Source organism: Rahnella ecdela, assembly GCF_019049625.1.
Taxonomy (GTDB): Bacteria; Pseudomonadota; Gammaproteobacteria; order Enterobacterales; family Enterobacteriaceae; genus Rahnella; species Rahnella ecdela.
The window spans coordinates 1-57671 of record NZ_JAFMOY010000131.1 but is presented as its reverse complement, the minus strand read 5'-3'; the positions used below and the strand labels follow the sequence as shown (position 1 = coordinate 57671).

Below are 57671 nucleotides of genomic sequence, written 5' to 3'. Positions count from 1 at the left end.
TTACCGGATGTACGATTATCTGCTTGATGAACTGCCTGCGCTTATCAGCGGGCATTTTAAAGTCAGCGATCGTCAGTCAGTTTTCGGCCATTCAATGGGCGGTCACGGTGCGCTGATGCTAGCGTTGCGTAATCCTCAGCGTTTCTGTTCAGTGTCCGCGTTTGCACCGATTGTGAATCCGGCACAGGTTCCGTGGGGCCGTAAAGCCTTCAGCGCGTATCTGGGTGAAGACGAAAGTCAGTGGTTGCAATACGACAGTTGTCATCTGCTGAGCGCCTTGCCTGCGGACCAAAAAACGTTCCCGATTTTAGTTGATCAGGGCGATAGTGATCAGTTCCTGGCGGATCAGTTGCAGCCGTCAAAACTGGCAGAAATCGCCCGTCAGCGCGGCTGGCCGTTACAACTGCGCGCTCAGCCGGGGTACGATCACAGCTACTTCACGATTGCATCATTTGTGGAAGATCACCTGAGATTCCATGCGGAGTTTTTGCACTCCCCTGCATGAGTGCGCAAGGCCTTTTGATGCAGACTGAGAAAATGTCGGTTTCTCCATGGCAGTGATCACTTAACGCGCCGTGTCGAAACCGCCCTAAAGGGGAAAGTGCTTTGCCCCTTTTGGGCGGTTTCAAACACCATAGTTTCTGTGCAAGCTGTTAATGAGAAACCGAAATCTTCGAGATTCAGATAACAAGGGGGCTTTGGGGGATCCCCAGAAATCTCAATTCTTCAATTTCGGATCCAGTGCATCCCTTAATCCATCGCCCAGCAAATTAAACGCCAGTACGGTCAGGAATATCGCCAGACTTGGGAAGATTGCCACGTGCGGTGCCATCACCATATCGGCGCGGGCTTCATTAAGCATCGCGCCCCATTCCGGTGTTGGCGGCTGTGCCCCCATACCGAGGAACGACAGGCTGGCCGCGGTAATAATCGATGTGCCGATACGCATGGTGAAATACACCACTATCGATGACAACGTGCCAGGCAGAATGTGGCGGAACAAAATTGTGGCGTCGGATGCCCCGATACTGCGCGCCGATTCAATATAGGTTTGCTGTTTGAGCACCAGCGTATTGCCGCGCACCAGACGCGCAAATGCCGGAATGCTGAAGATAGCGACCGCGATAATCACGTTCGACATCCCATTGCCCATCACCGCAACCACGGCAATCGCCAGCAGGATACCGGGGAAGGCAAACAGCACGTCGCAAACGCGCATGGTGATGCGGTCCCACCAGCCTTCATAATATCCGGCAAGCAGTCCGAACACAGTACCGATCGCCGCGCCGAGCACCACGGAAAGTACACCAGCCGTCAGCGATATCCGCGTGCCCATCAGAATACGGCTGAAAATATCACGCCCCAGCGAATCCACACCGAGCCAGTGAATCAGCGACGGGCCCTCGTTCAGACGGTCATAATCGAAATAGTTTTCCGGATCAAACGGCACCAGCCACGGCGCAAAAATTGCAGCGGCGATCAGCAGCAGGATAAAAACGCCCGCAATCATCGCGATATGCTGCCGGCGGAAACGTCGCCAGAACGCTTTCCACGGTGTCCGAACCGCCTGTGATTGCGCAGTTCCCGGTGTGATTATCGGCAAACTCGCGAGTACGGCATTTCGCCGCCAGTTTTTCATGCGTTGACTCACTTGTATCGGATGGAAGGGTTGATGACGGCGTACAGCATGTCCACCAGCAGATTGATGAGGATGAATTCCAGTGAGAACAGCAGCACTTCTGCCTGTATCACCGGATAATCACGCATCTCAACAGAATCCACCAGCAACCGCCCTAGCCCCGGCCAGTTGAAGACTTTTTCCACGACAATCGAGCCGCCAAGCAGAAATCCAAATTGCAGTCCCATCATGGTGACTACCGGGATCATCGCATTGCGCAGGCCATGTTTGACCACCACCACAGCCTCATGCACGCCTTTAGCGCGCGCGGTGCGCATGTAATCTTCCTGCATCACTTCGACAAATGACGCACGGGTGAAGCGGGCCATGATCGCCGCGACAGCAGCGCCGAGGGTTATAGAAGGCAGAATATAATGCCGCCAGCCGTCAGCGCCGACGGTCGGCAGCCAGCCCAGCTCAACGGAAAATATTTGCATCAGCAACATGCCCAGCGCGAAAGCCGGGAATGAAATGCCGGAGACGGCCAGCGCCATTCCGAGACGATCCGGCCAGCGGTTACGCCACACGGCGGACACCACGCCAATCACCAGCCCGAAAATCACCGACCACAGCATACTGGTCATCGTCAGCCAGAAGGTCGGCATAAAGCGGGAACTGATTTCATCAATGACCGGGCGTTTTGACACCATCGAGTGCCCGAAATCACCGGTCAGCGCATTGCCGAAAAAGGTGAGGAATTGCTGATAAAGCGGCTTATCCAGCCCGAGATCCTGACGCACCAGCGCCACAACGCTGGCGTCAGCGTCCTGTCCAGCCATCAGCCGCGCCGGATCGCCCGGCAAAAGATGCACAAACAAAAAGACCAGCACTGCCACAATCAGCAGTGTCGGGATCAGTCCGAGTAATCGTTTTAAAAAATAATTAAGCATGATTCGCTGTCTGTGATTTCACGGTACGACATCCATGTTCCGGACCCGGAACACACGAGTTCAGGGCGCGCACGCTGTGCGCCACACGCCCTGAAAACTTCACCGCGTATTATTTCACGTCTGCATCATCAAAGCTGAATGCCGTATCCGGCATGACATAGAATCCCGTCAGGCGTTTATTTTTCGCCGACACCAGACGCTCAGTCACCAGGAATGCCCACGGCGCGTCGGTCCAGATTTGTTTCTGGGCATCGGCGTACAGTTTGGCTTTCTCGGCTTTATCGGTCGTTTTCAGCGCGTCGGACAGGTCTTTATCCACCTGGGCATTGCTGTAGAACGCGGTATTAAACTGCTTCGGTGGCGCGGCCTGCGTGGAGAACAGCGGCGAGAGCGCCCAGTCTGCTTCACCGGTAGACGCTGACCAGCCGGTATAGAACATCCGGATACCCGCCTCTTTCTGCCCGACGTTTTCCACCTGCGCGGCACGCTGTGCGGCGTCCATCGCGGTGACGGTCACTTTGATACCCACCTGCGCCAGCTGCTGCTGAGTGAACTGCAATACTTTCTGCGCGGTGCTGTTATTGTGCGAAGACCACAGCGTGGTGGTGAAACCGTCCGGATAACCGGCTTCTTTCAGTAATTCTTTGGCTTTAGCCGGGTCATATGGCCACGGTTTGAATTTCGCAGCGTATTCAATGCCCTGCGGCAACGGCCCTTCAGAAGGCACCGCGTAACCGGCAAACGCGACTTTGATTAGCGCCTGTTTGTTGATGGCATAGTTGATTGCTTCACGTACTTTGACGTTATCGAACGGCTTTTGCGTCACGTTAAAGCTGATGTAACGATGCAGAATCGACGGCGCGGCCACCAGATCCAACTTATCGTTTTTCTCCAGTAACGCGGCCTGCTCGTAAGGCACCGGGAACGCCAGATCCGCTTCACCGGTTTGCAGCATCGCAGCGCGTGTATTGTTATCCACGACGGGACGCCAGGTGATGGTATCGAGTTTTGGCTCGCCTTTTTTCCAGTAACCGTCGAATTTCTTCACTTTCACAAAGTCAGTCTGGTTCCACTGTTCCAGCGTATACGGGCCGGTACCGACCGGATGGAAGCCGATATCTTTACCGTATTTGGTCAGTGCCGCCGGGGAAATAATCACCGCAGACGGGTGCGCCAGAATGTTGATGAACGCTGAGAACGGTTCTTTCAGCGTGATTTTTACCGTGTTCTCATCCACCGCCTCAGTACTGGCGATGTTTTTAAACAGGTTATAGCGTTTGAGGTGGCTGTCCGGATTGCTCGCGCGGTCAAAGTTCACTTTTACCGCCGCCGCATTGAAATCCGTGCCGTCCTGGAATTTGATGCCAGAATGCAGTTTGATGGTGTAAACCAGACCATCTTTGCTGACCGTATAGCTGTCCGCCAGCACGTTTTCCAGCTTCATATCTTTATCAAAGCCAAACAGCCCCTGATAGAAAGATTTGGTTACGGCCTGCGACAGGGTGTCGTTGGCGTCATAGGGGTCAAGCGAGGTGAAGTTAGAACCTACTGCGACCACCACGTCTTTCGCTGCCCAGGCAGACGCCGAAGCCAGCGAACCGAAAACAGCGGCAGCGAGCACGGCCTGACGGACAACGTTCTTACCTTTATGTTTATGCTGATTCATATCAGTTCCTTTCCTGTCTTACCCGTTAAAAAGTGGCTCAAGATGAGCAACCATAAAAATTAGTAAACGCCTGCAATTGCATGCCTGGCAACGAAATGCCCTTCCGCCACCTGAACCAGCGGGGCGACAAACGGATCGTCGTTAAGCGCACGAATCGGGCTCGGGATTTCATCCACCAGCAGCGCCTGATCTTTACGCTTATGCGCCGGATCGGCCACCGGCACCGCCGCCATCAGTTTGCGGGTATACGGATGCTGCGGATTTTCAAACACCGCACGGCGCGAACCGATTTCCACAATCTGGCCGAGATACATCACGGCAACGCGATGGCTGATACGCTCCACCACCGCCATATCATGTGAAATAAACAAAAAGGCCAGTCCGAACTCTTTCTGCAAATCCATCAGCAGATTGACGATTTGCGCGCGGATAGACACATCCAGCGCCGATACCGATTCATCGGCAATCACCACTTTGGGATTGAGCGCCAGTGCGCGCGCGATACAAATTCGCTGCCGCTGACCGCCGGAAAATTCGTGAGGATAACGTTGCGCGTGTTCCGGCAGCAGCCCGACTTTCTCCAGCAACCACGCGACGCGCGCTTCTGCCTCAGCGCCTTTTGCCAGGTTATGCACCAGCAACGGCTCCATAATCGAATACCCGACCGTCAGACGCGGGTCGAGCGACGCATAAGGATCCTGAAAAATAAACTGAATATCGCGGCGCAGGTGTTGCAGCGCGCTACCGCTGATATTCGTCAGCGTCTTGCCGTCAAAGGTGATGGTACCGCCCTGACTTTTCACCAGTTTGAGCAGCGAACGACCCGTGGTGGACTTTCCGCAACCGGATTCGCCCACCAGCGCCAGCGTTTCGCCGGGATGCAAATCAAAACTGACTTTTTCGACCGCATGCACTCGTCGCGTCACACGGTTGAAAATACCGCTGCGCAGGTCAAAACGGGTGACCAGTTCCCGCACCTGCAGTATCGGCGGCACGCCCGGCGTCAGGGTGTTTTGTATCAGCGCCGGATCGCTTTCCTGTTGTTCCGGTGCAGGAAAGCGTGCGGGCAGCGGTTTACCGGCCATCGACCCGAGTTTGGGAACTGCCGCCAGCAAGGTCTGCGTGTAAGGCTGTTGCGGCGTGCGAAATATCGCGCCGACCTCACCGGTTTCCACGCTGTTGCCCTGATGCATAACCAGCACGCGATCGGCGATTTCCGCCACCACACCCATATCGTGCGTGATGAAAATCACGCCCATATGCATCTCTTTTTGAAGCACACGGATCAGCTGTAAAATCTGTGCCTGAATGGTCACATCCAGCGCAGTAGTCGGTTCATCGGCGATCAGTAACGCGGGTTTGCACGACAACGCCATCGCTATCATCACCCGCTGGCGCATACCGCCGGAAAGCTGATGCGGATAGCTGTCGAGAATATTTCGGGCTTCGGGAATACGCACCAGATCCAGCATGCGCAAGGCTTCGGCACGGGCGGCTCGATGGTCTTTATTCTGATGTAGACGGATAGACTCGGCGATTTGCTCGCCAACCGGAAACACCGGATTGAGCGACGTCATCGGCTCCTGAAATATCATCGCCATATCCGCACCGCGCAGGCTGCGCATGGCGGGCTGCGTCGCCGCCATCAGATCAACCACTTCGCCGTTACGACGGCGAAAGTGCATTTCACCCTGTGTTATCTGCCCGCCGCCCTGCTCGACCAGACGCATCAGCGCCAGCGAAGTTACGGATTTTCCAGAGCCGGATTCACCGACGATAGCCAGCGTTTCGCCGCGTTTTACCTGAAAACTGAGCTGATTCACCGCCGGGATGATTTGCCCTTCATGCGCAAACTGCACACTGAGCTGGCTGACCGCCAGAACGTGATCGGAAGGCAGAGTCAGGGAAGTGTTCATGAGCGGTAAATACTGACGACTGGCGCTTCGCCCACCCGGGCAAATCCGCGGTACATACCTTCGCTGTTGAAAGGCAGTTCCACGTTGCCAAATTTATCCACGGCAATCATTCCGCCGCTGCCGCCCAGTGGCAGCAGTTTTTCCTGCACCACTTTGTGCGTGGCCTCCGCCAGCGTTAAACCGGCGTATTCCATCAGCGCTGCGACGTCGTAAGCCGCAACAGTACGCATAAATACTTCGCCGGTGCCGGTGCTGGAAATCGCCACCGTATTGTTACTGGCGTAACAACCGGCGCCAATGATCGGCGAATCGCCGACGCGTCCGGCCTGTTTGTTGGTCATTCCGCCGGTCGATGTCGCCGCCGCCAGATTGCCGGATTCGTCTATTGCCACCGCGCCTACAGTGCCAAATTTACGCTCCGGATCAATCGGGTCACCGGAAGCCTTCAGCGAGGCTCCGTCGTGATCGAGCATCACGCCGGTATCTGCGGCGATGGCGCGCTGCAACTGGTCATAACGTTCCTGAGTAAAGAAATACTCCGGCTCCACCATTTCCTGACCATTCGCTCGGGCAAAATCTTCTGCGCCAGCACCGGTAAACAGAACATGCGGGCTGTTTTCCAGCACCTTACGGGCAGTCAGAATAGGATTGCGGATATGGCTGACGCCGCAGATCGCACCGGCATCCAGCGTGCGACCGTCCATGATGCAGGCGTCTAATTCATGCGTGCCCTGATGGGTGAAAACCGCGCCTTTACCGGCATTAAAGAGCGGGCATTCTTCCAGCAAGCGCACGGCTTCGGTGACAGCGTCGAGCGCGCTGCCGCCCGCGGCCAGAATCGCCTGACCGCTGCTTACAATCCTTTCCAGTTCGGCTAAATAAAGTTGTTCTTTTTCGACGCTCATTGCCGCACGGGTTATTGCCCCGGCACCACCATGAATAGCAATGACCGGACGCTTCTTGTTCGAAACGGAAGCCGCTGAATTATCAGTAGAAGAACTCATTAGCACTGCACCTTTCGATGTTGTATTTATGTATGGAAGATGTTGACCTGTTTTTTGACTATATTTAGCCCGCTACAGTATGTAAAGCAGAAATGCATCGCCACCAAAATGGCGCTAATTGCTTAGATTGTTTAGGAAAAACAAATGCTGCAATTGAATATACATGCGGGACAAATGACCAGAGAACAGCAATAATAAACGTCCTAATCGCGGAAAAAGCACCTCTGGATAAGCTTACTGCGACTTTTTTATTTTCTCTTTTTAGGAAATCAGTTTATGGAAACTGTTTATAACCGCCCGCGTCTTAATGTGATTTCGTGGCTAAGTTACTTTTTTACAGGGGGACTCGTCTCCACTCTGGGTATTGTTATCGGGCCAGTTGCCACAGCGTTTAATAAAGATCCGGCCTTTATTGGCCTCATGTTCTCACTGATGAACATCGGTTTATTCCTGCCGATTATGATCAGTGGCATCCTGATGCGTAAGTTCGATCTGGGTAAGCAGCTGATCACCGGGTCAGTTATCACCATCCTGACCTGTATCGCGCTGTTCGTGATGCCGTCAATCACCCTGTTCGGCGTCGGCGTTTTCCTGATCGGTGCGACCGCGGGTCTGATGATGTCGATTGGCAGCTATCTGGTTGTTCGTATTAACGAAGATCCGAAAAAGCGTTCAGCTAACTTGATCTTTACCGACTTCTTCTTTGCCCTTTCCGGCATGACGCTGTCTCTGGTGCTCGGTTTCCTGTTCAAGCATGGCGCAAGCTGGCTGGCAATGTACGGCATCATGGGTACGTTGAGCGTGCTGATGATCCTGCTGTGTGTAGGTCAGAAATTCCCGACTGTTGCCCAGCCGGAAAAAGTGGCGAAAAGCCAGCAGGAAGCGAAAGAGCCGTGGGGCTTCGCGGCTTACGTGCTGTGCTTTGCCCTGTTTGCCTTCGTCTTCAGCGAACTGGTTTTCACCCTGTGGATGCCGAGCTGGTTGCATGAACATTTCGGTCTGGACACTGACCGCGCAGCGATTTACATCACCACTTACTGGATGGTGAAAGCGATTGGCCTGTTCCTGAACCAGTTCACCGTGCGTTTTGTGAAACTGCGTACGTTCCTGTTTGCTTCAGCCATCATCGGCTTAATCAGCCTGATTGTGGTAACGCACAACGAAAACGCCACGCTGGTGATGATTGCAGTTGGCCTGTTCGGCTTCTGTAACTCCGGTATGTTCTCCGGCCTGATGAGCTACGGCAGCCTGCAGGTGAAAAACTCACCGCCAACGCTGACCTCCGCGCTGCTGACTACCGCTTCCGTCGGAACGCTGATTTTCGCTTCATTCTCGTCATTCATTTACCGCGAATATGGCCTGTTCTGGGCGCTGAATATCGCGACGGTGTCTTACGTTCTGCTGGTGCTGGCGGTGATCATCGCCGGTGTGCGCAGTAAAGCAGAGAAAATTCACCGCGAAATGGCGGCGTAACACCGTTATTCCTTTAACAGCGGGGCTCCGGCCCTGCTGTTTTCACCCTTCTCCTTCCAGTGAATCCAGAAAACGTGCCGCCGCCGGTGTCACCGAATCCGCCTGATAAATCGCATACAAATCTACCGGTAACCGTTCGCTCAGGGCACAGAAGCGCACGCCCGGCCAGTGAATGCGCGCATAACTTTCCGGCAATAACGTAATACCATAACCGTTCGCCACCAGCGCCAGCGCCGTTTGCGGCTCATTTACCTGCTGTACTATTTTTGGCAAAAATCCGTGCTGACGGCACATCGAATACAGATAACTGCCGAGACTCGATGCGTTCATCGGCATCAGAATAAAATCCTCATGCGCCAGTTCGCCGAGCACGACGCTGTTTTTCATTGCCAGCGGATGATGTTCAGAAATCGCCAGCGCCACGTTTTCTCGCCCCATCAGGCGGCTCGACAGCCCGTGCGGCAGCGCCAGTTTTGCCTCACGCCAGATGCCGATATCAATACGCTGCAACTGCAACGCATCAATTTGCTGCACCGGCGTCAGTTCGGTCACTGTCCAGCTGATTTCAGGCGCAATGCGGGCAAAACTGTTCAGCGCAGGCATCAGCGGTCCCCAGGCGGCGGTGCCCACGGTGCCAAACTGAATGTGCCCGACTTCCCCGCGCCCGATTTTGCGCACCTGATGCAGCGAACGGTTAATGCTGTCGAGCATCAGACCGGCTTCGCGCATCAGCGCCGCACCCGCAGGTGTCAGCGATACGGACCGCGTGGTGCGCAGAAACAGCGGCGTGCCGAGCAGATTCTCCAGCTCTTTGATGTGCAGACTGAGCGGCGGCTGCGACATATTCAGGCGCACCGCTGCCTTGCTGAAACTCAACTCTTCCGCCACCACGCGAAAGTAATGCAGCAGCCGCAGATTAATCTGGCCGAGATCGAAAACGGAATCAGTAAATGGCCGCGTCATACGGGTCTCCGTGGCATATTTTATCCTTAAATTTCTGTGCGTTAGATTTATAGGTTTTGACTATAAATCTCTGCGGATATCAGTATTAGACCCCGACAGCCGCCCACACTAGCATTGCCTTCACTCCCACCCTACTGTGAAAAATGAGAGAAGTGATCATGCTCAATAACAATGCTTTTGACTGCGCCGCCCTTATCCGCCAACGCGCGCCCGGTTTTATTCCTAAAGCCGCCCTGATCCTCGGTTCCGGCCTCGGCACGTTGTGCGACGATATCTCTGATGCCGTCACTATTCCTTACAACGAACTGCCGGGATTCCCGCAAAGCAATGTCGTCGGTCATGCCGGTGAACTGGTTCTTGGCACGCTCGAAGGTGTGCCGGTGATGTGTATGAAAGGCCGCGGCCACATGTATGAAGGTCACGGCATGTCGGTAATGACCAGCGCGGTACGCACGTTTAAACTGCTTGGCTGTGAATTTCTGCTGGCCACCAATGCCGCCGGGTCCATGCGCAAGGAAGTCGCACCCGGAAGACTGGTAGCGCTGACCGATCATGTCAGTTTTATGCCGGAATCGCCGCTGGCAGGTCCAAACGATGACCGCTTCGGGCCGCGTTTTTTCAGCCTCGCCAATGCCTATGACAAAGACCTGCGTGCTCAGCTGCACACCGTGGCAGGAAAGCTTGATATCGAGGTCGCAGAAGGCGTATTCGCCGCCTACACCGGCCCGAACTTCGAAACACCGGCTGAAATCCGCATGATGCAAATCTTAGGCTGCGATGTGGTCGGTATGTCGATCGTTCCGGAAGTGATTTCCGCACGCCATTGCGGGCTGAAAGTGCTGGCAGTCTCAGCCATGACTAACTTTGCTGAAGGGCTTTCCGACACCCCGCTGTCCCACGAGCAAACCCTAAGCTGCGCGAAACTCGCCGTCGGCGATTTCACCCGCCTGATCCGCGCCTTCTTCGCCAGCCTGGCTGCGCCAGCAAAATAAGGAACGGCTATGGAACAGACATTCAACCGCCGGCGGATCAATATGATTTCCTGGCTGAGTTATTTCTTCACCGGTGCGCTGGTTTCCACGCTGGGAATTGTTATCGGCCCGGTTTCACAGGCCTTTGGCAAAGACCCCGGTTTTATCGGGCAGATGTTTACGCTGATGAATATCGGTCTGTTCCTGCCGATTATGATAAGCGGCGTGCTGATGCGTAGATTCAATCTGGGCAAACAACTGATCACCGGCTCAGCGGTTTCAGTCCTGACCTGCATCGCACTATTTCTTATGCCAACGATCACCATGTTTGGCATCGGCGTGTTTCTGATTGGCGCTGCATCAGGAATTATGATGTCCATCGGCAGCTATCTGGTGGTGCGTATTAATGAGGATCCGAAAAAGCGTTCGGCGAATCTGATCCTCACCGATTTCTTCTTTGCACTCGCGGGCGTGGTGTTATCCCTGCTGCTGGGCTATCTGTTCCAGCACGGCGCAAGCTGGCTGGCAATGTACGGCGTGATGGCGGTGCTGAGCCTGGCGATGATTGTGTTGTGTGTCGGGCAGAAATTTCCTTCCATTCCGCAGGCAGTGCAGACCACATCCGAAACTGACGCTACGCATCAGCGCTGGGGAATGTCGGTGTGGGTATTATGTTTTGCGCTGTTTGCGTTTCTGCTGGCAGAACCGATTTTCACTATGTGGCTGCCGAGCTGGCTGAAAGAGCATTTTGGTATGGCCGCAGACCGGGCTGCGTTTTACATCACAACGTACTGGACGGTGAAATCCATCGGCCTGTTCGTGAATCAGTTCACGGTACGCTTCGTGAAGCTGCGTACTTATCTGCTACTTTCCACGGTTGTCGGGCTGGTTTGTCTGGCGGTTGCCGCCAACAGTGCGCACCCGACGCTGATCCTGATTTGTGCCGGTCTGTTCGGGTTCTGCAACTCCGGGCTGTTCTCGGGGATCATGAGTTATGGCAGTTTACAGGTCAGAAATTCTCCGCCGACGCTGACCTCCGCCCTGCTGACCATCGGCACAATAGGGACATTGATTTTTTCTACGCTGTCGTCGCTGGTTTACAGTCAGTACGGGCTGTTCTGGGCGCTGAACACCGCCACCATCGCCTACGTTTTCCTGCTGGTGGCTCTAATTTTCGCTTCCGTCAACAGCAAAGCCGAAGCGCTGGAGCAACAACCGGCCCATTGATCACTGAACTTTACGCATAAAAAAGGGAAGACTCTGTGGAGCCTTCCCTTTTCTTATATGACTGCGCCTTTACATCTGCGGGCAGCGCTGCAAACTGTTTAGCCAGGATGTCTCAGGCTGAGCGACCAGACGACGAGCGCGTCCATGACGGCGCAGGATCAAACCTTTGTCCTGCATTTCACTCAGATCACGTCGGATCGTTTCAAGACTCACATCCAGCGATTGTGCCAGTTCGCTAACCTGTAACACTTCATGTTGTTCTACTAACTGAAGGATGGCCTGATGGCGATTTTTTTTAAGCACCGGTTATTCCTGTGTATATGACAGATATGTGACACAAGTCACAAATAACGGCAACTATCATAACCGCGTTACATTCGTATTTTTGGGATCGATCTCAATTTTTCAGAAATCCCCACGAAGTTTTTAGGCCTTCAGCGGTTTTTGGTTCGTCCCGTTTCTCTGTCATACTATAGGCATGCCCCAATTTCCCGTCCGTCTCTGGTAAGTACGCCCGCGCCGACGGGCTGAATCACTAAGGAATTTTGATGGAATTCAACACTGCAGGTTTGATCTCACTTCAGGAAGCGCTGGATAAAATGCGCGCTTACGTTCCGAAAAAAACAGCGCAGGATGCCGAATCTCTGCCGCTGGCGACTGCTGCGGGGCGCATTACTGCCGCACCGGTGCTTTCACCGATTTTTGTTCCGCCTTTTGATAACTCCGCGATGGACGGTTATGCCCTGCGCTGCTCAGATCTGCACGACGGCGCGGTGTTGCCGGTGGCCGGTAAAGCCTTTGCAGGTGCACCTTTCCACGGCGAATGGCCTGCCGGAACCTGTATCCGTATCATGACCGGCGCGCCGGTTCCCGCGGGTGCCGATGCGGTCATCATGCAGGAACAGGCGGAAGTGTCAGAAGCTGGAGTCCGTTTCACAGCGACGGCGGAACAAGGCCAGAACATCCGCCTGACCGGCGACGACATCAAGCAAGGCGACAGCGTGCTGCCTGCGGGTGTGCGACTGGGTGCTGCAGAATTACCGCTGCTGGCGTCACTTGGCGTAACTGAAGTTCAGGTCTGGAAATCGCTGAAAGTCGCCGTATTTTCTACCGGTGATGAGCTGCAGCCTGTCGGCACGCCGCTGCAGGAAGGCCAGATTTATGATACTAACCGTTTTGCAGTGCGTCTGATGCTTGAGCAACTCGGTTGTACTGTGCTGGATTTAGGGATTATCCGCGACGATCCGCAGGCACTGCGTAAAGCGTTTGAAGAAGCCAATGAATTTGCTGATTTGGTGATTTCCAGCGGCGGCGTTTCCGTCGGTGAAGCCGATTACACCAAACAGATGCTGGATGAACTGGGCGAAATTGGTTTCTGGAAACTGGCCATGAAACCGGGCAAACCTTTTGCATTCGGAAAACTCAAAGACAGCTGGTTCTGCGGTCTGCCGGGTAATCCGGTGTCCGCTGCACTGACGTTTTATCAGCTGGTTCAGCCATTCATCGCTCAGCTTTCCGGCCACAGTGCCTGGCAGTTTCCGCCACGCCTGAAGGCGAAAGCCGTGACTCCACTGAAAAAAGCACCCGGCCGCCTCGATTTCCAGCGCGGCATTTTCAGCACAAATACAGAAGGTCAGCTGGAAGTGCGAACGACCGGCCATCAGGGTTCGCACGTGTTCAGCTCATTCAGTCAGGCCAACTGTTTTATTGTGCTTGAGCGTGAACGCGGCAGCATTTCGGCAGGCGACATTGTTGAAGTCGAACCTTTTAACGCCCTGCTGCGGAGCTGAAAATGACCACTCTGCCGGAACTGACAGACGCTGAAACCCTGCGCTATAACCGCCAGATTGTGCTGAAAGGGTTTGATTTTGACGCACAGGAGCAACTGAAAGCCAGCCATGCGCTGATTGTCGGACTGGGGGGTTTAGGCTGTGCCGCCGCGCAATATCTGGCGGCAGCCGGTACGGGCACATTAACGCTGCTGGATTTCGATACGGTTTCGCTTTCTAACCTGCAACGCCAGACACTGCATACTGACGAGCGGATCGGAATGCCGAAAGTCGAATCCGCCGCGATAGCGCTGGCGGCAATCAATCCGCATATCCGCTTACATCAGATTAATGCACAGGCGGATGAAGCTTTGTTACGTGAGTTGATCGCCGCCTGCGACGTGGTGGTTGACTGCACTGACAATGTCACGACGCGTAATCAGCTGAACAGTGAATGTTTCGCGCAGAAAAAACCGCTGGTTTCCGGCGCCGCCATTCGTATGGAAGGCCAGCTCAGCGTGTTTACCTACCAGCCGCAGGAGCCCTGCTACCGCTGTCTGAGCCGGTTGTTTGGCGAAAATGCGCTGACCTGCGTGGAAGCAGGGGTCATGGCCCCTCTGGTCGGCACCATTGGCAGTTTGCAGGCGATGGAAACCATCAAACTGCTGACAAAATTTGGCGAAACTCCGCGCGGAAAACTGCTGATGTTCGACGCCATGACGTTGCAGTTCCGCGAGATGAAACTGATGAAAGACCCGAGCTGTGAAGTGTGTGGGGATTATTGATAGAAAGTCGGGTGCTGTAAACCTCGGATAAAAACGAGCAGTTTGTCTCCGCCCGTTAAACACTGGCGTTACTTATCATCATAAGACTGCCAGTGTTTTGGTGTGATAGTTTTGCAGAGTTGTGGGTCGATAACATAGTAAGCGCTGAGTTTTTCTTCGTGACAGCGTGTATAAGGTGAGGCCATCAGTACAAAGGGGATTATCCACATAGCAATGTAAGAAAAGGCAAAAACAGCTACGCTCAAATACATCCAAACCTTTCCAAGGGCAGTAGGTTTTTTGGGTGCCAGCAGGCCTTTTGAAAACAACGTGCGCGATGAAAAAAATAATATGTAAACCAGAATAGGCATTCCGCCGACTGCTGCAAAGCTGCCGCGGTCAAATATAATAATATCTTTGTGTCTTAACAAGGAAAGCACCTGATAGAGCTCTCCAAAGTTAATGACGAAATATATCAAACCTAAGAAAACACATACCAAAAACACCGTAAGTAATTTATAAAAAAACCATTTTTACCATGTGTATTCTCTCATTTTTTCACCCATTGATCAGGAACAATGGTTTTGCACAGATCCGGGTTAATCACGTAGTAACTGCTGTACTTTCCCATATTGCATGAGGTATAGGGCGACGCCATTAAGATAAAGGGGATGACGAAAGCGGCGATAAAACCTGCAAAAAATGCCACGATACTAACCCCTCCCCAAACGGAACCAATGCGAGTTTTTGTTTTTATTGTTCCGGGGCCTTTTTTAATAAGCATTCTAAAAGCAAAAAAGAACATCCAGATGAACATGGGTATCCCACCCATACAAATTATAACTTTACCGCTGAACTCTATAACATCACCCTGAATAATTAATGATTTCACATTAACCATTTCCATATAAAAACAAATCACATAAATGAAGCCCACCGATATCGCCATTATAAAAATAGCGGCAGCTTTGAAAACCAGCCATTGCTGGATGTCTTTTTTCACTTTAATATCCGTTACCCAATGAATAATTATACAACGGCTTTGAATATCTAACATTCCAATCTGTTATTCTTTGGTATTCTGCCAAAGCATCACGTAGTTTTTGTTTTAGGCTCACTGAAAGCAGGAGGTGATCATCTAATTTGTTTAGACCTATATTTAAAACAATACCTGCTATAATCACAAACCCTACAATGACAACTACCGGTAAACTGCCTAAAGTCAATACTCCTGCAATAAGCCCGATAATCACACTCGCCACCACCGCCTTGGCTGCATCCATCGTAATGTCGCCAAGAAAATCAACAAGGTCATAGTCGGACTTAAAAATCAGTTCAATGGCGCGCCAGGCGAGCGAGGCAAAAATACAAAACCGGGTGCCTTTAATCAGCGCACTTCCCAGCCCGCGGGTCCCGATGCCCATTTCCAGCATCTGCGGATGATCTACCGCATATCGGGTGCCTTCAAGAATCTGCCGCCAGTAATCCGCACCTCTGAGTTCTGTCATTTTTTCACCCATTGGTCAGGAACAATGGTTTTGCACAGATCCGGGTTAATCACGTAGTAACTGCTGTACTTTCCTACATTGCATGAGGTATAGGGCGACGCCATTAAGATAAAGGGGATGACGAAAGCGGCGATAAACCCTAACAAAAAAGACGCTACACTTATAATCATCCATATATAACCGATCGCCGTGTATTTCTTAAAGGGCTGAATGCCTTTCTTAAAGAGCATTTTTAATGAACAAAAAAATGTCCATACAATTGCTGGAATCCCACCCATGCAAATTAAAACTTTACCACTAAATTCTATTACATCCCCATGAATGATTAATGATTTTACATTCACCATTTCCATATAAAAGAAAACCACATAAATGTAACCCAAAGAGAAAGCCATTAATAAAATAACACCACCTTTAAATACAAGCCATTGTCGTATGTATTCTTTATTCATTTAATATCAATTCCCTAAGGTATAATTGAACAGTACGCCTGAGTGCCTAAAGTTCCACTCATATATCTTTTTGTATTCCTTAATTGCGTTTCTAATCTGCTGTTTTAGAGTTACAGAAAGGCCAAAATGATCATCCAACACATTCAGGCTGTAATTCAACCCGATACCTACTGCTATAATTACAATTGTAGTAAGTACGATCGGCGCACTGATTAATGTTAACATCCCCCCGGCAATAACCCCGATAACCACACTCGCCACTACCGCCTTTGCTGCATCCATCGCAATATCGCCAAGGAAATCGACCAGGTCGTAGTCGGACTTAAAAATCAGTTCGATGACTCGCCACGCCAGTGAAGCAAAAATACAAAATCGGGTGCCTTTAATCAGCGCACTTCCCAGCCCGCGGATCCCGATGCCCATTTCCAGCATTTGCGGATGGTCGGCTGCGTAACGCGTGCCAGCCAGAATACGACGCATGCCCGGATAGCCGGTTATTTTAATGTACGTCTTGCCCTTAAAGGTGTATTCAATTGCTCTGATACCCAGCGACTTAAACCGAAATGCGATATCTCCCGCGGAATTCTCGAAAGTCATCATTTTGCCGATACTGCTGGTGCCTTCAAGAATATCTTTGATGTTACCGGGTGCCAGTTTATAGGAAAAAATACCATCTACCTCACCGAGTAATTCGTCGGTGACTTGCTGTGCTTCCTCCAGCGTAAGCAACATGATGTAACGGTTTTCGGTAATGAAGGTGCCATTTGCGAAAGCCATATCCCGTTGCACCGGGTTCATGCTCGGGAAAGAACTGAAAGTATCTTCTCCGCGCAATATGCGTTGGCCTTCATGCATGCGCCGCCAATAATCCGCACCTCTGAGTTCTGTCATTTTTTCATCCATTGGTCAGGAACAATGGTTTTGCACAGATCCGGGTTAATCACGTAGTAACTGCTGTATTTTCCTACATTGCATGAGGTATAGGGCGATACCATTAAGATAAAGGGAATGACGAAAGATGCGATAAAGCCTAAAACAAAAGACACTACACTAATGACCATCCAAATATAGCCAATCGTAGTATATTTCTTAAAAGGTTCGATACCTTTCTTAAACAACATTTTCAATGCAAAGAAGAATACCCAAATGAACATAGGAATTCCACCAATACATATTATGACCTTACCACTATATTCAATGGCATCCCCCAAAACAATTAATGACTTGGTATTAAACGTCTCCACCAAATCATTAACCCCATAAACATAACATAAGGAAACGGCCATTAAAATAATGGATCCACCTTTGAAAATCAGCCATTGTTGAATATATTTTTTGTTCATTTCAATATACCATTCATAATGCATAGTTAAACAGTGGATCTGAGTGTATAAAGTTCCACTCATTGATTTTTTTATACTCAGTTAATGCAAACCTCAGCTTTTCCTTTAAACTTACTGACAGGCCCTGCTTATCATCTAATTTATTTAAATCGATATTTAGGTATACACCTGCGATGATGACAATGCCTGCAATAATAACTATTGGTACGCTGCATAAAGTCAATACTCCAGCAATAACCCCAATAACCACACTCGCCACCACCGCCTTGGCTGCATCCATCGTAATGTCGCCAAGAAAATCGACCAGGTCGTAGTCAGATTTAAAAATCAGTTCTATGACTCGCCAGGCGAGCGAGGCAAAAATACAAAATCGGGTGCCTTTAATCAGCGCACTCCCCAACCCGCGGGTCCCGATGCCCATTTCCAACATTTGCGGATGATCTGCGGCGTAACGCGTGCCCGCCAGAATACGACGCATCCCCGGATAGCCGGTTATTTTAATGTACGTCTTGCCCTTAAAGGTGTATTCAATTGCTCTGATACCCAGCGACTTAAACCGAAATGCGATATCTCCCGCGGAATTCTCGAAAGTCATCATTTTGCCAATACTGCTGGTGCCTTCCAGAATATCTTTAATGTTACCGGGTGCCAGGTTATAGGAAAAAATACCATCCACCTCACCGAGCAATTCATCAGTGACTTGCTGCGCTTCCTCCAGCGTAAGCAACATGATGTAACGATTTTCGGTTATGAAGGTGCCATTCGTGAAAGCCATATCCCTTTGCACCGGGTTCATGCTCGGGAAAGAACTGAATGTATCTTCCCCCCGCAAAATACGCTGGCCTTCATGCATCCGCCGCCAGTAATCCGCACCTCTGAGTTCTGTCATTTTTCATCCCTGATCAATAAACGCGTTCATTCCATAAACTGTAAGCGCTTGTGCCCGCAATACAGTGCTCCCATGTGATCGTTTCATAACTGAAACTCACTCTTTCCTGTGCTTCTGCTCCACTCTCGAGAATGCTGTGCGGCACAATAAAGTCGATATTCGTCACACGGGCACCGGTTAACTTCACCTTGAAATAACACTCGCCCATACCGGTTTTGTTAATACGTTGCAGTTCTAAATCACAGGTCATTATTTCATTATCTGAAATGGCTTTTCCCAACAAGGGCGTGGATTTATCTATCTGCTTGAGGATGGTTACGACGTGATGATTCACGTTCTGTGCGCGGGATAAGGTGTGTTTCATGCTATAGACCATAATCTGGTCGATGTGTCCTATTTGCGCTTTATTACCAATTGAATCCATAGAAGAACATCCGCCAGAGATCAGTCCCTGGGTTTGTCCGTTTAAGGTGAGATAGGTTAAGTTTGCCATATTAGTCCCTTATGAATTACATGAATGGATAATTAAAATTAAGATGTTAATGACATATTTTGAGCATGAGTTTGTTCCTGCTTTTTTTGAAATACAAGCTCTATTGTTTTATTATCGGGATGTGTTATTTAAGCCATTCACATCATCAATATAAAATAGAATATATATGCTAATTTTAAGACTTATTTATGAGGCATAAAAAAAGGCCGCAACGTTAACCGTTGCGGCCTTTTTAGCGGGATCTATAATTAGCTATTGATACCCTGACTACGTAAGTAATCTTCGTAGTTACCCGAGAAGTCGATAACACGGGTCGGGGTCATTTCCAGAATACGGGTTGCCAGAGAGCTGACGAATTCACGGTCGTGGGAAACGAAGATCAGCGTACCTTCGTACATTTCCAGCGCCATGTTCAGCGATTCGATGGATTCCATATCCAGGTGGTTGGTTGGTTCATCCATAATCAGGATGTTTGGACGCTGCATCATCAGTTTCCCGAATAACATACGACCTTTTTCACCACCGGAAAGCACTTTCACTTTCTTCTTAATGTCATCCTGGCCGAACAGCAGACGGCCTAGCACGCCACGCACAGCCTGCTCGTCGTCTTTCTCGGATTTCCACTGGCTCATCCAGTCGAATACGTTCAGGGTATCGTCGAATTCATATTCGTGATCCTGCGCGTAGTAGCCGATTTTGGAGTTTTCGGACCATTTCACTGAACCGCTTTCCGGCTCGTGCTCGCCGACCAGCGTTTTCAACAGAGTCGATTTACCGATACCGTTGGCGCCCAGAATCGCGACTTTCTCGCCCACTTCCAGCATCAGGCCGAGGTTTTTAAACAGCGGACCGTTATCGAAACCTTTGGTGATTTTTTCCACTTCCAGTGCGTTACGGAACAATTTCTTGTCCTGCTCAAAACGCATGTAAGGGTTCTGACGGCTGGATGCTTTGATTTCATCGAGCTGAATTTTGTCAATCTGACGGGCACGGGACGTCGCCTGTTTAGATTTGGAGGCGTTGGCACTGAAGCGGCTGACGAAAGATTGCAGTTCAGCAATCTGCGCTTTCTTCTTGGCGTTGTTGGCGCTGAGAAGTTCACGAGCCTGCGTAGCCGCCGTCATGTATTCATCGTAGTTGCCCGGATATACGCGAAGTTCGCCGTAGTCCAGATCCGCCATGTGCGTACACACCATGTTCAGGAAGTGACGGTCATGCGAGATGATGATCATGGTGCTGTTACGTTCGTTCAGCACTTGCTCCAGCCAGCGAATGGTATCGATGTCCAGGTTGTTCGTCGGTTCGTCGAGCAGCAGGATTTCCGGATCGGAAAACAGCGCCTGCGCCAGAAGCACACGCAGTTTAAAGCCCGGTGCGATTTCACTCATCGGGCCATAATGTTGCTCAACTGGAATACCAACGCCCAGCAGCAGCTCACCGGCACGAGATTCAGCGCTGTAGCCGTCCATTTCACCGTAAGCGACTTCCAGATCAGCCACTTTGTAGCCATCTTCTTCGCTCATTTCCGCCATTGCGTAAATGCGGTCGCGCTCTTCCTTCACTTCCCACAATTCGGTGTGGCCCATGATCACGGTGTCCAGCACGCTGAACTGTTCGAAGGCGAACTGATCCTGGCGTAATTTACCCAGACGTTCGTTCGGATCAAGAACGACGTTACCGCCAGAAGGCACTAAATCGCCACCGAGGATCTTCATGAAAGTGGACTTGCCACAACCGTTCGCGCCAATCAGGCCATAACGATTACCGCCGCCAAATTTCACGTTAATGTTTTCAAATAACGGCTTGCTGCCGAATTGCATGGTGATGTTGTAAGTACTTAGCACAACGCTCGCTCTTAATTGGGAAATGTGATTTGGCGCGCATTATGCCACAACGCCGCGATGGGATCGCCTCCCGTTGTGTACATTTTTCGCGCAATAGATAAAAAAGTCCCTGACAGACTCGATCAACACGGAGAAATAAAAACAAAAAACCCGGCACAGGCCGGGTTTTTGGGACAGCTTCAGATATCAGAAGCTGTAACCGATCACGCCGTAGTAACCCCAGCCGGTGGACTTCACGTCGAAGTTACCGTTGCCAAAGTTCAGCTCAGCGCCATCAGCCCACTGGCCGCCGTTGTGGAAGTAACGCGCCACGAACGAGTAATGCCAGTGCGTATAGTTCAGCGCCAGGATATGGCTGGATGCGATGGAGTTGTTAGAACGCGCTTTGTTGCCGTTCAGGTCACGGAAATCGTCATCACCCAATGAGGAGCCCCAGTCGAAGTTGGTGAAGCCGATGTAGCTCAGGCTGCCGCCCCACAACTGTGTCAGCGGAACAAAGTATTTCACTTTGAAACGGTAACCGTCCCAGCTGTTTTCATTGGCTGCGCTGTAGTTTTCCCATTGGTATTTCGCATACACGTTCATAGACAGGCTCATCGGCAGGCCGGTGTCGATATCGGTGCCCAGACCCATGTACCAGGTGTTCTGACGGTTATCGCTGTCCGGGCCCATATCGTAGATATAGTTGTTAGCGAAATACCATTCTTTGAACGGACCAAAGCTCAGATCAGTGCCGGTCAGCTTATCGATAGAGAAACGCGGTTCGATTTCCATAAACATCGGAGAACCGTTTTTATCCCAGATACCGGTGTCGTTACCGTTACCGGCGCCGAAGGTTTTAGGAATATCGATATAGCCGTAGAAATCAAACCAGTCTTTGTGCGCAAACGCTTCATATTCAAGGTAAACGTCGTTACGCAGCGTCGGTCCGAAACGGGTGTCGGCGCTTCCTACAACGTTTACACTCTGGTGCCACCAGTCAGAAACAAATTCGCCCTTGCTATCATCAGCGAGCACGGTCGCGCTGTAGGACAAAGCCATCAAAGCGCCTGCTGCAATAATTTTATTTTTCATATTTATACCAGAAGCGGGGGTGGGACAACGCCTTGCCACTTTCAGACGTTGCATAAAACAAACCCTAAAACTGTGATCCGCAACCGATTGCCGCACATAGTGCATAAAACCTGCAATTTCCAGTCACTTCCTACAAGAGTCGACTTTTCTTAGCTAATAAATAGATTTGGTCAAGGTTTGTCAATTTCTGTTTCATTCTGATACATCCCTAACGTGACATTTATCACATATATGTTTCATGAAGACTTCATCCACAAGTCAGTGGCAATAAAAACATCGTTCACAAAACGAACATTCGTTATTTGTCATGCTATAGTAATGACAAATAACGGTGCGGAGGCACACTGTATGAATTCTAAAATTTCCGGGCTGTCTTCCAGCCTTATGCAAGAACCTGCAACACCGCTTTGGCAATCTGCGGGACTTCCCGCAAGCAGCGGAATTAGTTTGATTAATGCCATACAAAAGGGATTTCCGGTTGATAGTATCAGCCGTCTTAATACTGAGCTGGGCTGGCCGAAAATGGTGTTACTGGAAATCATGGGGATTAACGAACGCAACTACGCACGTCGTAAAGCCGGGAACGGATTGCTTAAAAGTGAAGAAAGCGAGCGTGTGGCGCGGCTGGTACGCATTGTTGATGCCGCCACCGATTTGTTTGAAGGGGATCGTGGCTCTGCGCTTGAATGGTTCACACGCCCTGCTCCTGCGCTGGATGGTTCACGTCCGCTGGAACTGCTGTCATCCGAAGCGGGTGCAGTGGAAGTCAGTCGTCTGATTGGACGTCTTGAGCACGGTGTTTTCAGTTGAAGCTATTTCGTATCGTGCAAACACGCCATCTGGCGACAGCCTGGTCGGGCGCGGGCGCGCAACTCTATGGCGGACGTTGGAATCCACCCGGCAAGCCGGTAGTGTATGTCACCACCAGTATTTCTCTGGCGATCCTGGAAATCCTGGTACATCTGCAAAACAGTATGCTGATGCGCTCGTATACATTGCTGAGTATTGAAGTGCCCGAGGAACTGCTGGATACGCTGGAAGTGTCAGAACTGGCATCTGACTGGAGAAGTGCATCACCGCCGGACAGTACACAAAGTCAGGGTGATGCCTGGCTCGCGGAAGGTGATTATGTCGGGCTTAAGGTGCCGTCGGTCATCGTTCCATCGGAATACAACGCTTTGCTGAATCCGCTGCATCCGGCTTTTGCCGATTTACTGAGTTCCGTCGAACGCGAGCCGATGATATTTGACCCGCGTCTGCAATAGCTACTATTACAGAACCGGGTCATTTTCTTTCAGAGACTACTCTGCTTTGCGATTACTGCGATATATCAGCGCCAGTGCAATAATCAGGCACGGAATGGCCGCCAGCCGGTGCCATGACAGCGCGATTTGCGCATTATCGAGCCAGCCAAAATTATCAATCAACATTCCCATGCTCAGCTGTCCCAGGATCACTGCGACGGTTGCCGCTGCGGTACCGACACGCGGCACGGCGGTTACCATAATAATGATATAAGGCACGCCAAATAACGCACCTGCGAGCTGCCATTTCGGCACCGTCAGTAAGGTTTCCGGTTGCGGCGTTTGCAGGAATAGCAACAGCACGGCAGTAATTGCAGCGCCGACGCTAAAAGTCAGAAAGGCACTTTTCAGCACACCGACCTTTTCTCCCAACTGCCCGTTGACTGCCGCCTGCATACTCAGCGCTGCTCCCGCGACAATCGCCAGAATAATCATAATCAGTTCAGTCATGGTTCAGCCCCAGGCAATCAGAATAAGTGCAGCAATGATAAATAACAGCGCCAGCAGACGATCGCGCCCCACTTTCTTGTGTGGTGTACCAAACCAGCCGTAGTGGTCGATTAGCACACTCTTTGCCACCTGCCCTGACAAAATCGCAATCATGGTCATGCCGATGCCAATCACCGGTGTCGACAGCGTCAGAACCACGACATACACAGGACCGAGCACGCCGCCAAGCAGTTTCCAGCCGGGTTGCTCTGTCAAAGAAGCCGCATTACGTGGGCTGAAAAACAGCACCAGCAAACCGGTCAACACTGCGCCGACGCCGAAAATGCTCAGCGTTGCCCACAAATGCCCGACTTCCGTTCCCAGCGGACCAATCAGCCCGGCTTCCAGTGAAAGCCCCATGCCCGCCAGAATGACCAGCGGAATTAACATCAGATTCATCATTACCCTGCTTTTAGTTTTTTAAGAGGCGGCGACTATAGCGTGACACAACTATGCGAAAAACAGCATAATCAGGAAAATACCTTTGCAGGAATCGCACAGATGAAAGGTTTTAATCAAATCACTATTCAGGCATTGCGCCTGTATGTCGCCGTACTGGGTCAGGGAAACTTCTCTGAAGTCGCGCGCCGGGAAGCGATGTCGCCATCAACCGTATCGCGGGTAATTTCTCAGCTGGAACAGGCATTGCAGACGCAACTATTGTATCGCAATACCCGCGCTGTCAGTCCGACAGAATCAGGCAAACTTCTGGCAGAACATGCCCGTCAGGTGTTGACTCAGCTAGATCTCGCCGCACTGGATTTGCAGGAACAGGACAGCGAGCCCGGCGGATTGATCCGCATCAACGCCCCGGTGGTTTTTGGTCAGCGTCATCTTGCCCCCTGGCTTCATGAACTGAACGCGCGGTATCCACGCCTGAATATTGAGCTGATGCAAACGGATGATTTCATCGACCCGTTACAGGACAGCGTGGATTTGCTGATCCGCATTGGCGTGATGACGGATTCCACCTTACAAGCCCGCACGCTGGGCCAGCAGAACTTCCGTCTCGCCGCCAGCCCGGAATATCTGGCGCGTTTTGGTACGCCCGCAACGCCTGATGATTTGCTCAACCACAGTTGTCTGGTATTTAAAGGATTCGCCGGTTCTCAGCGCTGGTATTTTCGCCAGACTGGTGAGGAATGGCGCTCGTGGAATTTACGTGGCGCATTAACCAGCAATAACGCCGAAACCCTGACGCAAGCCGCTATCGACGCCATGGGGCTGGTTGTATTCCCCACCTGGCTGATAGGCGATGCACTGCGCGACGGACGGCTGGTCAGCGTACTGGAAGGTTATCAGGTCTCGACGTCGCCAGAGCCGCAGACCATATCGGCGCTGTATCCGAACAGCCGGCGCCCGTCGATAAAAGTCCGGGCGGTGATTGATTTTCTGGTTGAGAAGTTCGGGAGCCCGGCGTACTGGGAGTAAAGCGTTGCACTGAGGTCTTTGTTGAATAGTCCGAGACAATTTTGGTTTTTCAAGTGCAGCGACCACCTGACTCGCCGCGCCGAAACCGACCAGAGGGGAAAGGCTTTTCCCCTCTGAACTCCCTTCGTTTTTCTCAACACGCGCTCCGCTCGCTGGCTATGTTTCAGGTATCACCGCGACAGGCTGGAAATCTTGCCGCTTCGCGATTCCTTCGTTTCGGGATTGCAGCCTATGGTCTGCAACCTCTCACTCAGCAAGATTTCTGAACCGCCCGCACGATCTTAAATTCAAAAACCAAAGGGTTTTAGCTTTTAGAATAGTTGATTGGCGTGCTCAAAAATGGCACCGAATGAACGGTTCGGGATCTATGGCTCGAAACCTGAAATTCGGGATTCGCGCAGCGATGACATTTTGCGCCACTCACCAATGCACCGGAACATGTCCATCGTTCCTGCGGCAGCGCGCAGTAAAAGAGCCGGAGATTCTTAAGAGGCGCGGCGATAGGCGCCTCTTAAGGCCAGTGTGGGTGGCAACCCACGGTGTTGACGTTGACCTTGAAGTTAAAGTTAAAAGCTAACCCTTTACCCCAATTCCATCCCCACATGCGGTATCCCGTCTTCATCATAAATCTCGGTATACGCGACAAACCCCAGCCGTCCGTAGAAGCCCTGCAAATGTGCCTGCGCGGATATCGCGACGCGTGCGCCCGGCCAGTGTTTCTGGCAGGAAGCCAGTGCCTGTTCCATCAGCTGATAACCCAGTTTCAGGCCGCGGGCGGAAGGGGCGACGATTACCCGTCCGATAGCGACCTCATTTTCGAGGCGCAGGATACGGGCGTAAGCGGCAACATGGCCGTTGAGCCAGGCGACGATATGGCGGTTTTCACCGGCCAGATCTTGCCCGTCGATATCCTGATAAACGCAGGTTTGCTCGACCACGAACACTTCGCTGCGCAGTGCCAGAATGGCGTAAAGCTGCGCCGCGTTCAGTTCGCTGTGATGATAATCCTGCCAGTGAAGCGTTGATGAATCAGCCATGAATAAGTGCCCTGCCTTTTATGAAACCAAAAAAAAAGAGATATTCCTGAGAATATCTCTTTTTAACACAAGTTTTACAGCCAGTTAATCAGGCAGATTTTTTCAACGGTGGCGTACGTACCGGTGCATCGCCTGCGGTGTAATACTCAGCAGTGCTGCGCGGTAAGGGCTGGCGGCCACGGATTTTATCAGCAATCTTTTCGGCAATCATAATCGTTGTCGCGTTCAGGTTGCCGGTAATGATCTGCGGCATGATTGAAGCATCCACCACGCGCAGGTTTTCTATACCGTGAACGCACCCTTCGCCATCCACTACCGCCAACTCATCAGTACCCATTTTGCAGGTACAGGAAGGATGGAATGCGGTTTCGGCGTGCTCGCGGATAAAGGCATCCAGCTCCTCGTCGGTTTGCACGTTTGCACCCGGACTGATTTCCCGGCCACGATAAGCATCCAGCGCAGGCTGATTCATGATTTCACGCGTGATGCGGATAGCATCGCGGAACTCCTGCCAGTCCTGCTCCGTTGCCATGTAATTAAACAAAATGCTCGGATGCTGGCGCGGATCTTTCGATTTCACCTGCACGCGGCCACGGCTTGGCGAACGCATTGAACCCACGTGTGCCTGAAAACCGTGCTCTTTCACCGCATTGCTGCCGTTGTAATTAATCGCCACCGGCAGGAAGTGATACTGAATATTCGGCCAGGCGAACTCTTCACGACTGCGGATAAAACCGCCCGCTTCGAATTGATTACTCGCGCCTACGCCGGTGCCTTTAAACAGCCACTCCGCGCCAATTGCAGGCTGGTTGTGCATCTGCAAGGCCGGGTATAAAGAGACCGGCTGTGTGCAGCTGTATTGCAGGTACATTTCCAGATGGTCCTGCAAATTCTCGCCAACGCCCGGTAAATCGTGCACCAGGGGGATCTCCAGACGGTTCAGCAGTTCTGCCGCGCCAACGCCGGAACGTTGAAGAATTTGCGGCGAAGCAATCGCGCCGCTGCATAACAGCACTTCACGTTTCGCATTCGCGGTTTTGGCATTGTAGTCGTCACCGTGGAAATAGCTGACGCCCGTGGCGCGCTTGCCTTCAAACAGAATACGGTCGGTCAGCGCGTGCGTCACGATGGTCAGATTGGGACGTGGTTTGGCCTGATCCAGATATCCGCGCGCAGTGCTTGCACGACGACCTTTTGGCGTCACGGTTCTGTCCATCGGACCAAAACCTTCCTGCTGATAACCGTTCAGATCGTCGGTGCGCGGATACCCTGCCTGCACACCGGCCTCAATCATGGCGTGGAACAGCGGATTGTTGCCTTTTTTCGGCGTCGCCACGCTGACAGGCCCGTCGCCACCGTGAAAATCATTCGGCCCGATATCACGGGTTTCGGCTTTGCGGAAATACGGCAGGCAGTCCAGATAACTCCAGTCTTCCAGACCCGGCGCTTTCGCCCAGTTATCGAAATCCATCGCGTTACCGCGGATGTAACACATGCCGTTAATCAGCGACGACCCGCCCAGACCTTTACCGCGTCCGCATTCCATACGGCGGTTATTCATGTGCGGTTCCGGGTCGGTTTCATATGCCCAGTTATAACGACGTCCCTGTAACGGGAACGCCAAGGCCGCAGGCATTTGTGTGCGGAAATCCAGACGATAATCCCGGCCACCCGCTTCGAGCAGCAGCACGCTGACGTTGCTGTCTTCGGTCAGACGGGTAGCGAGAACGTTGCCGGCAGAACCGGCACCGATAATGATGTAATCGTAATCCATTAAAATCTCCTCAGTTGCGGCGGATTAAAAGACTGAGCTGAACTCGCCCAGTTCGACCTGCACGGATTTGATTTGGGTGTAATGCTCAAGCGTGGTGACGCCGTTTTCGCGGCCAACGCCGGAATGCTTATAGCCGCCAACCGGCATTTCTGCCGCCGATTCGCCCCAGGTATTGACCCAGCAAATCCCGGCTTCGAGTTTGTGAATTACGCGGTGCGCGCGGTTGAGATCCTGCGTCACCAGTCCGGCCGCCAGACCGTATTCGGTATCGTTGGCGCGGCGGATCACTTCTTCTTCACTTTCATAAGTCAGAATGCTCATTACCGGCCCGAAGATTTCTTCGCGCGCAATCAGCATGTCATCGCGGCAATCGGTAAAGACCGTCGGGGCGACATAAGCGCCTTTCGCGTAGTCGCCGCTGGTGACGCGTTCGCCGCCGGTCAGCAACGTCGCGCCTTCACGTTTGCCGCTTTCGATATAACGCAGCACGGACTCCATGTGTGCAAAGCTGACCAGCGGACCGAAATTGACGTTTACGTCTGTCGGATCGCCCAGGCGGATACGTTTTACGCGTTCCAGCACTTTGGCTTCAAACGCTTTATGCAGGGCTTTCGGAATAAACACGCGGGTGCCGTTAGTACAAACCTGGCCGGAACTGTAGAAGTTCGCCATCATCGCGATATCGGCGGCTTTATCGAGATCTGCATCTTCAAAGACGATCAGCGGGGATTTGCCACCCAGCTCCATCGTCACTTCTTTCAGTGTGGATGCCGACGCGCTGGCCATGACTTTCTTGCCGGTTTTGATGCCGCCGGTGAAAGACACTTTAGCGATATCCGGATGATCGGTTAACGCCTGCCCGACGCTGGCCGCACCTGTCACCACGCTGAACACGCCATCCGGTACGCCCGCTTCGGTGTAGATTTCCGCCAGTTTCAGCGCAGTCAGCGAAGTGTTTTCACTCGGTTTGAACACCATCGCGTTACCGGCCGCCAGCGCAGGTGCGGATTTCCACAGAGCAATCTGAATCGGGTAGTTCCACGCGCCGATACCGGCTACCACGCCCAGCGGCTCACGGCGGGTATACACGAAGGAAGAATCGCGAAGCGGAATTTGCTGACCTTCGATAGCTGGGATCAGCCCGGCGTAATATTCCAGCACGTCAGCGCCGGTCACGATATCGACTGCCAGCGTTTCCGACAGCGGTTTGCCGGTGTCTGCGGTTTCAATGGCCGCCAGTTCATCGTTGCGCTCACGCAGAATATCCACGGCGCGGCGCAGAATACGCGAGCGGCTCATGGCGGTCATCGCCGCCCAGACTTTCTGGCCTTTCTGCGCGGACTTCACCGCCAGACTGACATCAGCGTGTGTAGCGGATTGCACCGTGGCAATCACTTCGCCGTTAGCCGGATTGACAGCATCGAAGGTTTCATCACCGGTACTGTCCTGAAAACGTCCGTTGATATAAAGTTTTTGCGTGCCGTAGCGGGACATAAATCTCTCCTCGGTCTGTGCGGTCTGAAGGTTTTCTGCTGTGCTCACCTGAGCTGCGATTCAATGTGGCGGCGGGTGATTTGCATCGCCTCGGCGCGGTTAAATTCTTTACCGCTGAGTGCGCCGCGCAGCCACAGGCCGTCAATCAGTGCGGCGGTGCTTTGCGCCGCCAGACGTGCCTCACTTTTGGGCAGAAAACGTCGAAATTCAGAACATAAATTTGAATAGAGCCGGCGGCTGTTGACCTGTTGCAGACGGTACAACTGCGGGTGATGCATACTGCTCGCCCAGAAAGCCAGCCAGGTTTTCATCGCCGCGCTGTTGGTCTGACTGTCGTCAAAATTGGCTTCTGCAATCGCATGCAGTCGCGCCGTCGGTGCGGTATCCGTCAGTTGCGCTAACCGCAACTGCACCCCTTCCCCCAGATGACTGAGCAAATAACGCATGGTCGCTTCCAGCAGGCCATTCTTGTCACGAAAATAGTGACTGATGATGCCGTTGGAGACGCCTGCACGGCGGGCGATCTGCGAAATCGACGCATCGTGCATCCCGACTTCGTTGACCGCCGCCAGGGTTGCCTCAATTAATTGCTGCCGTCTGATCGGCTGCATTCCTACTTTGGGCATGGTTCCGGCTCCTGAAAATGAGCGGGTTGAACGCGCTTAAAAAACCGTTTTTTTACGCTTTCGTACAACCTTGTTAACGCTCTTACGCCACCTATTTAACTTTTTTTTGATTGAACGTTCAATTAAAAATGCATATATTTTATTACCAATACGTTAGTAATTTGTATGAATTTTGGAGTTGGTAAGAAGCCAATTTATTGAAAAATAGTGATTAAATTGAAAGACAGGGGAAACGATGGCGATTGCCGATACGACAGAGAAACAAAGCGAAAAACCTCGCGACCAGCTGAATAAGGTCGTGTTCTTCACCTCCGCAGGTTTGATTTTAGCCTTCACATTAATGACCATTTTCTTCACCGATTTATCGGGAAAATGGATCAGTCTGACCCTCAACTGGGTGTCGGCCACCTTCGGCTGGTATTACATGCTGGCGGCGACGCTGTACATCGTGTTTGTAGTGTTCATAGCCTGCTCGCGCTTCGGTTCGATCAAACTAGGCCCTGAACAATCCAAACCCGAATTCAGCATGATGAGCTGGGCGGCCATGTTGTTTGCCGCCGGGATTGGTATCGATCTGATGTTCTTCTCGGTCGCGGAACCGGTGACACAATACATGTTGCCGCCGGAAGGTAAGGGCCAGACGCTGGAAGCAGCAAGGCAGGCGATGACCTGGACACTATTCCACTACGGGCTGACCGGTTGGGCGATGTATGCGCTGATGGGCATCGCGCTGGGGTATTTCAGCTACCGCTATAACCTGCCGCTGACTATCCGTTCAGCGCTTTATCCGATTTTCGGTAAACGTATTAACGGCCCGATCGGTCACAGCGTGGATATTGCCGCCGTCGTCGGCACCATATTTGGTATCGCGACCACGCTCGGTATTGGCGTGGTGCAGCTCAATTACGGGCTGAAAGTGCTGTTCCATATTCCTGAAAACCTGACCGTTCAGGCCGCCCTGATCCTGCTTTCGGTGGTGATGGCCACGGTGTCGGTAACGTCCGGCGTGAATAAAGGCATCCGTATTCTGTCAGAACTCAACGTGCTGCTGGCGCTGGGGCTGATTCTGTTCCTGCTGTTCTTTGGTAACACCGAATTCCTGCTCAATGCGTTGGTACTCAACATTGGTGATTACATCAACCGCTTTATGGGCATGACGCTCAACACTTTTGCCTTTGATCGTCCGACCGAATGGATGAACAGCTGGACCCTGTTCTTCTGGGCCTGGTGGGTGGCGTGGTCGCCGTTTGTCGGCCTGTTCCTCGCACGAATTTCTCGCGGGCGTACTATCCGTCAGTTCGTGCTGGGTACGCTTATCATTCCGTTCGTCTTCACCCTGCTGTGGCTGTCGATTTTCGGTAACAGTGCGCTGTATCAGATCCTGCACGGCAATCTGGATTTCGCCAACGAAGTGATTGCGCACCCTGAGCGCGGCGTTTACAGCCTGCTGGCGCAGTATCCCGGCTTCACGCTGAGTGCTTCTGTCGCCACCATCACTGGTCTGCTGTTTTATGTCACCTCGGCGGATTCCGGCTCACTGGTGCTGGGGAACTTCACCTCCAAACTCGCAGACATTAATAACGATGCGCCGAACTGGCTGCGGATTTTCTGGTCGGTCACCATCGGCGTGCTGACGCTGGGTATGCTGATGACCGACGGGGTTTCCGCGCTGCAAAACACCACGGTTATCATGGGCCTGCCGTTCAGCTTCGTGATTTTCTTCATCATGGCCGGATTGTATAAATCACTGCGTCTGGAAGATTATCGCCGCGCCAGCACACAACAGTCGCTGGCTCCGTTGCCGGCTACCAGTGATGCGGCGCTGAACTGGAAGCAACGTCTGTCGCGGGTGATGAATTATCCGGGCACGCGCCATACCCAGAAAATGATGGATACCGTTTGCCGTCCGGCGATGCAGGAAGTGGCACAGGAACTCGAGTTGCGTGGGGCGAAAGTCACGTTCAGCGAACATGAACCGCAGGAAGATGAGAAAATCGGGCCGCTGGAATTGCAGGTGGCGCTGGGTGAAGAGCAGAATTTCGTGTATCAGATCTGGCCGGTGCGCTATGCCGTCCCTGCTTTCACCTATCGCGCGCGCGCCGGAAAATCGCATTATTACCGGCTGGAAACCTTCCTGCTCGAAGGCACGCAAGGTAATGACCTGATGGACTTCACCAAACATCAGGTGATCAATGACATTCTGGATCAGTACGAACGTCATCTGAACTTCCTGCACATCAACCGCGAAGCGCCGGGAAATACCCTGACCTTCCCGGAACAGCCGGCCTGATCACGTAAAGCTGATAACAGCGACCTCACAAAAAACCCGCACAATGCGGGTTTTTTTATACCTTAAAACGGGGATTACCGTAAAAACGGCAGGACTTTTTCAAGCAGGAGTTCCGGTTGTTCTTCGGCGATGTAATGCCCGCAAGGCAACGCTTCACCCTGCACGTCTTCCGCTACCTTTTCCCACTCTGCCAGCGGCGCAAAACATTTACCAACCGTACCCTGCTCTCCCCAGAGAACCAGAAGCGGGCACTTCACTTTGCGGCCTGCATTCACGTCCGCTTCGTCGTGTTGCAGATCAATCCCCGCCGATGCGCGGTAGTCCTCGCAAATCCCGCGTGCCGTCCCATCCAGTTGCAGACAACGCAAATAATCTGCGTAAGCTTCTTCGGTGAAGGGCTGCATACCGGCGCTGCGACTGCCCATCACACTGCGCAGATAGAGATCAGCATCGGCCTTAATTAACGCTTCCGGCAGCGGTGCCGGACGGATCAGGAAAAACCAGTGCCAGTAAGCGCGGGCAAAGGTTTCAGAGGTCTGGCGATACATGGAAAGCGTCGGGGCGATATCCATCAGCACCATTTTTTTCACCGCCTGCGGGTGATCCAGCGCCAGCCGGTGCGCCACACGGGCACCGCGGTCGTGAGCAACCACGCTGAACTGGCTGAAACCGAGCGCCGCCATCAGCTCAGACTGATCCTGTGCCATTTCACGCTTGCTGTAGTTCAGATGTTCCGCGTCCGGTTCCGGTTTACCGCTGTCGCCATAGCCGCGTAAATCAGCCAGCACCACAGTAAATTGCGAAGTGAGATAAGGCGCGACTTTATGCCAGATCGCCTGAGTCTGCGGGTGTCCGTGCAGCAATAACAGTGGCTCGCCCTGCCCGGCAATGCGATAGGCAATCTCTGTGCCGTTAACAGCCATCCGGCCTTGGGTAAAATATTCAAACATGGGTTTTCTCCTTTTTTACCCATATTAGTCGCTGAGGAACCAGCAACAAGGCCGCAAGTGGAGATTGCCGCTTCACGGATCGTGTTTTAACGCTCCACACTCAGCCCGTTGCCCGAACCGCCTGAGTTTGCGAGGCTGATGTTATCCACTTCGTTTATCAGGGCAATGCAATGAAGCCAAGAACGCTATACGAAAAACATATCGACAGCCACACCGTGCGCACGCTCGACGATAAAGGCCACGTGTTGCTCTATATCGACCGGCAGGTGATTAACGAATACACCAGCCCGCAGGCTTTCAGCGGATTACGCGATGCAGGCCGCCGGGTATGGCGGCCGGAAACCTCGCTGGCGGTGGTCGATCATGTCAATCCGACGGCGCCATTGCGTACCCGTCAGATGCCGGACGCCGGTGGCGCACGTCAGGTTTCCTATCTGGCAGAAAATTGCGAAGAATTTGGCATTGAGCTGTTCGATATTCTCGATAGCCGTCAGGGTATCGAACACGTAGTCGCCCCGGAACAGGGCTTTATTTTACCGGGTATGGTGATTGCCGCCGGAGACAGCCACACCACTACTTACGGCGCTTTGGGCGCGTTCGGGTTTGGTATCGGCACCTCGGAAATCGAACATCTTCTGGCAACCCAGACGCTGGTTTATAAATGCCTGAAAACGATGCGGGTCACCGTTAACGGCACGCTTGCCAGAGGCATGACCGCCAAAGATGTGGTGATGACGCTGGTGGCAAAAATCGGTGCCGCAGGAGCCACCGGTTATGCCATCGAATTCTGCGGTGAAGGTATCGATGCGCTTAGCGTGGAAGGCCGTATGACGATTTGTAATATGGCTGTCGAAGCTGGTGCGCGTGGTGCTTTTATGGCACCGGACGACAAAGTGTTTGATTATCTGAAAGATAAGCCACGTGCGCCTGAAGGTCAGCAATGGGCAGATGCCGTGAATGTCTGGCGTGAATTACACAGCGATGCAGACGCCGTTTTTGACCGGGAAGTTGAACTGAGCGCCACAGAAATCGCGCCGATGGTGAGCTGGGGAACCAGTCCGGATCAGGCGCTGGCAATCAGCGGTCAGGTGCCGGATCCGCTGGCAGAAAGCGATGCCTCGCGCCGCAAGGATTTACAGCGCGCACTGCAATACATGGGGCTGCGCGCCGGTCAGGCGCTGAACAGCATCAGCATCAGTCATGCGTTTATTGGATCCTGTACTAACGCGCGCATTGAGGATTTACGCGCTGCTGCCGAAGTGGTTCGCGGAAAAACCGTCGCACCGACCGTGCGTGCGATGATCGTGCCGGGTTCCAGTCTGGTTCGCGCACAGGCCGAGCAGGAAGGTCTGGCCGAGATATTTACCCGTGCCGGTTTTGAATGGCGTCAGTCGGGCTGCTCGATGTGTCTGGCGATGAACGATGATGTGCTCTCGCCGGGTGACCGCTGTGCATCCAGCACCAACCGTAATTTCGAAGGCCGTCAGGGCGCAGGCGCGCGTACCCATCTGATGAGCCCGGCGATGGTCGCTGCCGCTGCGATTTCCGGTCATCTGACCGATATCCGGGAACTGTAAGGAGAAAACAATGCAGGCTTTTAACGTAATAACCGGCGTGGCTGCGCCGTTACCCGCCGCGAATGTCGATACCGATGTGATCATGCCGAAGCAGTTTTTAAAAGGCATCGACCGCAACGGGCTAGATAGAGGGGTATTTTTCGATTTGCGTTTTCTGGCGGACGGTTCACCGGATCCAGCCTTTATTCTCAATCAGCCTGAATGGCAGAACGCCAAATTCCTGCTGGTCGGGCCGAACTTCGGCTGCGGTTCCAGCCGTGAACATGCCGTATGGGGATTAAAACAGCTGGGGATCCGCGCGTTGATCGGCACGACGTTTGCAGGGATTTTCTTCGATAACTGCCAGCGTAACGGCGTGCTGACGGTACAGTTGAGTCCGGAACAATGGGCGCAGGTCGCGCAGGAAGTCACGCTCGCGGACAGCAACGAAATCACCGTCGATTTGCCGCATCAGAAGATTGTTTTGCAAAACGACAAAGTGATTGATTTTACGATTGATGAGCTGAGCAAACTGTCATTACTCAACGGGCTGGATGCGGTCGGGAATACGCTGCGTTACAGCGACGATATCCGCCAGTTCCAGCAGTCACATCTGGCAAAAAATCCATGGCTGGCATGAGCCGGGGAAGTCATATGCGCCGTGTAAAAACGGCGCTATACCAGTAACTGGCTGAACCGTTGCTGGAGGAATTCGACACAGACGCGCAGTTTAGCGGAGTCCGCAAGACGCGTGGGATACACAGCCCACACACTGGCGGGCTGGGAATACGCGGGAAGCACCTGCACCAGTTCACCGCGCTCGATATAGGGACCTACGTCCCACTCTGAACGCAGGATAATACCGTGATCTTTCAGCGCCCATTGCAGGACTACTTCGCCGCTGTTTGATGAAAGCGGCCCTTTTACACGGGCGCGATACTCTTTGTCTCTGGCGGTGAGAGTCCAGATGCCAAACGGGTTATCGCGCTCTTTTAATACCAGACACTGATGCTGCGCCAGCGCATCCGTTGACTCCGGCACGCCGTGCGCGGCCAGATACGCAGGAGACGCACACAAAATACGCTGATGCTGTGCCAGCTTTTTGCCGATGTGCTGCTCGGGAATATCGTCACCGACCAGAATTTCCAAATCGATCCCGTCCGCGACCAGATCCACTACGCGGTCAAACAAATCCAGCCGCAGATTCAGCAGCGGATACCGCTCTGCCAGTTCCGCCACTGCAGGCGCAACGTGACAGCGCCCGAAACCGAACGAACTGCAAATATGCACATTGCCACGGGGTTCGGTGCGTGAGTCCGACAAATCACCGATAAACTGATCGAAGTTATCCAGAATTTGCAGCGCCCAGCGACGGGCTCTTTCGCCCTCGTCCGTTAAGCGCACTCCGCGTGTTGAACGGTGTAACAAGCGGGCATTCAGCGACTCTTCGAGGATCTGGATCCGCTTACTGACATAAGCAGGAGACTGACCGAGTTCCGTTGCCGCGGCGGCGAAACTTTGTTTATTCACCACCGCCAGAAACACCCGTAAATCTTCCGCCAGCGGCAGGCGATCGCGTTCACTTGTCATATTGCTTACCCGCAGACCGGCATGTTGAGTTTTTCCGCCCGGTGTACGTCAGTGCTTTTCACCCCGGCATTGGTCAGCTTTTCTTCCGCCTCTTCGAGGTCTTCCTCGTCGATTTCCAGCGATTCCTGATCTTGACCTTCACAAGGCGTCAGCGCCAGTTCCACCAGGATAGGGAAATGGTCCGAGCCCATAAAACCGAGGCGCTGAAGACTGACCAGCGTGAAGTCTTTGCTATGAAAAACGTGATCCAGCGGCCAGCGCAGGAACGGATAACTGGCGTGAAAAGTATTGTACATACCACGGCCACGACGCGGATCGAGCAGGCCGCTGATTTTCATAAACAGGCGCGTGGTACGCGACCATGCGACGTCATTCAGGTCACCGGTCACAATCGTCGGATAGGTAGCTTTTGCTGCCGTATGACCAACCGCCACCAGTTCGCCATCACGGTCGGTGGATTCATCGGCTTCGGTCGGGCTCGGCGGCATCGGGTGCAGGCAGTGCATTACCACCTGTTCGCCGGAAGGCAGTTCGGCACGAAAATGCATCGACGGAATATCGTCTGCCACCAGAAATTGAATTTTTGCCGCATGCATCGGCAGGCGGGAATAGACATGCATACCGTAGAGATTATCCAGCGGACAACGCAGGCTGTGCGGGTAATCTGCATCCAGCACCGCCATCTGATCTTCCCACCATTGATCGGTTTCCAGTAACACCAGAATGTCCGGCTGATGCTGGCGGATTTGTGCAATCAGCGGACCGGCTTTGCGGTTAGTGGTCAGCACGTTGCTGTTCATGATTTTGATACGTGAATGACTGCCGGAGACGGTTTTCTTCACCTGCACCCGGTAAAAAGGGGTGTATGGCAAAATCCACCAGGTCTGATAGGCCATACAGCCCACGGTCAGAACAATAATAATGCCTTCCGTGAGGTCGCCATAAGGCAGGATAAGTAGCTCAGTCACCAGAAACAGCAGGCATAACGCCGCCATCTGCAATCGCGGGAAATCCCAGACACGGATCCACCAGCGCTGATGGCGTGAAAAAGGCAGCAGCGTCAGCAAAGTCATCATGACCGTCAGGACACAGAGAGTGATTCGAAATGCTTGCATCGGTTATCGGCCCTGATAAAAAAAAGCAAAAAGAATACCTTAAAGGCGTGTTAACCGATTGTGACTCAAAAAAGGGGCATCGACCAGAAGGAAGTCGCCGCCCTTTCCGTTCATCGGAAAAAGGCGGCATTTTTAGCAGGAATTATTTTGCGGCAGCGGCCTGATCAGGCACGTGACACCAGTTATGTTGCTCGACTATCCCGCCATTTGGCGAGGTGTAGCCGATACAGCCGAGAATGGTGTCGTACAGTTTTTCATGGAAAGCCGGTTTCTTTTCAGCGGCCATTTTCTGTAACTGTTCGAAGCTGGCTTTGTTCTGGTCGTTAGACAGGAATTTGTCAGACGCCCAGACCATGATCGGCACAGTACGTTGCTCAATCGGCGCGTGATCACGCGGTGTGCCGTGGAAATGCATGCTTTTGGAAATCGACTCACCGTGATCGGAGGCATAAAACACAATCGCGTTCTTATCGCGCAACTGGTCGAAGACCTGGGACAGGAAATAGTCGGTATACAGCAGCGAATTATCGTAAGCGTTGATCATCTCTTCGGTAGAACAGGAGTCATCAATGCCCATACATTCCGGCTTGTATTTGGCGAAAGAACGCGGATAACGGTCGGAATACAGGTAATGCGAGCCTTTGGTATGCAGAATAATCAGATGCTTGCCCTGCGGATGATTGTTCATCGAATCTTTCATTTCGTCGATGAGCAACATGTCATCCACCGGCTTACCGGCGTTACGCTTCTCAGACGCAATGTTTTCACGCAGCGAGTAATCGTCAGCGCGGGTTTTATTGTAGAACCACGCTTCGCTTTGCATGGAGTATAACTCTGAGCTCCAGCCGTTGCTTTTCAGAACGGAAAACACGTTAGCTTCTTTCAGAGTACGTTGTGGTTCTTCAGATGCCCCGCCCTCACGCACAAACATGCAGCGCAGGGAAAGTTTAGTGGCGGTATCGCAGGAATAGCCCTGCAACGCGACCAGGTTTTTCTCTTTGTCGAGATTCGGCGTGTTATCGCGGTCGTAGCCGTAAAGGCCCATATGGTCGCGACGCGCACTTTCGCCGATCACAAAGACCACATACATATCTTTGGCATCAGCCGGTGCGGTGTAGGTGAAATGTTTGGCCGGATCGAACAGGTTTTTGTTGTCTTCCGCTTTGCTGTAACTGCTGTAAGTGTATAAACCCAGCGCCGAAAGCCAGTTCGACGGCGAATATGTACCGGCAACCACGCCGCCATAACTCGCCATCATGCGGTTATTAACGATGTCGTGGCGATCCTGCACTTTGCCCATCAGTCGCAGCGGCATATAACAAATCAGCCCGGAAACCGCGAGCAGCGCAGTTCTTACCGCCAGCTTTTTAAAGGTGGTTTGTTTAAGCGCCGCACCCGGCATTTTGCTCAACCACAGCAGCAGAACGGGGATCAGGCTGACCAGCACCGTCCAGAAGATAAAGTGCGTTCCGACCGATTCTTTAGATAAATCAATAGAATCCGATGCCAGCGCCGCCGCCAAGATACCGTAACCGATATCGACGTTGAACAGGATCATGTAATAGCTGGCGGCAGCGGAGGAAATAACAATGCCCGTCATCAGTACACGGAAAACGGTTTTTCCGGTATACAACAGCAACATACAAAGGAAGTAGACCAGCGCGAAACAGGCGATCGCTTCAACAGCAATGGACAAGGCATTGTCGTAATGCAGCTGCTCGAAACGACGGAAGAAGATCGGAAGGTTCAGTAAAATCCCAAGATAAAGTGCAATGAACAAAGAAATGCTCTGTTGCGAAAGTGTTCGTAATTTATGCATTAGAAATAAATGGCTCTTTTGTGAGTCTGTTTACGTCATAAAGACCGCTCGTACCGGAGGATGGAACCTGCTCCTTAGGGTAAATCAGACCCCGGGACGTCTATAATCGTTCAAAGTGATTCATGACTTCCAATGTGATAATGTTACAAAATTAACGAATCACTTAAGTTTCAATGCCATAGAAATGCGCCTTTAATACTTTTCTGACTTATTTTTTAAAACTTGTTGAGCGATTATTGAGAAAGTTTGTGTTCAGCATCCGGAAAGGACAACGTGAACCGTGTTTCTCCGTGCGCTGAACTTTCTACACTCACACTGCCCTGATGAAGCGCCATTATAGCCTGAACAATCGACAAGCCGAGCCCGCTGGAACTGCCGCCTTCACTGCGCGATGCATCAGCGCGATAGAAACGGTCGAAGAGTTTTCCGAGCTTATCCGCAGGTATCGGATCCCCCTGACTGATCACGTGGATGTTCATGCCTTTGCTGTGAGGTTCCGCGCGCAATACAATTTCGCTGCCTTCCCGACCATAGCGCACGGCATTAGCTACCAGATTGCTCAGCGCCCGCTGAAATAAAATAGCATCGGCCTGCAATATTCCGCTTCCCTCGCCATGCAGCGTCATTTCACGCTCTTCCGCCAGCCCTTCAAAGTATTCCTGAATACGCGTAATTTCTGATGAAACATCAATGCTGGTGATGGTGAGAACTGATCGCGCATCAGAAGCGCGCGCCAGGAACAGAATGTTTTCAACCATCCGTGAGATGCGTTCCAGTTCTTCCATATTGTTGGCCAGCAGCGTTTCATATTCTTCCACCGTGCGCGGCTGATACAGCGCCACCTGGCAATGCCCCATCAGCGCGCCCACTGGCGTGCGGATTTCATGCGCCAGATCGGCAGAAAACTGTGTCAGGCGCTGATAACCTTCCGCCAGCCTTTCCAGCATGTCGTTGAAAGAGTGAATGAGTTGCTGTAATTCCTGCGGCGCTTTGTCGGTGCTCAGGCGTGTCGATAAGCTGGCCGGATGGATCTGCGTCGCCTCCCGCGCCATATTGCGCAGCGGCCGTAATCCGCGCCGGATAACCAGATAACCCAGCGCCGCAATCAGCAGGTACGCAAACAACACTGCACCGATAATTTCCCAGCGGAAGGTTTCTAACAAGCGCGATTCTTCCGTCATGAAATGGCCTGCGCTGATTTCTACCGTGCGTCCGTCCTGAATTTTTACCGCAGCGCGGGCAAAACGTACCGGCGTACCGTCCGACGACGTCAGCGCATGAACCGTTTGCAGCGTCAGCGGCTGCCCATCCGGCACCGCGGCAACCGGCGGTAAAAACAGGTGCGAAGGATTGACGTTAATTAACGGTGGTTCGCCGGAAAGGCTGAAGGTCAGAATATCGCGCTCATTACCGAGCATGTTTTCGAACAGGCCGGGATTGCGGCTCAGCTGTGACAGCGGGAATTCGTTGGCCAGCAGATGACGAAAATACTGCACGCGTCCGCTGACCTGATAATCCGCGCGGCGCACCAGTTCTTTATCCATCGAATAGTAGAGATAAAAACCCACGGCACTGACCACCAGCGAGGCGATCAGCGCAAACAGTAACGTGGCGCGCAGGGTGAGCGACATAGCGCGTCCGGGCGGTTTGCCGGATTTAACATCAGTCATTGCGCACTTCACAGACGTAGCCGATGCCACGCACGGTGTGGATCAGTTTCAGCTCAAAGGCGCGATCGACTTTGGCACGCAGGCGTTTGATGGCAACATCCACCACGTTGGTGTCACTGTCGAAATTCATATCCCAGACCTGTGAGGCGATCATGGTGCGCGACAGCACCTCGCCTTCGCGGCGCATCAGCAGCTGCAACAGCATGAATTCTTTATTGGTCAGCGCGATGGTCTGATCCTGTCGGGTCACACGGCGGCGCAGAACGTCAAGATTCAGATCAGCGACTGAGTAAGTATCCGGCTCGCGGGCGGCCGGACGGCGCAGCAGCGTGCGGATACGCAATACCAGTTCGGTAAAGGAAAAGGGTTTGATCAGATAATCGTCAGCGCCCAGCTCCAGCCCGTGAATGCGATCCTGCACTTCATCGCGGGCCGTCAGAAACAGCACCGGCACGTCGCTTTTCTTGCGCAGCACTTCCATCACCTGCCAGCCATCAAGACCGGGCAGCATAACGTCGAGGATCACCGTGTCATAGCTCTCCTCCAGCGCCAGAAAGAGGCCGTCGGCACCGTTACGCGCCAGATCGACGCTGTAACCGGCTTCGGTCAGCCCTTTTTTCAGGTAATCGCCTGTACTGACATCGTCTTCAATAACCAGTATCCGCATTCAGGCCCTCAGCGCCGCAAGACCATTCTCCCAAAGAATGATTCACAGTGAAGTTTATCAGTTTAGCCAGACACCTTTGATGACAATTTTGTCATCAATTTGTCATCAGCCAATCCCGGTTTATCGTCCACTCTTAAGGAAGTTATTCATCACTGGCAGGTTCAGTGATTCTTCTAACCAAATGAAATAACGCCGGAAACTGGAGAGTTAATAATGAATACCACCAAACGTCTTGCGGGTCTTTTACTGGGCTCCCTGCTGATGAGCAGCACAATGGCATCGGCATTTGCCGCCGATAACGTGATCAAACCGACACGCGGAACCATTGATTCCGTTAATGACTCATCAGTACAAATCACCACCCGTCAGGGCGAAAAGCTTGACGTTAAGCTGACTGACCAGACCAAAATTAACGCCGTCACCAAAGGGCAGATAAGCGACATCAAACCGGACAGCTTCATCGGCACCGCCGCCGTTCCGCAGGCCAACGGCACGCTGAAAGCGCTGGAAGTTCACGTATTTGCGCCAAGCCTGCGCGGCAGCGGTGAAGGCTTCAACCCGTTTGAATCTGCTGATGGCAAAATTAACACCATGACCAACGGCACCGTCGGCAAGCTGGTTAACAGCAATGGCCGCACGCTGACCGTGAAATACCACGATGCTGAGAAAACTGTCGTCGTACCTGACGATGTCCCGGTTGTTCTGCTGGCACCGGGCGACCGCAGCCTGCTGAAGCCGGGCACTAAAATCGTGTTGTTCGCGATGAAAGATGACAAAGGCGCACTGGTTGCCCGTGGTATCGCTGCCGGTAAAGACGGCATTGCCCCACCGATGTAATCCGTCCGATAAATAAGGAGATTTACCGTGAAACCTCAGCTCTCATCACCACAAAAACGCAGGGTGCATTCCTGGCCGGTGCGCATTTGTCACTGGATCAATCTGCTGGCAATGATCGGCATGGTCATGAGCGGCTGGGGGATTTATAACGCCGATCCGATTTTCGCGTTCACCTTCCCGCAAAATACCACGCTCGGCGGCTGGCTGGGCGGCAATATTGCCTGGCATCTGGCCGTGATGTGGTTGCTGGCGGCCAACGCCCTTTTCTACATTTTGTGGGGCATTTTCAGCAGCCATTTCACACGTGATTTCCTGCCCTTTTCGCCCGGCTCAGTCTGGCGCGATACCGTTCGGGCGCTGACATTCAAACTTCCCCACAAACTCGGACAGTACAACGCGGTGCAAAAACTGATGTACAGCGGGGTTCTGGTGCTCGGTGTATTGCTTCTGCTTTCCGGATTATCAATCTGGAAACCGGTGCAGTTCAGCGGGCTGGTGTGGTTGTTCGGCGGGTTTGATATTGCACGTTATGTGCATTTTTTTGCGATGAGCGGCGTGATGCTGTTCGTCATTATTCACGTACTGATGGTTCTGCTGGTGCCTAAAACCTTCGTGGCGATGCTGACCGGCGGCAAAAAAATAAGTACGGAGGAGAGCGCCGATGAGTGATAAATCACGCCGGCCAAAAATTATTCTTGAGCCCGATCAGCGTAAGCAGCTGGTTAACATCCAGCGCCGATTGTTATTGCGCTCCGGCCTCACATTGGGCGCGGTTTCGATGCTGACCGGCTGTAATCTGCAAGACGGTGACGAAGTCGATAAAGTACTGTGGGCAATGTCACGCTGGAATGACCGCGTACAGGGCTGGCTGTTCAGCGGCCAGAAACTGGCGCAAACCTACCGTGCCGACCAGATCACCACGCCGTTTCGCTTCAACGCTTATTATCCGGAATATAACGTACCGGAAATCGACATTCCCAATTACCGGCTGGAAGTCTCCGGTCTGGTACAAAAGAAAGCTTCGTGGACGCTGGAACAATTGCAGCGATTACCGCAGGAAAGCCAGATAACCCGCCTGATTTGTATCGAAGGCTGGAGTGCGATTGGCCAGTGGAAAGGCGTGCCGCTGAAAACGTTTCTACAGCACGTCGGCGCGGATCTGACTGCTAAATACGTCGGATTCAAATGCGACGACCGTTATTACTCGAGCATCGACATGGCGACGGCGCTGCATCCGCAAACCATTCTGGCACTGGATTTCGGTGGTAAGCCTTTGCCGCCGGATTTCGGTTATCCGTTGCGCCTGCGAATGCCCACCAAGCTCGGCTTCAAAAATGCCAAACACATCGGGGCGATTTTCGTCACCAACGAGAACCCTGGCGGCTACTGGGAAGATCAGGGATATAACTGGTACAGCGGGATTTGATGAATATTCTGATATGACAGCTATAAAAAAGGCATAAAAAAACCGCTCATTTGAGCGGTTTTTGTTTTCGCGGGTGTGTAACGACGAAGCGTTACGCAGGGCGAAGAATTAGAAGCTGTAACCCACGCCTGCGATCCAGGTACCAACATCAACACTGCGGATGCGGGACTGTTCGTAGGACACGTCAAGAGCAACGTTTTTGATTGGGTTGAACTGCATACCAGCACCGTAAGAGAAGCCGTAATCGCTGCTGTCAGATTTAGCACGGTCAGCGGTTGAAGCAGTGTTTTCGGTGTACTGGAATTTACCGTAGCCAACACCTACAACACCGTAGATGGAAGCCCAGTCATTCAGACGGTAAGCTGGACCTGCAGTGATGCCGTAGTATTGACCTTTACGGTAGTCACCAGAAGCCGGAGTGCTGTCGTCTTCAATGTAAGTGAAAGAACCGATAACGCCCAGTGGGTTGCTATCTTGTTCCCAGCGGTATTTTAAGTTGAAGCCGTTTGCTTTGTTAGCAACGCCTTGCATATCACCCTGAGCATAACCAGCGGTAACGGTGCTGGTGTCAGCGAATGCGCTTGATGCGCCCAGTGCTACTACGCAAGCTAATGCGGAAAGACATGCGATTTTTTTCATCATAACCACCTCAAATAAGAAACCAAAGTAACCTTCACGTTCAAAAATATAACAAAAATCAGTGTGAAACTCTGCCTCAATTAAGATGTCCAAAGCATCATATGGTGTAACAGGAAGTTTCCAGCACTACCTATTCCATTCATTTTATTGGGATTTTCGTCACATAAACTATAAGACAAACTTATTGAACTTTTTAGGATTAGCAGATAATTCCTAAAGAGATGGACAAAAAATGGACACTTTTCAGACGTTTTTTCCCTTCTTTTAAAAAAACACGTTCTGAAAAAAACTTTTTTTCAGGATTTTTTCTCTCCCGTTTTCCCTCTACACTGACGGTGCTTTACCTTTCTTTTCAAAACTATAAATCTAAAAGATTCTGTATTAATGGAATCACCTCAAAAGGCCTAAAGGATGACGCATTCAGGACAGAACCCGCCACAAACGCAGACGAATTTGCCGCCTGCGACAAATAACAACAGCCCCCCGATCCCGGCTTTACCTAAAAAAGCGTCTCCCCTGATGGCGATCCTGTTGCTGCTGATCGCCATGCTTTCCTTGCAGGGCGGCGCGTCGTTAGCCAAAACGTTGTTCCCGGTGGTCGGGCCGCAGGGCGTCACCGCACTGCGACTGGGGATTGGCTCGATTCTGTTGCTGCTCTATTTCCGTCCGTGGCGCCTGAAAATGCGCGGCGGCAATCTGCGCTCACTGCTGATGTATGGTCTGGCACTGGGCTGCATGAATTACTCCTTTTATCTGGCGCTGCGCACCGTGCCGCTGGGTATCGCCGTTGCGCTGGAATTTACCGGCCCGCTGGCCGTGGCAATGTTCTCTTCGCGCAGACCTGTGGATTTTATCTGGGTGGTACTGGCCGTCACCGGATTACTGTTCCTGCTGCCCATCGGGCAGAGCGCGGGCGGCGTTGATCTCAAAGGTGCCTGTTTTGCCCTGATTGCGGGCGCGTGCTGGGCGATTTATATTCTTGCCGGACAACGCGCCGGTAGCAGCTATGGCCCCGGCACCGCCGCGATGGGCTCGCTGATTGCCGCGCTGATATTCTTCCCTGTCGGTGTCATCCAGGCGAAGACGTCTATATTCAGCTGGGAGATCCTGCCGCTTGGCCTGCTGATCGCCCTGCTCACGTCGGCCATCCCTTATTCACTGGAAATGATGGCGCTGACCAAATTACCGGCCAAAACCTTCGGCACGCTGATGAGCATGGAACCGGCGATGGCCGCACTTTCCGGGATTATTTTCCTCGGCGAGTTCCTCACGGGCACACAGTGGCTCGGGCTGGCAGCGATTATCGCGGCATCGGCGGGTTCCACGCTGACGCTTCAGCGTAAAACGAAAATAGAAACGGTCGATATCGCCGGGAATAATCCTTCCGGCAAGTAGTCCTTCTTGTAAGGCATCCCGCCACTGCAAACCCATAAAAAAGCCACGTTCTGAAGACGTGGCTTTTTCTTTTTTATCAATGCGTTGAAAAATACTTTTATTTATTTCGATTTTTTATCGTTTTTCCTGCATCCAAAAGCGGGGGGTCATTCGTATGTACAGATGTGAGGCAAGACCTTACCTACTCAACGACAAAGGACTACATCATGAAAACATTAATCCGTACCGCTGTCTGCGCTTCCCTGCTGCTGAGCACTGCGTCAATGGCTGCAATGATGTCCCAAAGCACCACGATGGTCGGTGGCGCTGAAATGTATCCTTCAAAAAATATCGTGGAAAACGCCCTGAACTCGAAAGACCACACCACGCTGGTCGCCGCCGTGAAAGCCGCCGGTCTGGTGGATACTCTGCAAGGTAAAGGCCCGTTCACTGTGTTTGCGCCGACTAACGCCGCCTTCGCGAAACTGCCAGCCGGAACTGTCGACAATCTGGTGAAACCGGAAAACAAAGCCACGCTGACCAGCATCCTGACGTATCACGTGGTGGCCGGTAAATATGAAATGAAAGACCTGGAAAAACTACTGAAAAAAGGCAACGGCACTGCGGAACTGAAAACCGTTAACGGCCAGCCACTGTGGATCATGAACAATGGCCCGCACAATATTCAGCTGAAAGATGGCAAAGGGAATGTTGCGAATATCAGCACTTATGACGTCCAGCAGAAGAACGGTGTGATCGACGTCATTGATACCGTCCTGATGCCAAAATAATAGCGACTATACTGAGGGCATGATTTCTTTATGAAACAGCACCTCAGCAAGTCAGGACGGGCGAATGCATGACAATTTTTTAGTAAAGCCAACACCAGAGAAAGCGCTGGAAGTACAGCGTGAACTGATGAGCGCCATGGCCGTTGGCGATCGACAGGCATTTGAGCAGTTGTACCGTCTGACGTCCCCCCGGCTTTTTGCCGTCGCACTGAGAATGTTGCGCCGACATGCCTGGGCAGAAGAAGTGTTGCATGACAGCTATATCACCGCGTGGAACCGCGCCGGTTCGTATAACCCGGCGCTCAGTTCCCCGATGACCTGGCTCACTCATATTGTCCGCAACCGCGCTATCGACTGGATGCGCGGGAGCGACAACCAGTTAGATGAACTGGACGACAACATGGGAGAAAACAATGCCAGCGACCATGATGAACCCTTACAGCGGTTGCAGCAGGACAGCGACGCCAAAATACTGGCCGAATGTTTGTCGCACCTTCCCGCCGAACAAAGACAAAGCCTGACGCTTGCTTATTATCAGGGTCTGTCACACGGTGAGGTCTCATCACATTTACAACAACCTCTGGGGACGATTAAAAGCTGGATCCGTCGCGCCCTGGATCACTTAAAGAGCTGCGTAGGATTATGAAAAGCAGAAGCCATTATCATGCTGCCCTCGCGGCTGAATATGCGCTCGGCACCTTGCGCGGCGCGGCCCGAATTCAGTTCGAGCACAAAATTCAAAATGATCCGGAGCTGGCAGCCGAAGTCGCCCGCTGGCAGGAAGCTTTCACTCAGCTGGATAATCAGATTGTGCCAGTCATTCCGCCTGCTTCAGTGTGGAAACGCATTCAGCACAACCTCGCATTGCAGCCCGCGAGACACCCGTTGCCCGTTAAAAGGCCGGTTCGCGCCTATATCGGCTGGGCGCTGGCCGCCGGACTTGCAGCGCTGTTACTCATTCCGCGCCTTCTGGTACAGCCTGAAACCCCGACGCCGGTGGCTATTCTCGCCAGCAGTGCCGGTGCGCAGAACGGGCAATGGGTGGTGAGTGTTGATATGAGCACGCGCAGTCTGATGCTGACGCCGCTTAAGGCACAAGGTATTGCCGATAACCGCAGCCTTGAACTTTGGGCCATTCCGCCGGGTGGAAAACCACGCTCGCTCGGCCTGCTGAATACGCAACAACCGACACAGCTGGCACTGGCGGAAAAAATGCCTGATCCGGGTTATACGCTGGCGATAAGTCTGGAACCACGCGGAGGTTCGCCGACCGGACAACCGACAGGTGCGGTACTGTACAGCGGTGCTCTGGCGCTTTAAGCCACCAGACACAAAACCATACGGCAGGTCTCCCCTGCCGTTATCTTTTTTAAAATAATAATTTATGACAGTAATTACTATCAGTGATATAAACTACTGGATATTCTGCAAACACAACGAGGATATATATCCTTATACTTCACCTTACATTTAATAATATTTTTGCGATGTAATGAAAATTATTATCAGTATTATTTAATTACTCACACACAAATAAACCCGCCGATCAGGACAATTCCTATCCACCTTATAAATCAGCGTGATATGGTGGTTTCTCAAATACGGAATTGTCTATTAGACAGATACTATCAAAGCGATAGGAACAGCTGTCCTGCAAAATTTCGATTTATTGCTATACTGAATGCAGTTGAGAAACACGTTTGTAGCAATTAATTTTAATGAAACAAGGAGATATGAATATGAGTACCGCTAAACTGGTCAAAACGAAATCTTCTGAGCTTATTTATACACGCAACGATTTAGATGAAAGCGTCAAACTCAATACTATCAAGGTGCTGAACCGTCTGGTGACTGAATATATTGATCTGTCATTGATCATTAAGCAGGCGCACTGGAATATGCGTGGTGCAAACTTCATCGCCGTGCATGAAATGCTTGATGGTTTCCGTACAGCCGTTATCGATCACCAGGACACCATCGCAGAACGTGTGGTGCAGTTAGGGGGTGTGGCGCTGGGTACCGTGCAGGTTGTTAACGATAAAACCCCGCTGAAAAGCTACCCGACCAACATCCACACTGTGCAGGAACACCTGAAAGCACTGGCAGATCGTTTTGCCGTTGTCGCCAACGATACCCGCAAGGCTATCGGCGAAGTGGAAGATGAAGACACCGCAGATATTTTCACCGCCGCATCACGCGACCTGGATAAATTCCTGTGGTTCATCGAATCTAATATCGAGTAATCCATATCGGGCAAGCAGAGCCCGATACCGCAGTATCAGGCTGCGGAACGCTGAGTGATTAATGCGAAAGGCCAGTGACGAAAGTCGCTGGCTTTTTTGTGCCGGTAACAAAGCCCTGCTCCCCGCTTGAGAAAATTTGACTTAAAACCCCCTCAATCTGTAACTATGTATCAGCATTTAATAATTACCCCTATGAATAGTTACAATTTCAACTATTTGTGCAACTTTTACCTATGGAACCGATTTCATTATCTTACTGATAAACAATCAGTTTATTTTTCAGCTAGGAGAATTCTTAAACCAATAGGCTGTATGAATGATTTAATGCAAATTAATAGTTCAAAGCAATTTTACATAGATGTGATCACACTTGAAACTTGCTGAAATATTTTTTCGCAACCTTTGCATTTTTGTGAAAAGGGTATCTCACTCTAACCCGATAAAAAATAGAGATATTTAGCAGGGAAGTTCTCCCCGGCAATAAACCTCTATACGCAACTTAAGGATAAGTGACTCCCCCGCTTCGGACACATCTCAGATGTGTCATGCAAAAACCGCCTCCCCACATTCCGACCCGTTCCTGAGCGCATTGGCTGCTGTAAGCCAGGGGCGGTAGCGTGGAAAAACGTATAAATACTGGAAAATCCAATGGCACGTAGTGGCTTAGAAGTTCAGAAAGCAGCGGTAAAAGCGCTGTTTTTGAGGGAAATTAAGACTCGTTTTGGTAAGTTCAGATTGGGTTATCTGTGGGCGGCTTTAGAGCCAATGGCGCATATGCTGATTTTGTTAGGGATCTTTGGCTATGTTATGCACCGCACGATGCCTGATATTTCGTTTCCGGTATTCCTTATCAACGGCATTATCCCCTATTTCGTCTTCAGCAATATTACCAACCGTTCAATTGGCGCTATTGAAGCCAACCAGGGGTTATTTAATTACCGCCCTGTTCGTCCAGTGGATACCATCATTGCCCGTGCGATGTTAGAAGCGGTGATTTATGCCGTCGTCTATGTGTTACTTATGGCAATCGTCGGCCTGCTGGGTGAAGATTTTGAAGTCACTAAGCTTATTACCCTGATTCTGGTCTGGGTACTTTTAGTACTATTTTCATGTGGTGTCGGTTTAATATTTATGGTTGTCGGAAAGTCATTTCCTGAAACAGAGAAGTTCTTACCTATTCTGATTAAACCGCTCTATTTTATTTCCTGCATTATGTTTTCGTTGCATAACATCCCGAAAGAATACTGGCCGTATCTGCTATGGAACCCTATCGTTCACGTTGTAGAACTTTGCCGTGAATCCGTGGTGCCGGGTTATATCAGTGAAGGTGTCAGCCTGAACTATCTGGCAGGTTGTACTCTGGTTGTATTGTTCATCGGATTAGCCCTCTACCGTAATCGTGAAGAGGCGATGCTGACGTCATGATAAAAATTGAAAACCTGACAAAGTCCTACCGCACCCCGAAAGGCCGCCATTACGTTTTTAAAGATCTCAATGTTGAACTGCCTTCCGGTAAAAGCGTGGCTTTAATTGGCCGAAATGGCGCGGGTAAATCGACCTTATTACGCGTTATCGGCGGCATCGACCGCCCTGATTCCGGCAACATTCACACCGATAAAACGATTTCCTGGCCGGTCGGCTTAGCCGGTGGATTTCAGGGCAGCCTGACAGGTCGGGAAAATGTAAAATTCGTCGCCCGCCTTTATTCCACACCAGACCAGTTACGCGAAAAAGTCGCCTTCGTCGAAGAGTTTGCCGAACTGGGTAAATATTTTGATATGCCGATTAAAACCTATTCCTCCGGCATGAAATCCCGTCTGGGTTTTGGCCTGAGCATGGCATTTAAATTTGATTACTATCTTGTCGATGAAGTCACAGCGGTCGGTGATGCCAGATTCAAACAGAAATGCGCCGACTTATTCAAAGCGCGACATGAAGAATCTAGTTTTTTGATGGTGTCTCATAGTCTGGGATCACTGAAAGAATTTTGCGATGTGGCTTTGTTTATCGGAAGGGATAACAAAGTTAAGTATTTTGAATCGGTGGATGATGCCATTACAACATATAAGAATGATGAAGGGATCTGAATCCGGTTGTGTTTTTCCTCACAACATCATAGCCCCGTCAGAGTGAAATTGCGCGGCATATTGCTGACAGAAAAGAGTCATGGCTTTATCCCTTAGGATTTTTTATCGAATGAAAAAAATCAAAAAATTTATGAAAAGTCCTGGGATTTTTTTCCGGGATTATTTCAACAAAAAACATCCAATAATCAGAAATGAAATTCAGTGCCCAGAGTTAGAAGAAAATATTCTAATCAGACATGACCTCGCAATTGAAAATTTGATGCATATTAACTTTCCCATTGATGTTGTGTTTACCTGGGTGGATGACTCCGACCCGCAGTGGAAAGAAAAGTATTTGCGTTTCAAAGCTGAGATTGGTGCAGAAACATTAGGCAATTTCGCTACTGATGAAGCACGATTTAGTAATCATGATGAACTGCGTTATTCCGTTAAAAGTATCGAGCGTTATATACCCTGGGTAAGAAACATATTTATTATTACTGATAATCAAAAACCCAAATGGTGTGAGTCAAACGACAGGATAAAAATCATTGATCACAAAGAGATCATTGATGATAAATACCTTCCAACATTTAACTCCCATGTCATAGAAGCGAACTTACATAAAATCCCCGACCTTGCAGAGCATTTCATTTATTTTAACGATGACGTATTTGTCGCAAGAGAGCTCCCACCGGGGCATTTCTTCAAAAGTAATGGTATTTCATCTTTGTTCTTGTCACAGAAAAGCCTGACGGCAATGCAGGCGCGGGGCACCAACACCCCTACGTTATCAGCTTCACAAAGAGCCTGTGGAATTTTCAAAGATGACTTCAAGTCCCTTATCGATACGCCGTTAGTTCATACTTATGTTCCGCTTAGAAAAAGTGTTTTCGAAGAAGCATGGCGTGTATATGAATCAGAAATAACTCGCTTTTTACCTAATAAATTTCGCACCAATCAGGATATAAATTTAGCGACTTTCTTTGTTCCATGGCTAAGTTATCTGACAGGTAAAGCAACCCCATCCAGAGACATCTGCTACTACTTTAATATTCGTTCAACAGCGGCGCGCAGCTATTTTAAAGCACTTAAAAAAGCGAAACAGGATGAGGCTTCGCCTCATTCTTTTTGTGCAAATGATTTCAATACACAAAAAGCTTCGCTCGAAAATTATCAATTCCTCTTAAGTACTACACTTAAATATCACTTTGAATCAGAGAATGAAAATGCTTAACAGAAAAGTAAAAAAACTAATTCGCGATCCTAAATTATTTTTCTCTGACATGGTAAACAAACAGAAGAAAAAAATAAATAGCATACAACCTAAAGAATACAACGGCAATTATCAGTATACTGTTGTAACAGCTGTTTATAATGTTGGAAGATATCTTGATGAATATTTCAACAGCATGGTTAAACAACGCCTAGATTTTAAAAAACATATTAATCTAATTCTAGTAGATGATGGCTCTACTGATGAATCGGCAGAGATAATAAAATCGTGGAAAAAAAAGTACCCCAACAATATCACCTATCTTTATAAAAGCAACGGTGGGCAAGCTTCAGCAAGGAATATGGGGCTTCAGTATGTTAATACTGATTGGGTTACATTCATTGATCCTGATGACTTTTTAGACTTTAATTATTTCAAAGCAGTAGATAGTTTTGCAAAAACAAATGAAAAGAAGAAGCTTGATTTAATGTCGTGCAATTTCATTTTCTATTTTGACGAAGTTAAATTGTATAAAGACACTCATCCATTAAAATATAGATATAGTCAAGGTGATAAATTATTTGCTGCAAATAACCTTGGTAACCAATTGCAATTATCTGCAAGCACCGCATTTTTCAAAACCAATGTTATCTTGGATAATAAAATAAACTTCGACTCAAGGGTAAAACCAAGTTTTGAAGATGCCCATTTTGTAGCGCAATATTTAATACATTGTAAAGAAAGTAATATTGGTTTTCTAAAATCTGCTAAATACTTCTACCGAAAAAGAGGTGACGGAACGTCTACTTTAGATAGTGCCTGGGAACACCCTGGATTATATGACTCTGTGCTGGAGCATGGATGCCTTGATATATTAAAAAAACATAGAGATTTGAGCACCGAAATTCCAAAAAATGTGCAAATTACCATCCTTTATCATTTAATTTGGTATATTAAATCAATTGTAAACCATCCAGAAAAGATTGCTTTCTTGACTGAGGAACAACAAGTAAGATTTATTTCTTTGGTTAAAGAAATATTCTCTTATATCGACACACAGACAATTATGGAATTCGGATTAGGTGGATGTTGGTTCTACCACCGCGTAGGATTGCTTTCACAGTTCAAAAATGAACGACCTCCATTCCAAATAATTTATATCGAATCCTACGATCATAATAAAGGTCTTATCGAATTAAGATATTTCACGGAAACAAATGAGCTAGAGCATATATCAGAAAATAATAATGACATTATTCCTTATTTTGCTAAAACAATGGTACACACTCTGACATCTGAAACATTTGTAAAAGAAAGAAGGATTTGGGTGCCTATTTCTGAAAAATCTAATTTTAATGTTAAAATATCTGATATCCCCACAAGAATATCATTTCAAGGTAAACAATACAGATCAGGCATCGATACTAATAACATTATTAAAGGATTTCTTGAACAAATACCTAAATATACCCAAGTCAATGAATTTAAGAAATCTTGGTTATTGATGGATCGTGATAGTCAGGCCGATGACAATGCTGAACATCTCTACAACTATATTCAAAAACATCATCCTGAACAAAGTATTTATTTTGCATTAAGAAGGGATTCACACGATTGGGATAGATTGTTAGATAGAGGTTTTAATTTAGTTGAGTTTGGAAGTAAACGGCATGAACAAATATTAAAAAGCTGTTCAAAGGTTATAAGCTCACATGTTGACAAATACATAACGAATTTATTAGGCCCGAAAATGCTAACGGGTAGACACTTTGTATTCTTACAACATGGCGTAACTAAAGATGACATTTCTAATTGGGTGAACCAAAAAGAGAATATAGATGTTTTCGTAACCGCTTCAACAGCAGAATATAATTCCATAGTATCTAATGAGTCTCATTATAAATTCACTAAAAAAAATGTTAAGCTAACTGGATTTCCACGTTACGATAATCTTAACCAACCTCAAAGTGAATTATATAAAAAGTCGATATTAATAATGCCTACTTGGCGGTCAAATATCGTCGGAACTACAAAAGGTGAAGGTAATAGTAGAGAAGTATCATCAGAGTTTATGAAGACAGAGTTTGCAAAACACTGGAGAGGTGTTTTACATTCGCCTTATCTCAAAAGAATATCAGAAAAACATAACTTTGAAGTTATATTTTTCCCTCATGCTAATATTTCACCATACATTGATTTATTCGATGTTCCGAAATTCATAAAAATTTCGGATCATACACAAGGCAGCATCCAAAACTTGTTTAAATCATCATCTATGATGATTACCGATTATTCATCAGTTGCCTTTGATATGGCTATTCAGGGAAAACAAACTTTATACTATCAATTTGATGAAAAAGAAGTATTTTCCGGAGGCCATTTTTACAAGAAGGGATATTTTGATTATCGAGAAGATGGATTTGGCCCTGTAGTTGTAAAAGAATCAGAGTTCTTTGATGAATTAGAAAAAATAATTAAGAACGATGCATCTCCTGCCCAAAAATATCAAAGTAGAATAGATAAAACATTCCCTATTCGAGACACAAATAATTGTGAAAGAACTTATGAAGCCATTTGCGAGTTAGATAATCCTCTTGTTGAGGGATATTGTGATCTGGAAATTCTTGAAGACTATGCAAGAAAAGCAACTTCCCATAGAAAATGGGGGATAGCAATATCTCGCTGGAAAATGCTTTTAGAGTTTGGTAATAACCAACAAAAGCAGATTGCAAGATTGCGATTGATTCAAGCTTGTCGTGAAGATGGTAAAATCAATGATGCAATCAATCTGCTCCAGCAATGGTCTGATGTTGAGCATTCAACATATTTTAATGAATATAAAATTGAATATGCAAAAATATACATGGCATGCCAGCAATGGGGCCTGGCAATCTCTATCTGGAATAGTGTAGAAATAGATAGTACTGAGGATGAAATTAATTATTATCGCTGTCTTGCTGAGTTAGAAAATACTCAAGCATTAGATAATCTAAATGTTAATAAAGATTCATTCTCTGATACACAAAGAACAATAATCATGGCATATCAACTTGTTGCGCATAAAGACTGGGAAGCAGCAATTGAGCTAATTTTGGAAAAAATTAATATTTTTAATCAAAATGAATTACATGTTCTTAAAAGTGAATTAATTCTTGCTCGATGCTATAGAGAAATCGGAAATTCGGATCAGTGTCATAATTATCTCAAAAGCTATGAGGGTTATGCAAAAAAGGATACCGAACTTAAATATGAAATTGGAAAACTTTCTTTTGATACATGCAAATGGTCAAAAGTAATTTCTCAATTTGACTCAGCAGATATTAAATTAAATCTCCTTTCAGATGGTCTAGCTGTGATTTATTTAAGATCATTACGTTATCTACAGCATTCATCAAAAGCCTTATCACTACTTGATGAAATGAACTTAGATACTTTACAGTTAACAGATTATAGGATAGAAGTGGGAGAGAATTACCTAATAGAAAAAGAATGGAATTCTGCCGCTGAGATTTGGAGAGAACTAATTGGTATCACAGATTCTGCACCTTATCATCTTGCCTTAGCCTATAGAAAACTTGGCATGATTGAAGAGGGACTGGCAGTATTATTTACAGAAGGTATTCGCAGCCCGCGGGCAGTAGAAGAGTGGATGCTTAGAGCTGAACTATCCCAATTAACAGGAAATTGGGCAGATGTTAAATACTGCTGGTCTTCAATTCTTCGTTATCATTCAGATATCGCCCCAAAAGAGAGTTGGGATCGTTTAAATCATGCACAACTAATGTCTGCAATATCTTCGACTAAACAACTACAGAGCACTTTATAAGTCATAGTTAATTTTTAATTAGTCCATTTGTAATTACCCCTTAACTGTTAAGCCTTATTTTTCAATAAGGCTTTTACTTTATATTTTTAACTCAGTTAAATATTTAAAACATCAATATTCAGAGGGTTCATGTATGAAAGAATTAAAAACCACTATTGATGGGGTTGATATAACCTACAAAATCAAGCAAAGAAAGTATGATAACAAACATCTGATTATTGTCTTTTCTGGGTTCGGCGCTACAAATATGTTTACCTATGATTTTTTGACGGCATTGAATGATTGCCCTGCAACTGTGATCTGGATAAAAGACGATTTTAATGAATGCTGTTCATATTATTTGTGCAAAGACTTAGATTTTTCTATATCTCACTCAGTAAACTCTTTTATCGAAGAAAAACTTCTAGAACTTGATTTAAACAAAAACAATTGTACCTTAGCTGGTTTTTCCAAAGGTGGTAGTACTGCACTCTACTATGGACTGAAGTTTAACTATAAAAATATTATTTGCAGTGTTCCCCAATTAAGAATTGGCACATTTATAAATAATGATTGGCCACAAGTTGCCAAACATATGTTAGGCGATATTACGAAAGAAAAATTACAAGAATTAGATTCATTAATCCCTGATTTACTTAGCACATGTGACGATGTAGACAAAAATATTTATCTTTTAACTTCTAAAATTGATAAACAATATCCAGAACAGGTGAAGCCTTACTTGCTGGAATTTATTAGATATAATAACTTCAATCTATTTTATGCTGAATCATTATTAATCAGAGAACATAATCAAATAACCCCTTACCATGTTCCTTTACTTCTAGGTATTTTTTACTCTTTATCACAAGGAGCTACACCATCCTATGGATATGTAGAACTCGCCGGTGATGGTAAGGTTGGAAATAATGACGACGCCCATGATCCTATTACTCTCTTAAAACAATTCGACATTCGGGAGAAACTAATATTTCCCGAAGGGATTGCTGTAATTAAAGGCATCCCTTGCGGAGAATATAGTGACATTAGCACAAAATTAGTATTTAAAAATACTGACATGAGCTTCTCCTTTCCATTGGCAAAAGCTAACAGGCCAATGCTAAGTCGGCAACTTTATGAAAGAGGTTATGTCAACTATGACAAAGGCTGGTTCTGTACACTTAAATTTAAGGGATTAGATGTAAGTTCAATTGAAGCAGGTTCTTATGAAGTTCACATTGATATTATCTCTGGAGGCTTAACAAAATCGAAAGAATTAGAAGCGGACAATGGATTATTAAACAAAGTAATTTGCGACAACGACTTTTACAAAGTAAAAACTGAAGGGAATAAAATTACTTTCACAAAAAAATAATCTTATTTAAAACATGGATATTAGTCACTAGCAAATGACCCTGTAAATAATTCTGTGTAACTGCCATCGTATTAAAGGTGAGCGCTCAGGCGGTCACCGAACTCGATAATAAAACGACTCATCGCCAGCCGCCAGTTTTGGATCGGCATACTCCATTTCTTTG

General features: G+C 49.8%; 55 protein-coding genes (1 of these 55 running past the window's edge). 25 read left to right on the top strand and 30 right to left on the bottom strand.

Going from position 1 to position 57671, the window contains the following annotated elements:
- Nucleotides 1–505, top strand: partial view of an S-formylglutathione hydrolase gene (gene fghA / locus J1784_RS18900; protein WP_217150476.1) — the 3' portion only. Its footprint begins 353 nt before the window's first position; the window shows 505 of its 858 coding nt (coding positions 354–858); its start codon lies off the left edge, out of view; the stop codon is at nt 503–505.
- A 213-nt stretch (nt 506–718) separates the two neighbouring features.
- Here fghA and gsiD read toward each other — a convergent pair whose 3' ends face one another.
- From gsiD to J1784_RS18875, 5 genes are all read right to left on the bottom strand, one after another.
- Complete coding sequence (gene gsiD, locus J1784_RS18895; RefSeq protein ID WP_217150475.1) at nt 719–1639, bottom strand: glutathione ABC transporter permease GsiD; 921 nt, start codon at nt 1637–1639, stop codon at nt 719–721.
- A gap of 8 nt (nt 1640–1647) precedes the next feature.
- Nucleotides 1648–2568 (bottom strand): glutathione ABC transporter permease GsiC, encoded by a 921-nt coding sequence (gsiC, locus tag J1784_RS18890; protein ID WP_217150474.1) that lies wholly within the window; start codon nt 2566–2568, stop codon nt 1648–1650.
- Nucleotides 2569–2677: 109 nt separating this feature from the next.
- Nucleotides 2678–4234 carry a glutathione ABC transporter substrate-binding protein GsiB gene (gsiB, locus tag J1784_RS18885; protein ID WP_217150473.1) on the bottom strand — a complete coding sequence of 519 codons (1557 nt, stop codon included), beginning with the start codon at nt 4232–4234 and terminating at the stop codon, nt 2678–2680.
- A gap of 59 nt (nt 4235–4293) precedes the next feature.
- Nucleotides 4294–6150, bottom strand: a complete 1857-nt coding sequence (gene gsiA, locus J1784_RS18880) for a glutathione ABC transporter ATP-binding protein GsiA (RefSeq protein WP_217150472.1) — start codon at nt 6148–6150, stop codon at nt 4294–4296.
- Nucleotides 6147–7154: an isoaspartyl peptidase/L-asparaginase family protein gene (locus J1784_RS18875; RefSeq protein ID WP_217150471.1), complete on the bottom strand. Its 1008-nt coding sequence runs from the start codon at nt 7152–7154 to the stop codon at nt 6147–6149. The genes gsiA and J1784_RS18875 overlap by 4 nt, the downstream gene beginning before the upstream one ends.
- A 276-nt stretch (nt 7155–7430) precedes the next feature.
- Here J1784_RS18875 and tsgA (J1784_RS18870) point away from each other — a divergent pair, with 276 nt between their 5' ends.
- Nucleotides 7431–8627, top strand: a complete 1197-nt coding sequence (tsgA, locus tag J1784_RS18870) for an MFS transporter TsgA (protein ID WP_217150470.1) — start codon at nt 7431–7433, stop codon at nt 8625–8627.
- A gap of 42 nt (nt 8628–8669) precedes the next feature.
- On the opposite strand, the gene J1784_RS18865 is transcribed toward tsgA (J1784_RS18870), so the two are convergent.
- Nucleotides 8670–9590 carry a LysR family transcriptional regulator gene (locus tag J1784_RS18865; protein WP_217150469.1) on the bottom strand — a complete coding sequence of 307 codons (921 nt, stop codon included), beginning with the start codon at nt 9588–9590 and terminating at the stop codon, nt 8670–8672.
- Nucleotides 9591–9748: 158 nt separating this feature from the next.
- Between J1784_RS18865 and xapA the strand changes: the two genes are divergently transcribed.
- A complete protein-coding gene (xapA, locus tag J1784_RS18860) occupies nt 9749–10582 on the top strand; it encodes a xanthosine phosphorylase (RefSeq protein ID WP_217150468.1) in 834 nt (277 codons plus the stop codon).
- A gap of 9 nt (nt 10583–10591) precedes the next feature.
- Nucleotides 10592–11788 (top strand): MFS transporter TsgA, encoded by a 1197-nt coding sequence (gene tsgA / locus J1784_RS18855; RefSeq protein ID WP_217150467.1) that lies wholly within the window; start codon nt 10592–10594, stop codon nt 11786–11788.
- 69 nt (nt 11789–11857) lie between these two features.
- On the opposite strand, the gene J1784_RS18850 is transcribed toward tsgA (J1784_RS18855), so the two are convergent.
- Nucleotides 11858–12091, bottom strand: a complete 234-nt coding sequence (locus J1784_RS18850; RefSeq protein ID WP_217150466.1) for a DeoR family transcriptional regulator — start codon at nt 12089–12091, stop codon at nt 11858–11860.
- A 245-nt stretch (nt 12092–12336) separates the two neighbouring features.
- Between J1784_RS18850 and moeA the strand changes: the two genes are divergently transcribed.
- Both moeA and moeB read left to right on the top strand, forming a co-directional pair.
- Nucleotides 12337–13578: a molybdopterin molybdotransferase MoeA gene (moeA, locus tag J1784_RS18845; RefSeq protein ID WP_238485611.1), complete on the top strand. Its 1242-nt coding sequence runs from the start codon at nt 12337–12339 to the stop codon at nt 13576–13578.
- A gap of 2 nt (nt 13579–13580) precedes the next feature.
- Nucleotides 13581–14342: a molybdopterin-synthase adenylyltransferase MoeB gene (gene moeB / locus J1784_RS18840; protein ID WP_217150465.1), complete on the top strand. Its 762-nt coding sequence runs from the start codon at nt 13581–13583 to the stop codon at nt 14340–14342.
- A gap of 68 nt (nt 14343–14410) precedes the next feature.
- Here moeB and J1784_RS18835 read toward each other — a convergent pair whose 3' ends face one another.
- The 10 genes from J1784_RS18835 to J1784_RS18790 form a co-directional block, all read right to left on the bottom strand.
- Entirely contained in the window at nt 14411–14752 is a 342-nt protein-coding gene (locus J1784_RS18835) for a DUF1240 domain-containing protein (protein WP_217150464.1), read from the bottom strand.
- 119 nt (nt 14753–14871) lie between these two features.
- On the bottom strand, nt 14872–15324 hold the full coding sequence (locus J1784_RS26535) for a DUF1240 domain-containing protein (RefSeq protein WP_217150463.1): 453 nt from the start codon (nt 15322–15324) through the stop codon (nt 14872–14874).
- A gap of 1 nt (nt 15325) precedes the next feature.
- Nucleotides 15326–15829, bottom strand: coding sequence for a hypothetical protein (locus J1784_RS18825; protein WP_217150462.1), 504 nt, complete (start codon nt 15827–15829; stop codon nt 15326–15328).
- Complete coding sequence (locus J1784_RS18820) at nt 15826–16281, bottom strand: DUF1240 domain-containing protein (RefSeq protein ID WP_217150461.1); 456 nt, start codon at nt 16279–16281, stop codon at nt 15826–15828. Before J1784_RS18820 ends, J1784_RS18825 begins: the two co-directional genes overlap by 4 nt.
- A gap of 6 nt (nt 16282–16287) precedes the next feature.
- A complete protein-coding gene (locus J1784_RS18815; protein ID WP_217150460.1) occupies nt 16288–17172 on the bottom strand; it encodes a hypothetical protein in 885 nt (294 codons plus the stop codon).
- On the bottom strand, nt 17169–17624 hold the full coding sequence (locus J1784_RS18810) for a DUF1240 domain-containing protein (RefSeq protein ID WP_217150459.1): 456 nt from the start codon (nt 17622–17624) through the stop codon (nt 17169–17171). The genes J1784_RS18815 and J1784_RS18810 overlap by 4 nt, the downstream gene beginning before the upstream one ends.
- 13 nt (nt 17625–17637) lie before the next feature.
- On the bottom strand, nt 17638–18513 hold the full coding sequence (locus tag J1784_RS18805) for a hypothetical protein (RefSeq protein ID WP_217150458.1): 876 nt from the start codon (nt 18511–18513) through the stop codon (nt 17638–17640).
- A 13-nt stretch (nt 18514–18526) separates the two neighbouring features.
- Complete coding sequence (locus tag J1784_RS18800) at nt 18527–19006, bottom strand: Hcp family type VI secretion system effector (protein WP_217150457.1); 480 nt, start codon at nt 19004–19006, stop codon at nt 18527–18529.
- A 248-nt stretch (nt 19007–19254) separates the two neighbouring features.
- On the bottom strand, nt 19255–20850 hold the full coding sequence (locus J1784_RS18795) for an ABC-F family ATPase (protein WP_095922705.1): 1596 nt from the start codon (nt 20848–20850) through the stop codon (nt 19255–19257).
- Nucleotides 20851–21036: 186 nt separating this feature from the next.
- Nucleotides 21037–21924: a nucleoside-specific channel-forming protein Tsx gene (locus tag J1784_RS18790; RefSeq protein ID WP_217150456.1), complete on the bottom strand. Its 888-nt coding sequence runs from the start codon at nt 21922–21924 to the stop codon at nt 21037–21039.
- 348 nt (nt 21925–22272) lie between these two features.
- On the opposite strand from J1784_RS18790, the gene parS reads away from it, so the two are divergent.
- Both parS and J1784_RS18780 read left to right on the top strand, forming a co-directional pair.
- Nucleotides 22273–22734 (top strand): type II RES/Xre toxin-antitoxin system antitoxin, encoded by a 462-nt coding sequence (parS, locus tag J1784_RS18785; protein WP_217150455.1) that lies wholly within the window; start codon nt 22273–22275, stop codon nt 22732–22734.
- The gene (locus J1784_RS18780; RefSeq protein ID WP_217150454.1) at nt 22731–23189 is read left to right on the top strand and encodes an RES family NAD+ phosphorylase; all 459 of its coding nucleotides are present in this window, start codon (nt 22731–22733) and stop codon (nt 23187–23189) included. The genes parS and J1784_RS18780 overlap by 4 nt, the downstream gene beginning before the upstream one ends.
- Before the next feature lie 36 nt (nt 23190–23225).
- Here the strand turns inward: J1784_RS18780 and J1784_RS18775 are convergent, their stop codons facing one another.
- Nucleotides 23226–23678, bottom strand: a complete 453-nt coding sequence (locus J1784_RS18775; protein ID WP_217150453.1) for a DMT family transporter — start codon at nt 23676–23678, stop codon at nt 23226–23228.
- Between the two features lie 3 nt (nt 23679–23681).
- The gene (locus tag J1784_RS18770; protein WP_217150452.1) at nt 23682–24116 is read right to left on the bottom strand and encodes a DMT family transporter; all 435 of its coding nucleotides are present in this window, start codon (nt 24114–24116) and stop codon (nt 23682–23684) included.
- Nucleotides 24117–24218: 102 nt separating this feature from the next.
- Here J1784_RS18770 and J1784_RS18765 point away from each other — a divergent pair, with 102 nt between their 5' ends.
- Nucleotides 24219–25148 (top strand): LysR family transcriptional regulator, encoded by a 930-nt coding sequence (locus J1784_RS18765; protein WP_217150451.1) that lies wholly within the window; start codon nt 24219–24221, stop codon nt 25146–25148.
- A 581-nt stretch (nt 25149–25729) separates the two neighbouring features.
- On the opposite strand, the gene J1784_RS18760 is transcribed toward J1784_RS18765, so the two are convergent.
- From J1784_RS18760 to betI, 4 genes are all read right to left on the bottom strand, one after another.
- Nucleotides 25730–26185 carry a GNAT family N-acetyltransferase gene (locus J1784_RS18760; RefSeq protein ID WP_217150450.1) on the bottom strand — a complete coding sequence of 152 codons (456 nt, stop codon included), beginning with the start codon at nt 26183–26185 and terminating at the stop codon, nt 25730–25732.
- A gap of 88 nt (nt 26186–26273) precedes the next feature.
- Complete coding sequence (gene betA / locus J1784_RS18755; protein WP_217150449.1) at nt 26274–27959, bottom strand: choline dehydrogenase; 1686 nt, start codon at nt 27957–27959, stop codon at nt 26274–26276.
- Between the two features lie 24 nt (nt 27960–27983).
- Nucleotides 27984–29453, bottom strand: a complete 1470-nt coding sequence (gene betB, locus J1784_RS18750) for a betaine-aldehyde dehydrogenase (protein ID WP_217150448.1) — start codon at nt 29451–29453, stop codon at nt 27984–27986.
- A gap of 44 nt (nt 29454–29497) precedes the next feature.
- Nucleotides 29498–30079 carry a transcriptional regulator BetI gene (gene betI, locus J1784_RS18745; RefSeq protein WP_217150447.1) on the bottom strand — a complete coding sequence of 194 codons (582 nt, stop codon included), beginning with the start codon at nt 30077–30079 and terminating at the stop codon, nt 29498–29500.
- A gap of 235 nt (nt 30080–30314) precedes the next feature.
- Here betI and J1784_RS18740 point away from each other — a divergent pair, with 235 nt between their 5' ends.
- Complete coding sequence (locus tag J1784_RS18740) at nt 30315–32369, top strand: choline transporter (RefSeq protein ID WP_217150446.1); 2055 nt, start codon at nt 30315–30317, stop codon at nt 32367–32369.
- 74 nt (nt 32370–32443) lie between these two features.
- Here the strand turns inward: J1784_RS18740 and J1784_RS18735 are convergent, their stop codons facing one another.
- Nucleotides 32444–33319: an alpha/beta fold hydrolase gene (locus tag J1784_RS18735; RefSeq protein WP_217150445.1), complete on the bottom strand. Its 876-nt coding sequence runs from the start codon at nt 33317–33319 to the stop codon at nt 32444–32446.
- A gap of 170 nt (nt 33320–33489) precedes the next feature.
- On the opposite strand from J1784_RS18735, the gene leuC reads away from it, so the two are divergent.
- Nucleotides 33490–34896 carry a 3-isopropylmalate dehydratase large subunit gene (gene leuC / locus J1784_RS18730; protein ID WP_217150444.1) on the top strand — a complete coding sequence of 469 codons (1407 nt, stop codon included), beginning with the start codon at nt 33490–33492 and terminating at the stop codon, nt 34894–34896.
- 10 nt (nt 34897–34906) lie between these two features.
- Nucleotides 34907–35515 (top strand): 3-isopropylmalate dehydratase small subunit, encoded by a 609-nt coding sequence (gene leuD / locus J1784_RS18725; RefSeq protein WP_217150443.1) that lies wholly within the window; start codon nt 34907–34909, stop codon nt 35513–35515.
- Nucleotides 35516–35550: 35 nt separating this feature from the next.
- On the opposite strand, the gene J1784_RS18720 is transcribed toward leuD, so the two are convergent.
- The 5 genes from J1784_RS18720 to J1784_RS18700 form a co-directional block, all read right to left on the bottom strand.
- The gene (locus J1784_RS18720; RefSeq protein WP_217150442.1) at nt 35551–36465 is read right to left on the bottom strand and encodes a LysR substrate-binding domain-containing protein; all 915 of its coding nucleotides are present in this window, start codon (nt 36463–36465) and stop codon (nt 35551–35553) included.
- A gap of 5 nt (nt 36466–36470) precedes the next feature.
- Nucleotides 36471–37580: an endonuclease/exonuclease/phosphatase family protein gene (locus tag J1784_RS18715; RefSeq protein WP_217150441.1), complete on the bottom strand. Its 1110-nt coding sequence runs from the start codon at nt 37578–37580 to the stop codon at nt 36471–36473.
- 142 nt (nt 37581–37722) lie between these two features.
- Nucleotides 37723–39399 carry a kdo(2)-lipid A phosphoethanolamine 7''-transferase gene (gene eptB / locus J1784_RS18710; RefSeq protein WP_217150440.1) on the bottom strand — a complete coding sequence of 559 codons (1677 nt, stop codon included), beginning with the start codon at nt 39397–39399 and terminating at the stop codon, nt 37723–37725.
- A gap of 233 nt (nt 39400–39632) precedes the next feature.
- Complete coding sequence (locus J1784_RS18705; RefSeq protein ID WP_238485610.1) at nt 39633–41069, bottom strand: heavy metal sensor histidine kinase; 1437 nt, start codon at nt 41067–41069, stop codon at nt 39633–39635.
- On the bottom strand, nt 41062–41736 hold the full coding sequence (locus tag J1784_RS18700) for a heavy metal response regulator transcription factor (RefSeq protein WP_217150439.1): 675 nt from the start codon (nt 41734–41736) through the stop codon (nt 41062–41064). Before J1784_RS18700 ends, J1784_RS18705 begins: the two co-directional genes overlap by 8 nt.
- Nucleotides 41737–41949: 213 nt before the next feature.
- On the opposite strand from J1784_RS18700, the gene J1784_RS18695 reads away from it, so the two are divergent.
- Genes J1784_RS18695 through J1784_RS18685 form a run of 3 tightly spaced genes read left to right on the top strand, consistent with a single transcriptional unit; the run spans nt 41950 to nt 43999 of the window.
- Complete coding sequence (locus J1784_RS18695; protein ID WP_217150438.1) at nt 41950–42573, top strand: hypothetical protein; 624 nt, start codon at nt 41950–41952, stop codon at nt 42571–42573.
- A gap of 27 nt (nt 42574–42600) precedes the next feature.
- The gene (locus J1784_RS18690; RefSeq protein WP_217150437.1) at nt 42601–43242 is read left to right on the top strand and encodes a cytochrome b/b6 domain-containing protein; all 642 of its coding nucleotides are present in this window, start codon (nt 42601–42603) and stop codon (nt 43240–43242) included.
- Nucleotides 43235–43999 carry a molybdopterin-dependent oxidoreductase gene (locus J1784_RS18685; RefSeq protein ID WP_217150436.1) on the top strand — a complete coding sequence of 255 codons (765 nt, stop codon included), beginning with the start codon at nt 43235–43237 and terminating at the stop codon, nt 43997–43999. The genes J1784_RS18690 and J1784_RS18685 overlap by 8 nt, the downstream gene beginning before the upstream one ends.
- Before the next feature lie 108 nt (nt 44000–44107).
- Here J1784_RS18685 and ompX read toward each other — a convergent pair whose 3' ends face one another.
- Nucleotides 44108–44638: an outer membrane protein OmpX gene (gene ompX, locus J1784_RS18680; RefSeq protein ID WP_217150747.1), complete on the bottom strand. Its 531-nt coding sequence runs from the start codon at nt 44636–44638 to the stop codon at nt 44108–44110.
- A gap of 486 nt (nt 44639–45124) precedes the next feature.
- Here ompX and rhtA point away from each other — a divergent pair, with 486 nt between their 5' ends.
- The 10 genes from rhtA (at nt 45125) to J1784_RS18630 (ending at nt 57508) form a co-directional block, all read left to right on the top strand.
- A complete protein-coding gene (gene rhtA / locus J1784_RS18675; protein WP_338019929.1) occupies nt 45125–46033 on the top strand; it encodes a threonine/homoserine exporter RhtA in 909 nt (302 codons plus the stop codon).
- A gap of 206 nt (nt 46034–46239) precedes the next feature.
- Nucleotides 46240–46803, top strand: a complete 564-nt coding sequence (locus J1784_RS18670) for a fasciclin domain-containing protein (protein WP_217150434.1) — start codon at nt 46240–46242, stop codon at nt 46801–46803.
- A gap of 64 nt (nt 46804–46867) precedes the next feature.
- Entirely contained in the window at nt 46868–47449 is a 582-nt protein-coding gene (locus tag J1784_RS18665) for a sigma-70 family RNA polymerase sigma factor (RefSeq protein ID WP_217150433.1), read from the top strand.
- Entirely contained in the window at nt 47446–48123 is a 678-nt protein-coding gene (locus tag J1784_RS18660) for an anti-sigma factor (protein WP_217150432.1), read from the top strand. Before J1784_RS18665 ends, J1784_RS18660 begins: the two co-directional genes overlap by 4 nt.
- 419 nt (nt 48124–48542) lie before the next feature.
- Nucleotides 48543–49046 (top strand): DNA starvation/stationary phase protection protein Dps, encoded by a 504-nt coding sequence (gene dps, locus J1784_RS18655; RefSeq protein ID WP_120131355.1) that lies wholly within the window; start codon nt 48543–48545, stop codon nt 49044–49046.
- A gap of 648 nt (nt 49047–49694) precedes the next feature.
- A complete protein-coding gene (locus J1784_RS18650) occupies nt 49695–50471 on the top strand; it encodes an ABC transporter permease (RefSeq protein ID WP_217150431.1) in 777 nt (258 codons plus the stop codon).
- Nucleotides 50468–51133 (top strand): ABC transporter ATP-binding protein, encoded by a 666-nt coding sequence (locus tag J1784_RS18645; protein WP_217150430.1) that lies wholly within the window; start codon nt 50468–50470, stop codon nt 51131–51133. The genes J1784_RS18650 and J1784_RS18645 overlap by 4 nt, the downstream gene beginning before the upstream one ends.
- 109 nt (nt 51134–51242) lie before the next feature.
- Nucleotides 51243–52349 (top strand): Stealth CR1 domain-containing protein, encoded by a 1107-nt coding sequence (locus J1784_RS18640; RefSeq protein ID WP_217150746.1) that lies wholly within the window; start codon nt 51243–51245, stop codon nt 52347–52349.
- Nucleotides 52342–56154: a CDP-glycerol glycerophosphotransferase family protein gene (locus J1784_RS18635; protein ID WP_217150429.1), complete on the top strand. Its 3813-nt coding sequence runs from the start codon at nt 52342–52344 to the stop codon at nt 56152–56154. Before J1784_RS18640 ends, J1784_RS18635 begins: the two co-directional genes overlap by 8 nt.
- 133 nt (nt 56155–56287) lie before the next feature.
- The gene (locus tag J1784_RS18630; protein ID WP_217150428.1) at nt 56288–57508 is read left to right on the top strand and encodes an accessory Sec system protein Asp2; all 1221 of its coding nucleotides are present in this window, start codon (nt 56288–56290) and stop codon (nt 57506–57508) included.
- Nucleotides 57509–57671: the final 163 nt, after the last annotated feature.

Bases quoted from the DNA above. Each gene is read 5' to 3' on its own strand.
- parS (WP_217150455.1), top strand. From the start codon at position 22,273: ATGAATTCTAAAATTTCCGGGCTGTCTTCCAGCCTTATGCAAGAACCT.
- gsiD (WP_217150475.1), bottom strand. From the start codon at position 1,639: ATGAAAAACTGGCGGCGAAATGCCGTACTCGCGAGTTTGCCGATAATC.
- J1784_RS18740 (WP_217150446.1), top strand. From the start codon at position 30,315: ATGGCGATTGCCGATACGACAGAGAAACAAAGCGAAAAACCTCGCGAC.
- xapA (WP_217150468.1), top strand. From the start codon at position 9,749: ATGCTCAATAACAATGCTTTTGACTGCGCCGCCCTTATCCGCCAACGC.
- betI (WP_217150447.1), bottom strand. From the start codon at position 30,079: ATGCCCAAAGTAGGAATGCAGCCGATCAGACGGCAGCAATTAATTGAG.
- J1784_RS18635 (WP_217150429.1), top strand. From the start codon at position 52,342: ATGCTTAACAGAAAAGTAAAAAAACTAATTCGCGATCCTAAATTATTT.
- J1784_RS18815 (WP_217150460.1), bottom strand. From the start codon at position 17,172: ATGACAGAACTCAGAGGTGCGGATTATTGGCGGCGCATGCATGAAGGC.
- betA (WP_217150449.1), bottom strand. From the start codon at position 27,959: ATGGATTACGATTACATCATTATCGGTGCCGGTTCTGCCGGCAACGTT.
- ompX (WP_217150747.1), bottom strand. From the start codon at position 44,638: ATGAAAAAAATCGCATGTCTTTCCGCATTAGCTTGCGTAGTAGCACTG.
- J1784_RS18735 (WP_217150445.1), bottom strand. From the start codon at position 33,319: ATGTTTGAATATTTTACCCAAGGCCGGATGGCTGTTAACGGCACAGAG.
- J1784_RS18670 (WP_217150434.1), top strand. From the start codon at position 46,240: ATGAAAACATTAATCCGTACCGCTGTCTGCGCTTCCCTGCTGCTGAGC.
- J1784_RS18760 (WP_217150450.1), bottom strand. From the start codon at position 26,185: ATGGCTGATTCATCAACGCTTCACTGGCAGGATTATCATCACAGCGAA.
- J1784_RS18875 (WP_217150471.1), bottom strand. From the start codon at position 7,154: ATGAGTTCTTCTACTGATAATTCAGCGGCTTCCGTTTCGAACAAGAAG.
- J1784_RS18685 (WP_217150436.1), top strand. From the start codon at position 43,235: ATGAGTGATAAATCACGCCGGCCAAAAATTATTCTTGAGCCCGATCAG.
- gsiB (WP_217150473.1), bottom strand. From the start codon at position 4,234: ATGAATCAGCATAAACATAAAGGTAAGAACGTTGTCCGTCAGGCCGTG.
- J1784_RS18645 (WP_217150430.1), top strand. From the start codon at position 50,468: ATGATAAAAATTGAAAACCTGACAAAGTCCTACCGCACCCCGAAAGGC.
- J1784_RS18770 (WP_217150452.1), bottom strand. From the start codon at position 24,116: ATGAATCTGATGTTAATTCCGCTGGTCATTCTGGCGGGCATGGGGCTT.
- tsgA (WP_217150470.1), top strand. From the start codon at position 7,431: ATGGAAACTGTTTATAACCGCCCGCGTCTTAATGTGATTTCGTGGCTA.
- leuD (WP_217150443.1), top strand. From the start codon at position 34,907: ATGCAGGCTTTTAACGTAATAACCGGCGTGGCTGCGCCGTTACCCGCC.
- gsiA (WP_217150472.1), bottom strand. From the start codon at position 6,150: ATGAACACTTCCCTGACTCTGCCTTCCGATCACGTTCTGGCGGTCAGC.
- betB (WP_217150448.1), bottom strand. From the start codon at position 29,453: ATGTCCCGCTACGGCACGCAAAAACTTTATATCAACGGACGTTTTCAG.
- tsgA (WP_217150467.1), top strand. From the start codon at position 10,592: ATGGAACAGACATTCAACCGCCGGCGGATCAATATGATTTCCTGGCTG.
- moeB (WP_217150465.1), top strand. From the start codon at position 13,581: ATGACCACTCTGCCGGAACTGACAGACGCTGAAACCCTGCGCTATAAC.
- J1784_RS18810 (WP_217150459.1), bottom strand. From the start codon at position 17,624: ATGAACAAAAAATATATTCAACAATGGCTGATTTTCAAAGGTGGATCC.
- J1784_RS18865 (WP_217150469.1), bottom strand. From the start codon at position 9,590: ATGACGCGGCCATTTACTGATTCCGTTTTCGATCTCGGCCAGATTAAT.
- J1784_RS18660 (WP_217150432.1), top strand. From the start codon at position 47,446: ATGAAAAGCAGAAGCCATTATCATGCTGCCCTCGCGGCTGAATATGCG.
- J1784_RS18800 (WP_217150457.1), bottom strand. From the start codon at position 19,006: ATGGCAAACTTAACCTATCTCACCTTAAACGGACAAACCCAGGGACTG.
- J1784_RS18630 (WP_217150428.1), top strand. From the start codon at position 56,288: ATGAAAGAATTAAAAACCACTATTGATGGGGTTGATATAACCTACAAA.
- J1784_RS18665 (WP_217150433.1), top strand. From the start codon at position 46,868: ATGCATGACAATTTTTTAGTAAAGCCAACACCAGAGAAAGCGCTGGAA.
- gsiC (WP_217150474.1), bottom strand. From the start codon at position 2,568: ATGCTTAATTATTTTTTAAAACGATTACTCGGACTGATCCCGACACTG.
- J1784_RS18695 (WP_217150438.1), top strand. From the start codon at position 41,950: ATGAATACCACCAAACGTCTTGCGGGTCTTTTACTGGGCTCCCTGCTG.
- J1784_RS18820 (WP_217150461.1), bottom strand. From the start codon at position 16,281: ATGAATAAAGAATACATACGACAATGGCTTGTATTTAAAGGTGGTGTT.
- J1784_RS18775 (WP_217150453.1), bottom strand. From the start codon at position 23,678: ATGACTGAACTGATTATGATTATTCTGGCGATTGTCGCGGGAGCAGCG.
- J1784_RS18700 (WP_217150439.1), bottom strand. From the start codon at position 41,736: ATGCGGATACTGGTTATTGAAGACGATGTCAGTACAGGCGATTACCTG.
- J1784_RS18640 (WP_217150746.1), top strand. From the start codon at position 51,243: ATGAAAAAAATCAAAAAATTTATGAAAAGTCCTGGGATTTTTTTCCGG.
- J1784_RS18715 (WP_217150441.1), bottom strand. From the start codon at position 37,580: ATGCAAGCATTTCGAATCACTCTCTGTGTCCTGACGGTCATGATGACT.
- J1784_RS18765 (WP_217150451.1), top strand. From the start codon at position 24,219: ATGAAAGGTTTTAATCAAATCACTATTCAGGCATTGCGCCTGTATGTC.
- eptB (WP_217150440.1), bottom strand. From the start codon at position 39,399: ATGCATAAATTACGAACACTTTCGCAACAGAGCATTTCTTTGTTCATT.
- J1784_RS18825 (WP_217150462.1), bottom strand. From the start codon at position 15,829: ATGACAGAACTCAGAGGTGCGGATTACTGGCGGCAGATTCTTGAAGGC.
- J1784_RS18805 (WP_217150458.1), bottom strand. From the start codon at position 18,513: ATGACAGAACTCAGAGGTGCGGATTACTGGCGGCGGATGCATGAAGGC.
- moeA (WP_238485611.1), top strand. From the start codon at position 12,337: ATGGAATTCAACACTGCAGGTTTGATCTCACTTCAGGAAGCGCTGGAT.
- dps (WP_120131355.1), top strand. From the start codon at position 48,543: ATGAGTACCGCTAAACTGGTCAAAACGAAATCTTCTGAGCTTATTTAT.
- leuC (WP_217150444.1), top strand. From the start codon at position 33,490: ATGAAGCCAAGAACGCTATACGAAAAACATATCGACAGCCACACCGTG.
- J1784_RS18650 (WP_217150431.1), top strand. From the start codon at position 49,695: ATGGCACGTAGTGGCTTAGAAGTTCAGAAAGCAGCGGTAAAAGCGCTG.
- J1784_RS18720 (WP_217150442.1), bottom strand. From the start codon at position 36,465: ATGACAAGTGAACGCGATCGCCTGCCGCTGGCGGAAGATTTACGGGTG.
- J1784_RS18790 (WP_217150456.1), bottom strand. From the start codon at position 21,924: ATGAAAAATAAAATTATTGCAGCAGGCGCTTTGATGGCTTTGTCCTAC.
- J1784_RS18705 (WP_238485610.1), bottom strand. From the start codon at position 41,069: ATGACTGATGTTAAATCCGGCAAACCGCCCGGACGCGCTATGTCGCTC.